46 protein-coding genes and 3 tRNA genes are annotated in these 57,671 nt (G+C 66.6%); 33 read left to right on the forward strand and 16 right to left on the reverse strand.

The window, feature by feature from the left end; all coding sequences use genetic code 11:
* Positions 1-182: 182 nt before the first annotated feature.
* The 11 genes from infA (at position 183) to BCUN_RS09380 (ending at position 11,303) form a co-directional block, all read left to right on the forward strand.
* Complete coding sequence (gene infA, locus BCUN_RS09330) at positions 183-401, forward strand: translation initiation factor IF-1 (RefSeq protein ID WP_004268611.1); 219 nt, start codon at positions 183-185, stop codon at positions 399-401.
* Positions 402-432: 31 nt separating this feature from the next.
* The gene (gene rpmJ / locus BCUN_RS09335) at positions 433-546 is read left to right on the forward strand and encodes a 50S ribosomal protein L36 (protein ID WP_003814578.1); all 114 of its coding nucleotides are present in this window, start codon (positions 433-435) and stop codon (positions 544-546) included.
* 146 nt (positions 547-692) lie between these two features.
* Positions 693-1,070, forward strand: coding sequence for a 30S ribosomal protein S13 (gene rpsM / locus BCUN_RS09340; RefSeq protein ID WP_033517253.1), 378 nt, complete (start codon positions 693-695; stop codon positions 1,068-1,070).
* An 81-nt stretch (positions 1,071-1,151) separates the two neighbouring features.
* Positions 1,152-1,550 (forward strand): 30S ribosomal protein S11, encoded by a 399-nt coding sequence (rpsK, locus tag BCUN_RS09345; RefSeq protein ID WP_004268616.1) that lies wholly within the window; start codon positions 1,152-1,154, stop codon positions 1,548-1,550.
* A gap of 79 nt (positions 1,551-1,629) precedes the next feature.
* The gene (locus BCUN_RS09350) at positions 1,630-2,625 is read left to right on the forward strand and encodes a DNA-directed RNA polymerase subunit alpha (protein WP_033517251.1); all 996 of its coding nucleotides are present in this window, start codon (positions 1,630-1,632) and stop codon (positions 2,623-2,625) included.
* Between the two features lie 86 nt (positions 2,626-2,711).
* Positions 2,712-3,197 carry a 50S ribosomal protein L17 gene (rplQ, locus tag BCUN_RS09355; protein WP_033517249.1) on the forward strand — a complete coding sequence of 162 codons (486 nt, stop codon included), beginning with the start codon at positions 2,712-2,714 and terminating at the stop codon, positions 3,195-3,197.
* Between the two features lie 332 nt (positions 3,198-3,529).
* The gene (locus BCUN_RS09360; RefSeq protein WP_033517247.1) at positions 3,530-4,888 is read left to right on the forward strand and encodes a C45 family autoproteolytic acyltransferase/hydrolase; all 1,359 of its coding nucleotides are present in this window, start codon (positions 3,530-3,532) and stop codon (positions 4,886-4,888) included.
* Between the two features lie 45 nt (positions 4,889-4,933).
* Positions 4,934-6,292, forward strand: coding sequence for a C1 family peptidase (locus tag BCUN_RS09365; RefSeq protein WP_033517245.1), 1,359 nt, complete (start codon positions 4,934-4,936; stop codon positions 6,290-6,292).
* Positions 6,293-6,622: 330 nt separating this feature from the next.
* Positions 6,623-8,755 (forward strand): APC family permease, encoded by a 2,133-nt coding sequence (locus tag BCUN_RS09370; protein WP_081895659.1) that lies wholly within the window; start codon positions 6,623-6,625, stop codon positions 8,753-8,755.
* Positions 8,756-8,789: 34 nt separating this feature from the next.
* Positions 8,790-10,265, forward strand: a complete 1,476-nt coding sequence (locus BCUN_RS09375) for a S10 family peptidase (protein WP_033517243.1) — start codon at positions 8,790-8,792, stop codon at positions 10,263-10,265.
* A gap of 129 nt (positions 10,266-10,394) precedes the next feature.
* Positions 10,395-11,303 (forward strand): tRNA pseudouridine synthase A, encoded by a 909-nt coding sequence (locus BCUN_RS09380; protein WP_033517241.1) that lies wholly within the window; start codon positions 10,395-10,397, stop codon positions 11,301-11,303.
* Between the two features lie 65 nt (positions 11,304-11,368).
* On the opposite strand, the gene BCUN_RS09385 is transcribed toward BCUN_RS09380, so the two are convergent.
* Positions 11,369-11,454: transfer RNA gene (locus tag BCUN_RS09385), tRNA-Ser, on the reverse strand.
* Between the two features lie 68 nt (positions 11,455-11,522).
* Positions 11,523-12,431 carry a hypothetical protein gene (locus BCUN_RS09390; RefSeq protein WP_051920998.1) on the reverse strand — a complete coding sequence of 303 codons (909 nt, stop codon included), beginning with the start codon at positions 12,429-12,431 and terminating at the stop codon, positions 11,523-11,525.
* 71 nt (positions 12,432-12,502) lie between these two features.
* On the opposite strand from BCUN_RS09390, the gene nusA reads away from it, so the two are divergent.
* The 5 genes from nusA to ribF all read left to right on the forward strand — a co-directional run bounded on the left by nusA (position 12,503) and on the right by ribF (position 19,491).
* Positions 12,503-13,549 (forward strand): transcription termination factor NusA, encoded by a 1,047-nt coding sequence (gene nusA, locus BCUN_RS09395; protein ID WP_033517239.1) that lies wholly within the window; start codon positions 12,503-12,505, stop codon positions 13,547-13,549.
* A 197-nt stretch (positions 13,550-13,746) separates the two neighbouring features.
* Positions 13,747-16,530 carry a translation initiation factor IF-2 gene (infB, locus tag BCUN_RS09400; protein ID WP_034258643.1) on the forward strand — a complete coding sequence of 928 codons (2,784 nt, stop codon included), beginning with the start codon at positions 13,747-13,749 and terminating at the stop codon, positions 16,528-16,530.
* 117 nt (positions 16,531-16,647) lie between these two features.
* A complete protein-coding gene (gene rbfA, locus BCUN_RS09405) occupies positions 16,648-17,214 on the forward strand; it encodes a 30S ribosome-binding factor RbfA (RefSeq protein ID WP_033517861.1) in 567 nt (188 codons plus the stop codon).
* On the forward strand, positions 17,186-18,223 hold the full coding sequence (gene truB, locus BCUN_RS09410; RefSeq protein ID WP_051920999.1) for a tRNA pseudouridine(55) synthase TruB: 1,038 nt from the start codon (positions 17,186-17,188) through the stop codon (positions 18,221-18,223). Before rbfA ends, truB begins: the two co-directional genes overlap by 29 nt.
* 20 nt (positions 18,224-18,243) lie before the next feature.
* Positions 18,244-19,491 (forward strand): bifunctional riboflavin kinase/FMN adenylyltransferase, encoded by a 1,248-nt coding sequence (gene ribF / locus BCUN_RS09415; RefSeq protein ID WP_033517858.1) that lies wholly within the window; start codon positions 18,244-18,246, stop codon positions 19,489-19,491.
* Here ribF and radA read toward each other — a convergent pair.
* Positions 19,488-20,972: a DNA repair protein RadA gene (gene radA / locus BCUN_RS09420; RefSeq protein WP_081895662.1), complete on the reverse strand. Its 1,485-nt coding sequence runs from the start codon at positions 20,970-20,972 to the stop codon at positions 19,488-19,490. The two genes, ribF and radA, sit on opposite strands and share 4 nt — an antisense overlap.
* A 67-nt stretch (positions 20,973-21,039) precedes the next feature.
* Between radA and BCUN_RS09425 the strand changes: the two genes are divergently transcribed.
* Positions 21,040-21,663, forward strand: a complete 624-nt coding sequence (locus tag BCUN_RS09425; protein ID WP_033517865.1) for a hypothetical protein — start codon at positions 21,040-21,042, stop codon at positions 21,661-21,663.
* A 175-nt stretch (positions 21,664-21,838) separates the two neighbouring features.
* On the opposite strand, the gene BCUN_RS11995 is transcribed toward BCUN_RS09425, so the two are convergent.
* The 4 genes from BCUN_RS11995 to pgm all read right to left on the reverse strand — a co-directional run bounded on the left by BCUN_RS11995 (position 21,839) and on the right by pgm (position 25,742).
* A complete protein-coding gene (locus tag BCUN_RS11995) occupies positions 21,839-21,928 on the reverse strand; it encodes a 30S ribosomal protein bS22 (protein ID WP_004268639.1) in 90 nt (29 codons plus the stop codon).
* 94 nt (positions 21,929-22,022) lie between these two features.
* Entirely contained in the window at positions 22,023-22,721 is a 699-nt protein-coding gene (gene rpiA / locus BCUN_RS09430) for a ribose-5-phosphate isomerase RpiA (protein ID WP_033518150.1), read from the reverse strand.
* A 74-nt stretch (positions 22,722-22,795) separates the two neighbouring features.
* Positions 22,796-23,842: a ribonuclease H family protein gene (locus BCUN_RS09435; RefSeq protein WP_033518152.1), complete on the reverse strand. Its 1,047-nt coding sequence runs from the start codon at positions 23,840-23,842 to the stop codon at positions 22,796-22,798.
* Between the two features lie 223 nt (positions 23,843-24,065).
* Positions 24,066-25,742, reverse strand: a complete 1,677-nt coding sequence (gene pgm / locus BCUN_RS09440; RefSeq protein WP_033518156.1) for a phosphoglucomutase (alpha-D-glucose-1,6-bisphosphate-dependent) — start codon at positions 25,740-25,742, stop codon at positions 24,066-24,068.
* A 427-nt stretch (positions 25,743-26,169) separates the two neighbouring features.
* Here pgm and BCUN_RS09445 point away from each other — a divergent pair, with 427 nt between their 5' ends.
* Positions 26,170-28,317, forward strand: coding sequence for a glucose PTS transporter subunit IIA (locus BCUN_RS09445; RefSeq protein WP_033518158.1), 2,148 nt, complete (start codon positions 26,170-26,172; stop codon positions 28,315-28,317).
* A gap of 250 nt (positions 28,318-28,567) precedes the next feature.
* Here BCUN_RS09445 and BCUN_RS09450 read toward each other — a convergent pair whose 3' ends face one another.
* The gene (locus BCUN_RS09450; RefSeq protein ID WP_051921000.1) at positions 28,568-29,656 is read right to left on the reverse strand and encodes a diacylglycerol/lipid kinase family protein; all 1,089 of its coding nucleotides are present in this window, start codon (positions 29,654-29,656) and stop codon (positions 28,568-28,570) included.
* A gap of 183 nt (positions 29,657-29,839) precedes the next feature.
* Between BCUN_RS09450 and serS the strand changes: the two genes are divergently transcribed.
* Positions 29,840-31,123: a serine--tRNA ligase gene (gene serS, locus BCUN_RS09455; protein WP_033517542.1), complete on the forward strand. Its 1,284-nt coding sequence runs from the start codon at positions 29,840-29,842 to the stop codon at positions 31,121-31,123.
* Positions 31,124-31,233: 110 nt separating this feature from the next.
* Positions 31,234-31,318, forward strand: a tRNA-Ser gene (locus BCUN_RS09460).
* A 57-nt stretch (positions 31,319-31,375) separates the two neighbouring features.
* Here the strand turns inward: BCUN_RS09460 and BCUN_RS09465 are convergent.
* The 6 genes from BCUN_RS09465 to BCUN_RS12455 all read right to left on the reverse strand — a co-directional run bounded on the left by BCUN_RS09465 (position 31,376) and on the right by BCUN_RS12455 (position 38,519).
* Positions 31,376-32,854, reverse strand: coding sequence for an alpha/beta hydrolase (locus tag BCUN_RS09465; protein WP_238552416.1), 1,479 nt, complete (start codon positions 32,852-32,854; stop codon positions 31,376-31,378).
* Positions 32,855-33,097: 243 nt separating this feature from the next.
* Entirely contained in the window at positions 33,098-33,724 is a 627-nt protein-coding gene (locus BCUN_RS09470) for a DUF4125 family protein (protein WP_033517540.1), read from the reverse strand.
* Positions 33,725-33,751: 27 nt separating this feature from the next.
* Positions 33,752-34,429, reverse strand: a complete 678-nt coding sequence (locus BCUN_RS09475; protein ID WP_202961101.1) for a DUF1287 domain-containing protein — start codon at positions 34,427-34,429, stop codon at positions 33,752-33,754.
* Positions 34,411-36,432 carry a DUF4037 domain-containing protein gene (locus BCUN_RS09480; protein WP_051921002.1) on the reverse strand — a complete coding sequence of 674 codons (2,022 nt, stop codon included), beginning with the start codon at positions 36,430-36,432 and terminating at the stop codon, positions 34,411-34,413. Before BCUN_RS09480 ends, BCUN_RS09475 begins: the two co-directional genes overlap by 19 nt.
* Positions 36,433-36,486: 54 nt before the next feature.
* Positions 36,487-37,146, reverse strand: coding sequence for a LuxR C-terminal-related transcriptional regulator (locus tag BCUN_RS09485; RefSeq protein ID WP_033517538.1), 660 nt, complete (start codon positions 37,144-37,146; stop codon positions 36,487-36,489).
* Positions 37,143-38,519, reverse strand: a complete 1,377-nt coding sequence (locus BCUN_RS12455; protein WP_051921003.1) for an ATP-binding protein — start codon at positions 38,517-38,519, stop codon at positions 37,143-37,145. Before BCUN_RS12455 ends, BCUN_RS09485 begins: the two co-directional genes overlap by 4 nt.
* 114 nt (positions 38,520-38,633) lie before the next feature.
* Here BCUN_RS12455 and BCUN_RS12460 point away from each other — a divergent pair, with 114 nt between their 5' ends.
* From BCUN_RS12460 to BCUN_RS09510, 4 genes are all read left to right on the forward strand, one after another.
* A complete protein-coding gene (locus BCUN_RS12460; protein ID WP_034258646.1) occupies positions 38,634-40,502 on the forward strand; it encodes a PspC domain-containing protein in 1,869 nt (622 codons plus the stop codon).
* A gap of 91 nt (positions 40,503-40,593) precedes the next feature.
* Positions 40,594-41,235, forward strand: coding sequence for a hypothetical protein (locus BCUN_RS11620; RefSeq protein WP_051921004.1), 642 nt, complete (start codon positions 40,594-40,596; stop codon positions 41,233-41,235).
* A 166-nt stretch (positions 41,236-41,401) separates the two neighbouring features.
* Positions 41,402-42,598 carry a trans-sulfuration enzyme family protein gene (locus tag BCUN_RS09505; RefSeq protein WP_033516347.1) on the forward strand — a complete coding sequence of 399 codons (1,197 nt, stop codon included), beginning with the start codon at positions 41,402-41,404 and terminating at the stop codon, positions 42,596-42,598.
* Between the two features lie 10 nt (positions 42,599-42,608).
* On the forward strand, positions 42,609-44,000 hold the full coding sequence (locus tag BCUN_RS09510; protein WP_238552415.1) for an O-acetylhomoserine aminocarboxypropyltransferase/cysteine synthase family protein: 1,392 nt from the start codon (positions 42,609-42,611) through the stop codon (positions 43,998-44,000).
* A gap of 50 nt (positions 44,001-44,050) precedes the next feature.
* Here the strand turns inward: BCUN_RS09510 and BCUN_RS09515 are convergent.
* Positions 44,051-44,127: transfer RNA gene (locus BCUN_RS09515), tRNA-Pro, on the reverse strand.
* A gap of 213 nt (positions 44,128-44,340) precedes the next feature.
* On the opposite strand from BCUN_RS09515, the gene BCUN_RS09520 reads away from it, so the two are divergent.
* The 9 genes from BCUN_RS09520 to BCUN_RS09560 all read left to right on the forward strand — a co-directional run bounded on the left by BCUN_RS09520 (position 44,341) and on the right by BCUN_RS09560 (position 56,029).
* On the forward strand, positions 44,341-45,105 hold the full coding sequence (locus tag BCUN_RS09520; protein ID WP_051921005.1) for an ABC transporter ATP-binding protein: 765 nt from the start codon (positions 44,341-44,343) through the stop codon (positions 45,103-45,105).
* 2 nt (positions 45,106-45,107) lie between these two features.
* Positions 45,108-45,962, forward strand: coding sequence for an ABC transporter permease (locus BCUN_RS09525; RefSeq protein WP_051921006.1), 855 nt, complete (start codon positions 45,108-45,110; stop codon positions 45,960-45,962).
* 132 nt (positions 45,963-46,094) lie between these two features.
* Complete coding sequence (lysS, locus tag BCUN_RS09530) at positions 46,095-47,774, forward strand: lysine--tRNA ligase (RefSeq protein ID WP_033516345.1); 1,680 nt, start codon at positions 46,095-46,097, stop codon at positions 47,772-47,774.
* A 91-nt stretch (positions 47,775-47,865) separates the two neighbouring features.
* Entirely contained in the window at positions 47,866-48,873 is a 1,008-nt protein-coding gene (locus tag BCUN_RS11625; protein WP_051921007.1) for a hypothetical protein, read from the forward strand.
* A 276-nt stretch (positions 48,874-49,149) separates the two neighbouring features.
* Positions 49,150-50,184, forward strand: coding sequence for a uroporphyrinogen decarboxylase family protein (locus BCUN_RS09540; RefSeq protein WP_033516344.1), 1,035 nt, complete (start codon positions 49,150-49,152; stop codon positions 50,182-50,184).
* A 174-nt stretch (positions 50,185-50,358) separates the two neighbouring features.
* Positions 50,359-51,543 carry an ABC transporter substrate-binding protein gene (locus tag BCUN_RS09545; RefSeq protein WP_033516343.1) on the forward strand — a complete coding sequence of 395 codons (1,185 nt, stop codon included), beginning with the start codon at positions 50,359-50,361 and terminating at the stop codon, positions 51,541-51,543.
* A 71-nt stretch (positions 51,544-51,614) separates the two neighbouring features.
* Positions 51,615-53,429, forward strand: coding sequence for an ABC transporter permease (locus BCUN_RS09550; protein WP_033516342.1), 1,815 nt, complete (start codon positions 51,615-51,617; stop codon positions 53,427-53,429).
* Positions 53,430-53,434: 5 nt separating this feature from the next.
* On the forward strand, positions 53,435-55,243 hold the full coding sequence (locus BCUN_RS09555; RefSeq protein ID WP_033516341.1) for an ATP-binding cassette domain-containing protein: 1,809 nt from the start codon (positions 53,435-53,437) through the stop codon (positions 55,241-55,243).
* Between the two features lie 36 nt (positions 55,244-55,279).
* Positions 55,280-56,029: an SDR family oxidoreductase gene (locus BCUN_RS09560; RefSeq protein ID WP_051921008.1), complete on the forward strand. Its 750-nt coding sequence runs from the start codon at positions 55,280-55,282 to the stop codon at positions 56,027-56,029.
* Between the two features lie 351 nt (positions 56,030-56,380).
* Here the strand turns inward: BCUN_RS09560 and BCUN_RS09565 are convergent, their stop codons facing one another.
* On the reverse strand, positions 56,381-57,556 hold the full coding sequence (locus BCUN_RS09565; protein ID WP_051921009.1) for an RNA-guided endonuclease InsQ/TnpB family protein: 1,176 nt from the start codon (positions 57,554-57,556) through the stop codon (positions 56,381-56,383).
* Positions 57,557-57,671: the final 115 nt, after the last annotated feature.

A 57,671-nucleotide genomic window follows, 5' to 3' on the forward strand; every position in this document is an offset into this window, starting at 1 on the left:
CGACAGCGTGTCGGCGCCGGACGACCCCGCAGGAGCCCCGCCTCCTAGAAATTGTTCAAAAAACGAACAAAATCTTACGACACGCCCGGGTTGCGCCATACCACATTTCGTGTATCCTTGCAATTTGGTGTGTCTTCTGATATGCCGTGGTAATACTGTCCAGTACAACGGAATCGGGACTTATGGCAAAAGATGGTGTGATTGAAGTCGAAGGTCGTGTTGTCGAGGCGTTGCCGAATGCGATGTTTCGCGTCGAACTCGAGAACAAGCACATCGTGCTGGCCACAATCTCCGGCAAGATGCGCAAGAACTACATCCGCATCCTGCCGCAGGACCGCGTGGTGCTCGAAATGAGCCCGTACGACCTGAACCGCGGACGTATTACGTACCGTTACAAGTAAAGGTACACAAAACAAAAAGTAAGGAGCAACCATGAAGGTTAGCCCGAGTGTGAAGCGAATCTGCGAGAATTGCCGCGTGATTCGCCGCCACGGCCGCGTCATGGTGATCTGCACCAACCCGCGCCACAAGCAGCGTCAGGGCTGAGCGGATAGCCGCGACAACCACGAACAGGCACTAAGCCACAGACCCTTGCCCCGTCCGGGGGAGGGGCTGAACCCCGGGAACGCAGGCCCGGGCCGGGGAAACCGGGAGGCTCGGTGCAAGACCTGCGTGGACCAGAAGGAATCGCAATGGCACGTCTTGCCGGAGTCGACATCCCCAATGACAAGCGCATCGAGATCGCGCTCACCTACATCTTCGGTGTGGGCCGCACTCGTGCGAAGGAAACCCTTGAGGCCACGGGCATCAATCCGGACACCCGCGTCAAGGACCTGACGGACGAGCAGCTCATCACGCTGCGTGACTACCTCGAAGCGAACTACAAGATCGAGGGCGATCTGCGTCGTGAGATCGACGCGGACATCCGTCGCAAGATTCAGATCAACTGCTACCAGGGCCAGCGTCACCGTAAGGGACTCCCCGTGCGTGGCCAGCGCACGAAGACCAACGCACGTACCCGCAAGGGCCCGAAGCGTACGGTCGCAGGAAAGAAGAAGGCCACCAAGTAATCGGTGGGCCAAGGCCGTGGCCACGGGTGACTCCATCGCCACGGCGACAAGCAAGAGTTCGTTACTAGGAAACGAGGGTCAATGGCAGCGCAAAAGCAGGCTGCGCGCAAGACTCGTCGCCGCGATCGCAAGTCGATCCCGGTCGGTCAGGCGCATATCAAGTCAACATTCAACAACACCATCATCTCCATCACCGATCCGTCCGGCGCGGTTGTGTCCTGGGCGTCCGGTGGTGACGTCGGTTTCAAGGGCTCCCGCAAGTCCACGCCGTACGCTGCTGGCATGGCAGCTGAATCCGCAGCCCGCAAGGCCATGGAACACGGCGTCAAGAAGGTCGACGTCTTCGTGAAGGGTCCGGGATCCGGTCGTGAGACCGCCATCCGTTCCCTGCAGTCTGCGGGCCTCGAGGTCGGTTCCATCACCGACGTCACCCCGCAAGCGTTCAACGGCGTTCGTCCCCCGAAGCGTCGTCGCGTCTGAGCACTAGACAACCCACATCCGTCCATAGCCGCTTGAGCCGGTGAGTGCACCACCGGCCGAAGCTGAAAGGATAATCACAGTGCTTATCGCACAGCGTCCGACACTTACCGAGGAATCACTGAATCCCCAGCGTTCCCGTTTCATCATCGAGCCCCTGGAGCCAGGCTTCGGCTATACGCTGGGCAATTCCCTGCGTCGTACACTCCTCAGCTCGATTCCGGGTGCGGCTGTGACTTCGGTGCGTATCTCCGGCGCCCTGCATGAGTTCACCACCCTGCCGGGCGTCGAGGAGGATGTCACCGAGATCCTGCTCAACATCAAGGGCATCGTGCTCACCAGCGAATATGACGAGCCTGTCGTCATGTATCTGCGCAAGAGCGGCAAGGGCGAGGCCACCGCCGGGGACATCACCCCGCCGGCCGGCGTCACCATCGCCAATCCTGACATGCACATCGCAACGCTGGCCGACGATGGCGAACTTGAGATCGAGTTCACCGTCGAGCGCGGGCGTGGCTATGTGCCGGCGCAGATGAACAAGCAGGACGGTGATGAGATCGGCCGCATCCCGGTCGATTCCATCTATTCCCCAGTGCTCAAGGTGAGCTACAAGGTCGAGGCCACCCGCGTGGAACAGCGCACCGACTTCGACAAGCTCATTCTGGATGTGGAGACCAAGCCCGCCATCTCCCCGCGTGACGCCGTGGCGTCCGCAGGTTCCACCCTGGTGGAGCTCTTCGGCCTATGCCGCGAGCTCAACACCCAGGCGGAAGGCGTGGAAGTCGGTCCTGCCCCTGTCGTGGAGGAGGCCGACCCCGAGATGGCCGTCCCGATCGAGGACCTCAACCTCACGCAGCGCAGCTACAACTGCCTCAAGCGCGAGGGCATCCACACGGTCGGCGAACTGGTCAACCACACGGAGCAGGATCTGCTCGACATCCGTAATTTCGGTATGAAGTCCATCGACGAGGTCAAGGAGAAGCTCCAGTCCCTGGGTCTGTCCCTCAAGTCCTCGCCGCTCGGCTTCGACACCACCAACCTCGAAGGCGGCACCTTCTTCTCGCCGGAAGACGAGTAAGCGCCACCTCGACACAACCGCCACGCCGGGCCCGGACGTTCGGGCATCTGCCCACCTGAGTCCGGCGCGGCATTCAAGGAGAAACAATGCCTACACCCAAGAAGGGCCCGCGCCTGGCCTCGAGCCCGGCACACGAGCGTCTGATGCTCGCCAACATGGCCACCAGCCTGTTCAAGCACGGCCGCATCACCACCACGCTCCCGAAGGCCAAGCGCCTTCGTCCGCTGGCCGAGCGCCTGATCACCTTCGCCAAGCGCGGTGACCTGCACTCCCGCCGTCGCGTGATGCGCGTCATCCGCGACAAGTCCATCGTCCACAAGCTCTTCACCGAGATCGCGGAACAGATGGAGCAGCGCGAGGGCGGCTACACCCGCATCGTGAAGATTGCCCCGCGCAAGGGCGACAGCGCGCCGGCCGCGATCATCGAGCTCGTCACCGAGCCGGTGAGCCCGAAGAAGGCAGTGGTCAAGGAAGCCGAAGCCGCGACCAAGGTCGCCGCCAAGGAAGAGGCTCCGGTCGAGGCCGAAGCCACCGAGGCCGCCGAGAACACCGAGGCCGAGAAGGCTGAGTGATCCGGTCCAGCCGACCGGTTCTTCCAACCGAGGGGCAGGCCATGGGAACGCACGGAGGTGCGGCCCATGGCCTGCCCCTCGGCCATGGTCGGGGGGCACGTCCTAAGCCCAAAGACAATCCATATTAGGCAACTTCCATGTCCATGCATGGTTTCGCTCACGCTTCCGCAATGGCGCGAAAGACTGGAATATCCGCGTTTGCCACGTGGAAAAGACGCCCACGGCGCCCATTGCGCCTTGGCTGAACATGGCCGACGGCCGCGGGCGCGAGGTCTACGGTTGGGGACCAGTTCGGACGAGGGGCCCGGACAGCAGTCACCAAGGACAAGGACATGACAGAGCTTACGGACAGGCAGCGCGCCATCGTCGCGAAGGCGACGCGCCAGGACATCAACGGTTGGCACTACCTCAGCGTGCAGGGCGAGCCCTACGAGATCGGATTCCAGCACGGATACCTGCTGGCCGACGAATTCCGCGATGCGGTGCGCGTCTACACCCACATGACCCTGGAGATCCTGGGCATGGACTACTCCTTCTTCGTGGAGCAGGCCGTGAAGATCCACAAGGCGAGGATCGAGCAGGAGTACCTGGACGAGATGCAGGGCATGGCGGATGGCTTCACCGCCGGAGGCACGCCCACCACTCTCGACGACGTGATCGGTTGGAACGCCTGGATGGAGATCACCGGCTACTGGTGGCCGCAGGTCGCCGCCGACTACTCCAACAACCCGCCCGCCGGCCCCAAGGGATCGCACTGCTCGGCCTTCGTGGCCACCGGCTCCGCCACCAGGGACGGTCGGCCCGTGATCGCCCACGAAAGCTTCGACGACTTCTGGAGCGGCCAGTACTTCAACGTCTGCGAGATGGTCCACCCGGCCAAGGGCAACGACTTCAAGATGCAGACCGTCCCCGGCTTCATCGACTCGATGACCGACTTCTACGTCACCTCCGCCGGCCTGGGCGTCACCGAGACCACCATCGCCGGCTTCGTCGGCTACGACACCGACGGCATCCCCGAATACGTGCGTTCCCGCAAGGCCTCCCAGTACGCGAACTCGATCGACGAATGGGTCGCGATCTGCAACGACGGCAACAACGGCGGCTACGCGAACATCTGGCTGCTGTGCGATGCGGGCACGGGGGAGATCGCACGCTTCGAGCAGGGACTCAAGCACCAGGAGCTGCTGCGCACCAAGGATGGCTTCTACTACGGCTGCAACGCCTGCCACGACCCGCGCATCCGCAACCTCGAATGCGTCGACAACGGCTACAACGACGTGCGCCAGCAGACAGGCGCCCGCCGTGCGCGCTTCGAACAACTGCTGCCCGAGCTGGCGGGCACCATCGACGACGACGTCGCCAAGCGCATCCTCGCCGACAAGTTCGACCCCTACCTGGGATACATCAACGCCAGCTCCCGCAACATCTGTGCCCACTACGACGTCGATCCGCAGTATTACGCGGACGACCCGCACGGCGTGTGGAACGTCCCGTTCTTCCCCGGCGGATCCTGCGACGGCAAGTGTGCCAGCGCCGAGGACATCGACGCGCTGCGCATGTGGGGCATCTTCGGCCGCGCCGACGGCGAACCCTTCGACGCGGACGAATTCATGCGCCAGCACCCCCAGTGGAACTGGCAGCACGGTTACCTGTACGACCGCCCGAGCCAGCCCTGGACGCTGTTCGAGTGATTGTCCATCCATCCAATGTCCGGCAGAACAGAAAGGCATGACATCATGGAATTGACCAAGAAGGACCTCGCCGAGATGGCCGAGGCCTACAGGAAGGACACCGCCCAGCACATCGCCGAGCAGGCCGTCAAGAACAACGGGGTCCACGCTTCCAGCGAGCGTGAGAGCGTCGTCGTCACCAAGAACAACTTCGTGTTCTCGGTGGACGTGGACAGCGAGGCCGTCGCCAACCAGGAGCAGTCCGGCCGCTGCTGGATGTTCTCCTGCCTGAACTTCCTGCGCTTCCACATGGAACGCAAGCTCAAGCTGGCGAAGGGCTCCTTCGAGCTGTCGCAGAACTACAACTTCTTCTATGACAAGCTCGAGAAGTCGAACTTCTTCATGGAGAACATCATCAAGTATGCCGGCGAGGACCTCGACGACCGCCGCATCGACTTCCTGCTGACCACCCCGCAGCAGGACGGCGGCGACTGGGACCCGATGGTCGCGCTCGTGGAGAAGTACGGCGTCGTGCCGCGCGAGGCCATGCCGGACACCAACGTGACGCTGAACACGGCCGAGTTCAACGCGGTGCTCAACCGCCTGCTGCGCCAGGACGCCCTGGAACTGCGCGACATGGTGCGTTCCGGCAAGTCCGGCGAGGAGCTCGACGCGACCCGCAGGTCCATGCTCTCCGCCATCTACCGCATGCTGTGCGTGAGCTTCGGCCAGCCGCCTCAGAAGGTGGACTTCGAATACCGTGACAAGGACAACCAGTACCATGCCGACTTCGGCCTGACCCCGCTCGAGTTCTACCGCAAGTACCTGGGCGACGTCAAGCTCGGCGAAATCCGCGGCGTCATGAACCTGCCGGTCGAGGGCATGGAGTTCAACAAGCTGTACACGATCGACATGACCGGCGAGGTCGAGGGCTCCAACCGCCACCTGCGCTACCTGAACGTGCCGATGGACGTGTTCAAGCAGGCCGCCATCGACCAGCTCAAGGCCGGCGAGCCGGTCTGGTTCGGCTGCGACGTGACCCAGGATTCCGACTTCCAGAAGGGCATCCTGTCGCTGGACCTGTATGACGTGCAGAACATGTACGGCATCGACCTGCACATGGACAAGGGCCAGTCCTTCAGCTCCCACCAGTCCGCCCCGACCCACGCGATGATGCTGGCCGGCGTCGATCTCGACGCCGACGGCAAGCCCATCCGCTGGAAGGTGGAGAACTCCTGGGGTGCCGAGGCCCACGGCAAGCCGGTCGGCCACCAGGGCTACTTCATCATGGACGACTCCTGGTTCGACGCCTATATGTTCGAGATCGCCGTGCGTCCGGAATACCTGCCCGAGGAATACCGCAAGACCCTCGACGCCGAGCCGGCAGTGCTGCCGTACTGGAACACCTTCAACCCGGAGCCGTGACCTGCGCGCACCGACCCGACGGACCAACGGGGCGCCACCTTGGACAGGTGGCGCCCCGTTGCGCATCCGGATCCCCTCGTCGGCCCCTCGAATGACGTGAGAGCGCCTCTTCGCCGCCGCATGGGCCATGTTCGCTCTTGCCGAAGAACGGATTGAAGGGAAAACCATCGTCCTACCCTGAGGGGGAACGAAAACAGAACGCTCCGTGAGCGCTGCCGGCCTGTATGTCAAGCCAGGGGAACCCACGAAGTGGCCAGTTGGGGATCAGGGCCACCGCACCGTGACTTTTTCATGAGGCAACCCGTGATCCGCCGGGAAAGGCAGAGGCACATGAGCAATGCAACCCATGGCGCGTCGGGCGGTTCGACCGCGGCCGGCAAGGCGCCAACGACCCAGGGGAAGGCGGGTGCCGGTTCCGGCAAGCTGACGACCCTCGCCCTGGTCATGATGAACGTCACCGTCCTGGCCGGCCTGGCGAACGACGTCCAGCAATCCTTCTACGGACTGACGTCCGTGACCTACTTCCTCATCGGCGGCCTGCTGTTCTTCCTGCCCACCGGACTGGTGGCCGCGGAACTGGCCTCCGGCTGGGGCCAGCGCGGCGGCATCTTCCGCTGGGTAGGCGAGGGCATCGGCGTGTTCCCCGCCATCTCCTGCCTGCTGATCCTGTGGTTCCAGACGACCTTCACCTTCGGCTCCGGCATCCCGTCGATGTCCGCCACCATCGGCTTCTTCACCACGAAGTACGACTGGGCTGTGGACTTCGCCAAGAACTCGCACAGCTGGAAGATCACGCTGCCGATCATGATCGGCTGGCTCGCCTACTACTGGTTCTGCTGCTGGCTCGCCACCAAGGGCGTCAAGACCTTCAGCAAGGTCGCCCAATACGGCGTGATCTTGGGCACCTTCCTGCCACTGGCCGTCATCACGATCCTCGCGGTCGTCTACATCTGCCAGGGCAACCCCATCCAGACCGACATGGCACCCAGCGCGCTGATCCCGAAGTGGGGCGGCATGTCCACGCTGGCGCTCGCCGCAGGCGTGTTCTTCTCCTTCGCCGGCATCGACATGAACGCCGCGCATATCAAGGACCTCAAGAAGCCGAACAAGCAGTACCCGGTCGCCATCTTCATCTCCATGATCCTCACGCTGCTCATCTTCATCGTGGGCACCGTGATCATCGCCATGGTCATCCCGAACAAGCAGATCAACCTGCTGTACACGCTGTTCTCCACGTACCGCACGCTCGGCGCGACCATCGGCTTCCCCGACCTGTACCTGGTGTTCTGCTGGCTCGGCATGCTCAACAGCTTCGCCGCCCTGATCACCAACCTCGCAGGCCCGTCCTACATGCTCGGACAGGCCGGCCGTTCCGGCTTCCTGCCGAAGGCCCTGCAGAACAACAACAAGCACGGCATGCCGTCGCGCCTGATGTACACGCAGATGGCCGTCATGACCGTCATCGCGTTCATCGTGTTCTTCCTGCCCAACGTCGAGGGCTTCGTCGCCCTGATTACCCAGGCCATCACCATCCTGTACCTGTCGTACTACGTGCTCATGTTCGTGGCGTTCCTGCGCCTGCGCTACACGCAGCCGAACCGTCCGCGCGGTTTCCGCGTACCCGGCGGCAAGGCCGGCGCCTGGATCGTCGCTGGCATCGGCATCCTCGCCTCCGTGTTCGGCATCGTGCTCGCCTTCTACCCGCCGGCCCAGCTCAAGGCCGAAGTCGGTTCCGGCGCGACCTACGACATCATCATCATCGCTCTGCTCGCCTTCGTGGTGCTCGCCTGCGTCTGGATCTACCGTGCCTCGCGCAAGCACAAGGACTGGGTGGATCCGTCCAACCAGTTCGCTCCCTTCACCTGGCAGATCGAAGGCTTGAAGAAGCCCAGCCTGGCGCTTTCGAACATCCCGAGCGCCCTGGTCTCCGCCGGACAGGACCCGATGGGCATGCCCATCAAGCATCCCTACGGCAAGGACGAGATGATCAACCTGCCCGATCCGAAGAAGGACCCGAACGGCCAGGCCGAGGCTGCGGCCGCACTGCTGGCCAAGCACGGCATCACCGAGCCGAGCGACCCGAAGAACGTCGCCTTGGTGGGCGACCCGACCGCAGGCGTCAAGACGCTGGCCTACGCGCCGGCGCCGGTGCACACCGACGACGACGGCAACGCACTGCCCACGCCGAGTGACGCAGACATCGCCGCCGCCCCGGTCCCGACGGACGCGCTGGCCGCCGCCAAGCGCGCCATGGCCGAGGCCAAGCTGGTGCAGGCCGACTCCATCGCCATGCAGAACGAGGCACAGGCCCTGAACAACGCCGCCCGCGACGACCAGGAGCTGGCCAAGGCCGTGCGCCGCGTCCAGGTCGACGAAGCACAGGCAGCCGAGGCCGCCAAGGCCGCCGGCACCACCGTCGGCTCCACCGGCAGCGCCGCCGACGGCACCGCCACGAAGCAGTGAATCATCTTTAGACAACCAACCAAGGAGGTCTGCCATGGCAGACGAAACCGAACCAACCAAGGTCGCCGAGCAGAAGAAGCCGCTTGAGCCGCTCCCGGCCGCCGCAAGCAAGCAGTACGTGTGGAAGTCCCCGAAGGGCGACGAGATCCACTACACCGCCACCGCCGAAATGGTGCCGGTGCGCGCTGACGACGGCCAGCTCATGGGCCACATGTTCATGTTCTCCCAGGTCTCCGACGATGCCGACAAGTCCGACCGCCCCGTCACGTTCTGCTGGAACGGCGGCCCCGGCGGCGCCTCCTACATGGTGAACATCGGCGGCATGGGCGCGCTGCGTGTCAAGACCGACGGCATGGCGCACCTCAAGGGCGTCGGCGAGGTCGAGGACAACCCCGACTCGCTGCTGCCCAGCTCCGACCTGGTGTTCATCGACGCCTTCGGCACCGGCTATTCGCACGTCGACCCGAACTACGACGCCAAGAAGGTGTGGGGCGTGGACGGCGACGCCGACGCCTTCACCCGAGGCATCATCGAATGGCTCACCGAACACGGCCGCTTCAACAGCCCGCTGTACCTGTACGGCGAGTCCTACGGCACGATGCGCAACGCCGTGGTCTACCGCCTGCTCGGCGAGCACGGCGTGGGCGTGACCGGCGTGGTCGAGCAGTCCACCATCCTGGACTACGCGCCGACGCTGTCCGGCAACGACGCCTACTACATGGGCATGGTGCCGGTGTACGCCGCCACCGCCAACTACTTCGGCAAGGCCGGCCAGGGCGTCGACCAGTACCAGTGGTATGACAAGGCCTTCGACTTCGTCAACTCCACGCTCGCAGGCGCGCTCGTCCTCGGCGACGAGCTGCCGGACGACCGGATGGACGAGATCGCCGGCCAGATGAGCGAGCTGATCGGCCTGTCCAAGGACTTCATCAAGTCCAAGGGCCTGCGCATCGAGCTGGACACCTTCCGCAAGAGCCTGCTGGCCGACGAAGGCAAGACCACCGGCCGCTACGACACCCGCTTCAGCACCTACGGCTACCCGGACGTGCAGGGCGACAACGAGTTCTTCGCGGGCGAGGACCCGTCCTACGACGCCATCAACGCCGCCTACCTTGACGTGTACATGAAGCTGCTGGGCGACATGGGCTTCAAGGGCTACGAGAACTACGTGGGCCTGTCCATGAAGGTCAACGAGTCCTGGAACTGGAACCACCAGGCACCGGGCACCATGGGCGCCCCGCAGACCCCGAACGTGGCCTACGACATCGCCACCGCGCTGCGCCGCAACCCGACCAGCCGCATCCTGTTCTTCGGCGGCATCCACGATGCCGCGACCCCGTACTGGAACGTGCGCCACGACATGGGCAAGCTGTTCCTGCCGCAGGCCCTGAAGGACCGGATCGAATACCACGTGCACAGCAACGGCCACATGCTCTACTGCGACCAGGTCGCCCTGGAAGCAGCAGGCCCGGAACTGGCGGCCTTCTACGAGAAGCGCCACGAGGACTGACCCGGCCGTAGCCGTGCCACCCCGGGACCCATGGCAGCAGTGACATGACTGGGTCCCATCCTCCTCACATCAGGGGCACCCCCGGCAATCCGGGGGTGCCCCTGACGCATGCCTGCTAGACTCGGAGCCATGGTTCGCTTGCGCATCGACTTGGGTTACGACGGCTCCTCCTTCAACGGCTGGGCGGTACAGAACGGCCAGGACTGCCGCACCGTACAGGGGGAGGTGGAGGCCGCCCTGCGGTTGGTGCTGTGCGGCCGCGACCCGGACGCCCATCTGCCCCACCTGGTGGTCGCCGGCCGCACCGACGCCGGCGTGAGCGCCTCCCACCAGGTCTGCCACCTCGACGTGGAGGAGGAGCGGCTCGCCCGCTGCGTGGGCCACATGCGCATGACCCCGGTGGAGGCGCTGCAGACGCGGCTGCAACGCATGATGCCCGAGGACATCGCCATCCACCGCGTGCGCATCGCCCCCGACGGCTTCGACGCCCGCTTCTCCGCACTCGAACGCACCTACGTCTACCGCATCTGCGACGACCCCTCCAGCTGGGACCCGCGCCAGCTGAGCTATGTGTGGCAGACCGACCGACGGCTCGACGAAGCCGCCATGAACCGTGCCGCCGCCCTGACCATCGGGCTGCACGACTTCGGCAGCTTCGCCATCCCCAACCCGGGCGGCACCACGATCCGCGAGGTGAAGACCGCCCACTGGAGCCGCGTGGAACGCCGTCCGCTCATCGCGCATCCCCAGGGGGAGCGCTACCGGACACCGGCCATGGAATCGGGACTGCTGTGCTTCACCATCGTCGCCGACGCCTTCGCACGCAACATGGTGCGCTCGCTGGTCAACGGCTGCGTGCAGGTCGGTCTGGGCAAGCGCAGCGTCGAATGGTTCGCCGGCAAGATGGCCACGCCGAAGCGCGAAGGCTCCACCGGCCCCATCGCCCCGCAGGGCCTGACCCTCGAGCACATCGCCTACCCGGCGGACGACGAGCTCGCCGCCCGTGCCGAGCGTATCCGTGCCCGCCGTACCCTGTGAGTCACGGGTAGGAAGGGAAAGAGGCACGAAAAAGGGTTTCCGGCCGAAGCCGAAAACCCTATAAGCGGATAAGAAGAGATTCGAACTCTTGGAGGGGGTTGCCCTCACACGCTTTCGAGGCGTGCTCCTTAGACCGCTCGGACACTTATCCATGTTGCGTTAAGCAACTTGTTCATTATGCCATATGTCGTGGCCATGTCAAGTCGTTCGGGCATGTCGTCATTGCTGGCCGAATAGGACCTCGTCGGTGAGGGGGTAGCCCAGGCCGAAGGCGGTGTAGGCGTGGGTGGCAATCAGCATCGCCAGCTGCAGGAGGCTGGCGCGCAGCTGGCGCTGGGCGTCCTTGGTGTCGTCGGCGTGGTCCAGCGTGCCGTATTGCTCCACGTCCTGCAGTTCCTCGCGCACGCAGTCCATCTCCACGATTGCCAGGGTATTGGCCCGCAGTCCCGTAGTGGGATCGATGGCGGCATCGGGGTCGTCGATGAGCGTGGCTGCCCGGTACACCTTCTGACGCAGGTCCTCCTGGGCGCTGTCCGTCAGTCCCATGAGCCGCGACGCCGTCTCCTTGTGGTCGTCGCTCATGTCCAGAAGCGTGCCGTCGGTGGCCAACGCCATGGTCTGCCGATTGCTGCCCATGCCGGCGACGTAGCGGCCTGCCAGGGTCTGCGTGGCGAAACCGGCACGGTCCTCGGCCAGTGCGAGGCGTGCCAGCGCCTGGTTGCCGATGGGCAGCGCCGTCACGGTGTCGAGGCGGTTGACGGTGAGCGGCTGGTAGTCGCGGCCGAGCGCCGAGGCGAGCGTGGCCGCGTAATGCTGGGCCTGGGCGCTGTGCAGTACGCCCTCCGAGAAACGCTGGGAGCATTGGATGGCCACGTCCAGCCAGTCATGTTGGGCCGACCGGGCCGCCTGGTAGCGCTCGACGAGGAGCAGGGAGGCGTCGGTGACGGCCTCGCTGTGCTCGCCGGCATCGGCGAATGCGCTCTCGCAGGCATTGGCGTCGCGTTCCGCCTCCGCCTTGCCGCTGACGCGCGGTGCCGTGCAGGCAGCGCAGAGGGCCACGGCGCACAGGATCGCCGCCCATGCGGCAAGGCGCCGGCGCACGCGCGGGAAGGGGAGGAGTGTCTGCATGAAAGCCTAGAGTAGTTGTTGACTGTGACCAAAGGGCGAGAGCTGAATAACTTCATATAGGAGGTCTGAAGTTGGAACTGGACCTGAACGGCATCTACCAGCTTGCGAGCGAGCAGGGAATCGATGCGCAGACCGTGGACGAGGCGCTGACCGAGGCGCTGCGTCTCGCGTACCTGAAGACCCCGCACGCTGCCAAGCATGCGCGCGTGGAGCTCGACCCGCGCGCCGGGTCGTTCACCGTGTGGGCACGTGACGAGATTCCTCAGGAACCGACCGAGGAACACCCCCATCCCGGATTCACCCTGGGCGAGGAATACGACGATACCCCCAGCGACTTCGGCCGCCTGGCGGCAGCCACCGCGCGCCAGGTGATCTCCCAGCTGTTCCGTAAGGCCGAGGATGACAAGATCTTCGGCGCGTTCTCGGGACAGCGCGGCAAGCTCATCACCGGCGTGGTCCAGCAGGATGCGAAGGACACCGCGAACGTGCACGTGGCCGTGGGCGACGTCGAGGCGCTCCTGCCGCGTCGCGAGCAGGTGCCGGGGGAGCGCTACCGCCATGGCCAGCGCATCCGCGTCTACGTGGTGAACGTCTCCCGCGGCCTCAAGGGTCCCGAGATCATCGTCTCGCGCTCACATCCCGAACTGGTGCGCAAGCTCTTCGAGCGCGAGGTCCCGGAGCTGACGTCCGGCGCCGTCTCGATCATGGCCATCGCCCGCGAGGCGGGCGCCCGCACCAAGATCGCGGTCCGCGCCAACGTGCCCGGCGTCAACCCGAAGGGCGCACTGATCGGCCCCGGCGGTTCCCGCGTGCGCGCCGTGATGGAGAACCTCGGTCCCGAGAAGATCGACATCGTCGACTGGTCCAGTGATCCCGCCACCTTCATCGCCGCGGCGCTCTCGCCCGCGGTGGTGTCCGGCGTGCACGTGATCAGCGACAAGAACCAGACGGCCGTGGCCTTCATCCACGAGGACCAGCTCTCGCTGGCCATCGGCAAGGAAGGCCAGAACGCACGCCTGGCGGCCAAGCTGACCGGCTGGAAGATCGGCATCGAGTCCGAGGAGGCCTACGCCGCCAAGCAGGGCCAGGGTGGCTACACCCACAAATTCAACGACTGACCAAGCGAACTGCCGCCCATCCAAAGGCGGGAGTAAGCTGAACGCCGTGAAACTGGGCGCGGCGCACCCCGCGCGGCGCACCAGGGACGGTAACGAGGTAGAACGACCATGGTTGCACGATGAGAGTCCGAACGCTCGCCGTGAGAACATAAGCAGTTGCGCTCATGTATGCGCAGCTGGGAATTAGGAGAAATTGAGTGCCGAAAGCACGCGTATATGAGCTCGCCAAGGAACTTGGCGTAGACAGCAAGACCGTCCTCGAGAAGCTCAAGGACATGGGTGAATTCGTGAAGTCCGCCTCTTCCACGGTGGAAGCACCGGTGGTGCGCCGCCTCAAGGCCGCCTTCCCGAAGCAGGACGAACATGCCGGTTCCACCGACAGGGCCCCGGCACCGAAGCCGGCCCCGCACAAGCCCGCCGCCCGCCAGGAGGCCCCCAAGCCGGCCGCGCCGCGTCCCGCCGCACCCAAGCCGGGCCAGCAGCACCATGCCACGTCGGCGAAGCCGGGTCCGCAGCGCCCGCGCCGCGCCAACGGCAACGAGGAGCGCCCCAACCGTTCCAACAACAACCGTTCCAACAACGCCAACGCGCCGCGCGGCAACGCGCCCAAGCCGGGCCAGCACCACGCGCCGCGTCCGTCGGCACCCACCCCGGGGCCCAAGGGCGGCCGCGCCAACGGCAATGCCAATGCCAGTGGCAACGCCTCCGCGCACACCCCGCGTCCGGGCAACAACCCGTTCAACCGCAAGCAGGGCATGCACGTGCCCACCCCGGGCGACATCCCGCGTCCGCACCCGATGGCACGCCCCACGGTGAACAACAACGAGCGCCGCGGCGGCCGTCCGGGCCAGCGCGGCGGCAGCAACTTCCGTGGAGGCCGCGGCGGCCAGGGCGCCCCGAAGCCGGGGCAGTGGGGCCAGCACCGCCAGGGTGCCGGTTCCGGCAACAACCATTCCGGCGGCAGCCGTTTCGGTGGCAACTCCGGTGGCTTCCAGCACAACAACGGCCCAAGCAACGGGCCGTCCCGCGGCGGCGGCCGCGGCCGCGGCGGCGCCGCAGGTGCCTTCGGGCGCCAGGGCGGCAAGTCCTCCAAGGCACGCAAGAACCGTCTTGCGAAGCGTCATGAGTACGAGGAGATCAAGGCACCGGTCATCGGCGGCGTGCGCATCCCCAAGGGCAACGGCCAGACCATCAAGCTGCGCCAGGGCGCATCCCTCGCCGACCTCGCCGAGAAGATCAACGTCAATCCCGCGGCCCTCGTGACCGTGCTCTTCCACCTGGGCGAGATGGCCACGGCCACGCAGTCCCTGGACGAGGCGACCTTCCAGATCCTGGGCGACGAGATCGGCTGGAACATCAAGATCGTCTCCGCCGAGGAGGAGGACAAGGAGCTGCTCCAGCAGTTCGACATCGACCTCGAGGCCGAGGAACTGCAGGAGGACGAGGACCTGAAGCCGCGTCCGCCGGTCGTGACCGTCATGGGCCACGTCGACCACGGCAAGACCCGCCTGCTCGACACCATCCGCAAGACCAACGTCATCGACCGCGAGGCCGGCGGCATCACCCAGCGCATCGGCGCCTACCAGGTGACCGTGGACCTGGACGGCGAGGACCGCAAGATCACCTTCCTCGACACCCCCGGCCACGAGGCCTTCACCGCCATGCGTGCCCGCGGTGCCGAGATCACGGACATCGCGATCATCATCGTGGCCGCGGACGACGGCGTCATGCCACAGACCGTCGAGGCGATCAACCACGCCCAGTCGGCGCACGTGCCGATCGTGGTGGCCGTCAACAAGATCGACGTCGAGGGCGCCAACCCCGACAAGGTGCGCGGCCAGCTCACCGAGTTCGGCCTGGTGCCCGAGGAGTACGGCGGCGACACCATGTTCGTCGACATCTCCGCGAAGTACGGCACCAACGTCGACAAGCTGCTCGAGGCCGTCCTGCTCACCGCGGACGCCGAGCTCGACCTGCGCGCCAACCCGGACATGGATGCGCGCGGCGCGACCATCGAGGCCCGCCTGGACAAGGGCCGCGGCGCCGTGGCGACCGTGCTCGTGCAGTCCGGCACCCTCCACGTGGGCGACGCGATCGTGGCCGGCACCTCCTATGGCCGCGTGCGCGCCATGCTCGACGAGAACGGCAACAACATGGAAGCGGCGTTGCCGTCCACCCCGGTGCAGGTCCTGGGCCTGACCTCGGTGCCCACGGCAGGCGACCTCTTCCTCGTCGCCCCAGACGACCGCACCGCCCGCCAGATCGCCGAGAAGCGCCAGGCCACCGAGCGTGCTGCCCAGCTGGCCAAGCGCCGCAAGGTCGTCTCCCTCGAGAGCCTCAAGGAGCAGTTCGCCAAGGCCGAGATCGACATGCTCAACATCGTCATCAAGGGCGATTCCTCCGGCTCCGTCGAGGCGCTCGAGGACTCCCTCATGAAGATCGAGGTGTCCGACGAGGTCGGCATCCAGGTCATCCACCGCGGCGTGGGCGCCATCACCCAGAACGACGTCAACCTCGCCAGCGTGGACAAGGCCGTCATCATCGGCTTCAACGTGCGCCCGAACCGCCAGGTGGCGGACCTCGCCGAGCGCGAGGGCGTGGAGATCAAGTACTACTCGGTCATCTACAAGGCGATCGAGGACATCGAGGCGTCCCTCAAGGGCATGCTCAAGCCCGAGTACGAGGAGGTCACCACTTCCCACTCGGAGATCCGCGAGATCTTCCGTTCCTCCAAGTTCGGCAACATCGCCGGCGTCATGGTCCTGGACGGCGAGGTCAAGCGCGGCACCAAGGCACGCATCCTGCGCGACGGCGTCGCCACGGTCAACGACCTGGAGATCAGCTCGCTGCGCCGCTTCAAGGACGACGTCAAGAGCGTCACCGAAGGCTATGAGGCAGGCATCAACCTCGGCTCCTTCAACGACATCGAGATCGGCGACATCATCGAGACCTTCGAGATGCGCGAGATCGAGCGCAAGTAGGCGCCAGAAGCCCTACAGCCATACCGGACGGCCGGCTCCGCGCGATGCGGGCCGGCCGTCCGGCGTCTGGGCGGGTAGAATGCCCACAAGGAAACGAATGCCCACAAGGAGGCACACATGCAGTCCAGCAACCCTCGCGCCGCGCGCATCGCGGCGCTGATCCAGCGCGTCATTGCGTCGAACATGGAATCCACGCTGCACGACAAGCGGCTCAAGAACGTGACCATCACCGACGTGAAGGTCACCAACGACCTGCAGCTGGCGAAGGTGTATTGGACCACCCTCTCGCACACCGGCAACGACGACGGCGAACGCAAACGCGCCAAGACCGCCCTCGACCAGGCGAAGGGCCGCCTGCGCACGATGGTTGGCGCCAAGGCGGGTCTGCGCCTGACTCCGCAGCTGCAGTTCGTCTTCGACGAGGTGCCGGGGGAGGCACACGAGATCGACGACATCCTGGCCGCGGCCCGCAAGCGCGACGCGGAGCTGGCGAAGATGCGCGAGACCGCGCAGTACGCCGGCGACGCCGATCCGTACCGCCATGACGACGATGACGAGGAAGAGGAGCTCGACGAGCTGGAGCACGACCACAAGGACGACTACGACGAGTACGACGGCGACGTCGTTGAGGTCGAGGAACTCGAGGACTTCGACGATGACGCAGACGACATCGAACAGGACTGACGCCCCCGTGGCGCCGCTGCCTTCCGGCGGCATCCTCGTCGTGGACAAGCCGCAGGGCGTGACCAGCCATGACGTCGTCGGCGCGGTGCGCGGCGCCCTGCACCTGCGCAAGGTCGGCCACGCCGGCACCCTCGACCCGATGGCCACCGGCGTGCTCGTCGTCGGCTTCGGCGACGCGACGCGCCTGCTCAACACGATCGTGGGCACCCGCAAGACCTATGAGGCGACGATCCGCTTCGGCCAGGCCACCGACAGCGACGACGCCGACGGCACGCCCGTGCACGCCGTCGCCGACGCCGCCGGATTGCCGACCGTGCAGGCGGTGCGCGACGCCATCGACGCACGCTTCACTGGCGACATCATGCAGGTGCCGAACGCCTTCTCCGCCGTCAAGGTACATGGCAGGCGCGCCTATGACCTGGCACGCGACGGTCAGGCGCCCGAGCTCAAGGCACGCCCGGTGACCATCCATCGCTTCGACGCGCTCGCCGCCCGGCACGGCCAGGCGGACGACGGCACGCCGGTGCTGGACGTGGACGTGCGCGTGACCTGCTCGGCCGGCACGTACATCCGCGCCTTGGCTCGCGACCTGGGGCAGGACTTCGGCTGCGGCGCCCACCTGGTGCGCCTGCGCAGGCTGGCGGTCGGCCAGTTCACCGCGGACGACGGGCGGCTGGTGCACGCGCATGCCGAGAGCCGCACGGTCACCGACCGGGAAGGGCGGCAGGTGGAACGACGGCGTGCCGTGCTCGACGCCCCGCGGGGGTTGGCGGACCATGTCATCGGGATGATGGAGGCGGTGACGCGCACCATGCCGGTCGTGGAGGTCGACGGCACGCAGGCCAGGGACCTGCGCTTCGGACGCCAGCTGCGCGGCGGCCTCGAGGGCATCGCCGCCGCCGTGGTGCCGGCCGGCGGCGACGTGGTGGCGATCGTGCGCGGCCACGACGGCATGATTCAGCCGGTGACCGTGTTCGCCGGCGGGGCCGGGCCGGCCGTGGCACAATGACAGTGAAGGTGGTAGACGCAATGCATATCATTCAGTTGGTCCCGGATGTGTCGGGTACCGTGGCATGGCCGACGCTCAGCACGTCACGCAAGTCGGTGGTCACCGTCGGCGTGTTCGACGGCGTGCACCGGGGGCACCAGGCGGTGCTGCGCCGGACGGTGGAACTCGCACGCCGGCACAAGTGCCTGTCCGTGGCGATCATGTTCGACCCGCGCCCAGCCTTCGTGCACGCGTACGCGGAAGCGAACGGCGTGGCACCGCAGGATGGTGCGCCGGACAGCGGCAAGCTGACCGGCGTGGACGAGCGCCTGCGGATGATGGAGGAGATCGGCCTCGACTTCGTACTGGTGGTGCACTACACGCTCGAGTTCGCCGACAAGTCCTTCCGCTTCTTCCTCGGCCAGCTGGTGGGCAAGCTGGGCATGCGCGCCCTGGTGCTCGGCGAGGACGCGCGCATGGGCGCGCACAACGAAGGCGACATCAGGAAGATCGGTACCCTGGCCGAGGCGACCGGCGTCTTCGAACTGGTCGTGGTACAGGAACACGGCGACGGGCATGTGCGCATTCCCGCCCGTTACGAGCCGACCAGTCCCGAAGGACGCGGTGAGCCGGCCGACCCCATGGCGTCGATGAGCAAGGCCGAACGCCGCGCCTACACCAAGAAGATCGGGTCGCGCGAGGTACGTGCCCTGAGTTCGACGAACATCCGCTACCTGCTCAGCCAGGGCCGCGTGCAGGACGCGAACACGCTCCTGGGACACCGCCACGGCGTGGAAGGCACCGTGGTCCATGGCGAGGAACGCGGCAGGACCATCGGGTTCCCCACTGCGAACCTCGAACAGCCGCTGGACGGCTACCTGCCCGTGGACGGCGTCTACGCCGGCTGGCTCATCGACCTGGGGGACGCCGACGCCTACCGGCGCACCCAGGAGAAGATGTTCGACCCCGCCGAGGAAGGCGTGTCGGTGCCCTACGAATCCGGTGGGGTGAAAAGCCGCCTGGCATCCCACTCGCCCTACCGCTGGCCGGCCGCCATCTCCATCGGCACCAAGCCGACCTTCAACGAGGAGACGGGCGTGGACGGCCGCGTGCTCGAGGCATACGCCGTCACCGACGACTGGATCGAACTGTACGGACACCGCGTGCGCGTCGAGTTCAGCGGCTTCCTGCGACCCCAGACCAGGTTCGACTCGGCAGAGGCGCTCACGGCGGAACTGGCCCGCAACGCGCAGGAGACGCGCGCCATCACCGACGCGGAACGCGACTAGTCGTCCGCGTCCTGCGGGTCGAAGGAGGAGACGGCGGCACCGACCTTGGCCGTCCCCTTCCTGGCGCGCCGCCTGGCCAGTCCCAGCGCGTCCAGCGCCTCCTTGACCGACCGTGCCTGCACGATCTCGAGGCCGGCGATCGCCGGCACCTTGCGCATCGGCGGCACGATCGCCCTGGTGAAGCCCAGGCGCGCCGCCTCCCGCAGCCGGTACTCCATGCGCGGCACCGGACGCACCTGTCCGGTCAGGGAGATCTCGCCCACCGCACAGGTCGTCTTCGCCACCGGCGTGGACGTGGCGGCACTCGCCAGAGCCGCCACGATCGCCAGGTCGCAGGCCGGTTCCCTGGCCACGCCGCCCGCCACGGTAGCGATGTACAGGTCGTTGTTGAGCAGATTCAACGCGCCGTGCCGGTACAGCACCGCCACCAGCATGGCGATGCGGTTCGTGTCCACCCCATTGACGGCGCGCCGCGGCGTGGGCAGCACCGAGGACGTCACCAGCGCCTGCACCTCCACCGGCAGCGAACGGTGGCCGTCCAGCGTCGGCGTCACGCAGGTGCCCTCCACTGGCGAGTCGCTCTCTGAGAGGAACAGTCCCGCCGGGTCGCTCACCTCCTCGATGCCCTCCCCGGACATGTCGAAGCAGCCGACCTCGTCGGTAGGCCCGAAACGGTTCTTCACGGCGCGCAGCATGCGCAGCGCCGTTTGCGCATCACCCTCGAACTGGCACACCACGTCCACCAGGTGCTCCAGCGTGCGCGGGCCGGCGATCGAGCCGTCCTTGGTCACATGGCCCACCAGCAGTACCGGCACGTCCAGCGACTTCGCCGTGTCGATCAGCGCACTGGCCACCTCGCGTACCTGCGTGGAACCGCCGGAGATGCCGTCGACGTCCTGCGAGACGATCGTCTGCGCGGAATCCACGATCGCCAGGGCCGGCCGATGCTCCTCGATGAGCGCCAGCGCCGTCGCCAGGTCCGTCGTCGACGCCAGCAGCAGGTTGTCCTTCACGGCGTCGATGCGCGAGGCCCGCAGCCGCACCTGCGCCTGCGACTCCTCGCCGGAGATGTACAGGACCGTGTTCGCCTTGCGTGCGCCGGCGACCCGCGCGGCGATGTTGCCCGCCGTCTCCAGCAGCAGCGTGGACTTGCCGATGCCTGGCTCGCCCGCGATGAGCACCACCGACCCGGGCACGATGCCGCCGCCGAGCACGCGGTCGAACTCGCCGAAGCCGGTGGGCACGCGCGCCACGGCCGCCGTGTCGATCTTCGAGATCGGCAGCGCCGCGCTCGCCGCATGCGCGCTCGCCACGGTGCGCGAGGTGCGTCCCGGCGCCGCCGTGCGCGCACCGGCCGCCGGCTTGGCCTCGCGGAACTCCTCGACGGTGCCCCACTGGCCGCACTCGGGGCAGCGGCCCATCCACTTCGCACCGCTCCAGCCGCATTCGGTGCACACATAACTCACGGAACTTTTCGCCATGGTCCCGAACCTAGCGGCTCCGGGCGGTTTGCGCAAGGCGTCAGGCGGCTGTGCCAAGATGAATGCCATGGCAAACACATCGCGCGCTTCCGTCGACACCTCCTCCTCGGACACGGCACGACGTGCCCGCAGGGTCGTCGTCGTGGCCGCGATCATCGTCGTCCTGGCCCTCGTCAGCGCCTTCGGTTGGCCTGGTTGGGCGGTGCGCAGCGCGCCGGAGCCGGCGCCCATCTCCACTGCCATCGCCTCCGCCAAGCCGACCATCGAGGCCACCGCACTGCCCGAGGGCGCCACGGCGCTCCTCCAGGCGATGCCGGACCATGTGGGCAGCTACGTGCGCGTCTCCGCTGACACCACGGACGTGTGGAGCGCCTCCAAGCCCCTGGAGGAATACGCGCTGGCCTATTCGACCGGCGACGACGCCACCAAGGTGTCCGTGACCGTGGCGCAGTGGAGCGCCACCGAGGACGCGGACGAGGAATACCTGGACTTGGCCAAGGCGCTCAAGGGCAAGCAGCTGGCCGCCGGCAACGTGAAGGTGGCGGGGGAGAAGACCGGCAGCTACGTGGTCGTGCAGGACGAGGACGACGAAAATGCCGCCTCTGCGCTCTGGCGCAACGACACGGTGTGCATCCTCATGACCGGCCCCGTTGCCACCGTCGAGACGCTGGTCCGCACCTTCCCCCTGTAGGTGGGGCAAAGTTCCCTTCATGATCGCTTCCGCTTGAGAAATTGTTCATTTTTTCGAACAAAATCTCATGGGAGACTTGCCGCAAAGGGGCCTTGGTTTCCCGCCACGCCCATGCGCATATGCAAAATCCCCGGCACCACGCGGTGCCGGGGATCGAAGTATTCAAGCAATAAGACTACTTGCGCTGGTGGCGAGTCTTACGCAGCAGTTTGCGGTGCTTCTTCTTGCTCATCCGCTTGCGGCGCTTCTTGATGACCGAGCCCATCTCAAGCCTCCGTTCCTTGTACTCGAAAGTTTGCAACTTGACCAACTCTACACGGCCGAGACGACTTTATGCCGTCCCGGCCGTGCGGGAAGACTCACTTGTTCGGATTGACGAGCACGCGGGGGCCTTCCGGGTCGCCCACGATCACTTCGTTGACCATGTTGAGGAACAGGCCGTGCTCCACCACGCCGACCGTGTTGATGAGGTCCTCGGCCAGCTCCTGCGGGTTGTCGATGCGCTCCAGGTGCAGGTCGATCACGTAGTTGCGCTCGTCGGTGCGCACCGGCTCGCCGTCGGCTTCCAGGCGCAGCACCGGCTTGTAGCCGCGCTCCTCGAAACGCTTGAAGACGTGGGACCAGCCGAAGGGGATGACCTCCACCGGCAGCGGGAACTTGCCGATCACGTCCACCACCTTGGAGGAGTCCACGATCCACACGATCTTGTCCGAGTTGACGGCCACGATCTTCTCCCACAGCAGGGCGGCGCCACCGCCCTTGATGCCGTTGAAGTTCGCGTCCACCTCGTCGGCGCCGTCGATCGTCAGGTCGATGCGGTCCACGTCGTCGATGTCCACGATCTTGATGCCGTAGCCCTCGGCCTGCTCCTGCGTGCGGCGGGAGGTGGTGACGCCAGTGAACTCGAGGCCTTCCTCCTTGACGCGGCGGCCGAGCTCGTCCACCAGGAACTTCACAGTGGAACCGGTGCCCAGGCCTGCGACCATGCCGTCCTTGACGAGCTGCGCGGCGGCGATGCCCGCTTCCTTCTTCATGGCATCCTGCTGTGCCTTGTCCATATCCTTGCTCCTTCGATTCGAAGTCATGCACGCGTGCACGCCCATGCATGCACGCACAGGTCCCATAGTAGTGCTCAGCCCAGATGCGCCACGAGGAACGGGGCGTCATCCAGCCGCGCCGAGCCGTCGCCATCCACCAGCAGGTCCACTTCCACGTAGCCGCGGATCCGCCGCGGCTGGCCGTCGAAGCTCGGGCTGGAGGCCGGCGGGGGCGTGATGTGCACGTCACCGGACACGTGCAGGCCGGTGTGCGCCAGCGTCGGGGTGGGGGAGGGCTGCTGCTGCGTGGCGTGCGTCGCTTCCGGTGCGGTCCCGTCGGTCACCGGGTCCGCTGCCGCCGCCGGCTGTGCCGACGGCGTCGCGGAATCCGGCGTCGATGCCGTCTCCTGCGCCTTGTCCGTCGTCGGGCGGCCAATGGGGTCGTCCGGGCGTCGTGCGGCGGTGTCGGCCTGTATGCCCTGCGTATCGTGCGCCGTTGCGGCGTCGGTGTCACGCATGGTGCCGGGGCCTCCCATGGAGCGGCCGTCGTGGTAGTCGGCGGCCGTCAGCTCGCCGTCGAGCAGCATCTGCGCATCCTGCGGGACTTCCAGGCCCTTCGTGTACGGCGAGTCCATCACCGATTGCCAGCCCTCGGCAGGCAGGTAGCCGTCGCGCACGCCCGAACGGGCGTCCTCCGCGTAGGTGCGTGCCAGTTCGTCGACCTTCTCGTTGCCGGCGTTGCCCGCGTGCCCCTTGACCCACACGAACCTGACCGGGCCCTTGCGGCTGCGGATCTCGCGGTCGATGGCCTTGATGAGCGGCGCATTCTTCACCGGCTCTTTCTTGGAGTTCCTCCAGCCGTTCTTCTTCCAGCCATGCACCCACTTGGTGGAGCAGTTGATGGCGTACTGGGAGTCGGTCTCGATGGTCAGGGGCTCGGATCCCGGATGGGTGCGCAGCGCCTCGAGCACCGCGCACAGCTCGCCGATCTGGTTGGTGCCGCTGGTGGCGCCGCCGGCGTCGCAGTCGCCGGTGTGGTGGTGGCCGTCCGCGCCGTGCGTGTCATGGTCGGCCCATGCCCAACCCATGGGTCCGTTGGGGTTGCCGAGTGCGGAGCCGTCGGTGGAAACAGTGATCGTCATGGGGCCTAGGGTAGTGGGACCCCGGGGCGAGGGCCATTCAGGAATCAAGTGCTAACAGGAATCTCTCGTTTTTCCGTGATATTTCCAGAACGGGCCGCACATGCGGCCCGTTCTGGAAATATCACGGAAAAACGAGAGATTCCTGTTAGGGGCGGTTCGTCAAAGGAAAGGGTTGCCCTCATCCGGACCTACAGGCATCCGGACCCTTCCCCGATGCCTTCACCTACTCGCCCAGGGCGTTGTCCACGACCTCGGTGGCCTCGGACAGCACGGCGTCCAGCGTCTCGGGGGAGACGAAGGACTCCGCGTACACCTTGTAGATGTTCTCGGTGCCGGAGGGGCGGGCGGCGAACCAGTTGTCCTTGGTCGTCACCTTGATGCCGCCGATCGGAGCGTCGTTGCCCGGCGCCTTGGTCAGGATCTGCTCGATGTCCTCGCCGCCCAGGGTGGTGGCGGTCACGTCGTCGGCGTTGAGCTTGGCGAACTTCTGCTTCTGCTCGAGGGTGGTCGGCGTGTCGATGCGGCTGTACCAGCTCTCGCCGAAGCGCTCCACCTGCTCCTGGTGCAGCTGGGCCGGGTTCTTGCCGGTCTTGCCGGTGATCTCGGCGGCCAGCAGGTCGGGGATCAGGCCGTCCTTGTCGGTGGTCCACACGCGGCCGTCCATGCGCAGGAAGCTCATGCCGGAGCTTTCCTCGCCGCCGAAAGCGATCTCGCCGGTGAACAGCGGGTCCACGAACCACTTGAAGCCGACCGGCACCTCGACCACGCGCGCGTCGATGGCGGCGGCCACGCGGTCGATCAGGGAGGAGGAGACGAGGGTCTTGCCCACGCCCGTGCCCTCCGGCCAGCCCGGACGGTTGCCGCCGAAGAGGTATTCGACGCACACGGCCAGGTAGTGGTTCGGGTTCATGACGCCCCAGTTCGGGCAGACGATGCCGTGGCGGTCGGCGTCCGGGTCGGTGCCGCCCACCAGGTCGTACTTGTCCCAGGCGCCGGCGTTGAGCTGGTCGACCAGGCCCTTCATCGCGTACTGCGAGGAGGGGTCCATGCGGATCTTGCCGTCGTGGTCGATGGTCATGAAGCGCCAGGTCGGGTCGACCTCGGGGCGCACCACGCCGATCTCGAGGCCGTACTTCTCGTTGATGAGCGGCCAGTAGTTCACGGAGGCGCCGCCCAGCGGGTCGATGCCCAGGCGCACGCCGGAGGAGCGGATCACGTCGAAGTCAATCACGTTCTTCAGGTCTTCCACGTAGTGTTCGCGGAAGTCGAAGCGCTCCACGAGGTCGGACTTGACGGCCTGCTCGAAGGGCACGCGCTTGATGTTGCGGAAGTTCGGCAGCAGCTCGTTGGCGCGGTTGGCGATGGCGTTGGTCACCTCGCTGGGTGCCGGGCCGCCGGTGACCGGGTCGTACTTGAAGCCGCCGTCGGTGGGCGGGTTGTGCGAGGGGGTGACCACGATGCCGTCGGCCAGGCCGTCGCCCTCGAAGCGCTGCGAGCCGTCGGCCGCGCGGTTGTGTGTGAGGATCGCCTGGGAGACGACCGGGGTGGGGGTGAAGTCGTCGCGCGAGTCGATGCGCACGGTGACACCGTTCGCCACGAGCACCTCGATGGCGGTCTTCCAAGCCGGCTCGCTCAGGGCGTGCGTGTCGCGGCCGATGTAGAGCGGGCCGTTGACGCCGGCCTCCTTGCGGTACTCGGCGATGGCCTGCGTGATGGCCACGATGTGTGCCTCGTTGAACGACGTCTTCAGCGAGGAGCCGCGGTGTCCGGAGGTGCCGAAGCTCACGCGCTGCTCGGGCACGTCGACGTCCGGCACGACGTCGTAGTACTTGCCGATCACTTCGTCGACATCGATGAGGTCTGCTGGGGTGGCGGGCATGCCCGCATTCTGTGCAACCATACGTCCTTCGTTCTTTCACGATTCATTGACTGCCGCCGGTTTGGCGTTGCAATGGCATTGCAGCGACAAGCCGTACCCTACCAGTTTAGCCTGTGGCGAAGAACTGAAATCGATTGCAAGGTGAGGGGGCGTACAAAGCGCGCGATTCCAAGGATTCGGGCCGTCAGCTCCCGTGGCCGCGACATTCCGTGTCGGTGAAATGGCCTGTGTACTCGTGTACTATTTTGTGACGATTGGAGTGAAGACGGCGAAGCAGAGCCGCTGGACCGTCCCCCGGTGAAGGAACGGGGAGCGCCATGCGCGGGAATTGCCCGCTGTGTTCGCTTTTTTCGGATACACAGCAGCGACGGCGTCGTTCCGTGCCCCATGCGGACAATGGGGGATCCGGGAAGTGCCGTCGCTCAGGGATAGAGGAAAGGAAAGAACGATGGCTGACTCCACTCCTTCGCAGATCATCACTGCGATCGGTGGCCCGGACAACGTCAAGAGCCTGACGCACTGCGCCACCCGCCTTCGTTTCGAGCTGGTCGACGGAGGCAAGGTCGACCAGAACGCGCTCCAGCACATGAAAGGCGTGCTGGGTGCCGTGCCGCAGGCCGGCGACCGCTACCAGGTCGTCATCGGCGGCGGCGTGGCCGACATGTACAACAAGATCATGAACCTGCCCGAGATGCAGCGTGTGGCCTCCGGCACCCCGGCGCCCGCCGCCGGCTCCAACGGCGGTGGCATGTCCAACGCGGACGTCAAGGCGGCCGCCCGGTCCAAGGCGCGCGGCAAGGTCGCGTGGCTGGACTCCTTCTTCGAGTACCTCTCCGATTCGTTCCGCCCGATCCTGGGCGTGCTGCTCGGCGCCTCGCTCATCATCGCCATCATCAACGTGTGCATCGCATGCGGCTGGATCGCCAGCGAGACCGACTCGCCGAGCTGGGTCTTCATGCAGGCGCTGTACAAGGGCGTCTTCTACTTCCTGCCCATCATGATCGCGTACAACGCGTCCAAGAAGCTCAACGTGGACCCGTGGCTGGGCGGCGCCATCATGGCCGCGCTCATGACCCCGTCCTTCATGAGCCTCATGGACACCACCTGGGCCGAGACCAACTGCACCACCAGCGCCGTGGGCACCCAGCAGTGCACCACCACCGTGTTCGGCCTGCCGATGCAGCTGTCCGACTACTCGGGCAACGTTTTCGTGCCGCTGCTCATGGCCGCCGTGCTCGCGCTCGTCTACCGCGGCCTCAAGAAGATCATCCCGGATTCGGTCCAGATGGTCTTCGTGCCCTTCTTCTGCATGATTGTCGTCGGCGCCTTGACCGCCTTCATCCTCGGCCCGATCGGCGTATGGGTCGGCAACGGCCTGGGTATCGGCCTGCAGTGGCTGAACATGCATGCGCCGTTCATCTTCGCCATCCTCATCCCGATGCTGTACCCGTTCCTGGTGCCGCTCGGCCTGCACTGGCCGCTCAACGCGCTCATGCTCATCAACATCAACACCATGGGATACGACTTCATCCAGGGCCCGATGGGCACCTGGAACTTCGCCTGCTTCGGCGCCACCGCCGGCGTACTCATCCTCTCCCTGCGCGACAAGGACACCGAGATGCGTCAGACCTCCATCGGCGCCCTCGCGGCCGGCCTGCTCGGCGGCGTCTCCGAGCCGTCCCTGTACGGCATTCACCTGCGCTTCAAGAAGATGTACTCGCGCATGCTGGTCGGCTGCGCCGCCGGCGGCGTCTCCATCGCCATCCTCGGTTGGCTCTTCCCGTCCACCCTCGCCAACGGCGAGACCGTGCACGGCGTGACCACCACCGCCTTCGCCTTCACCTCGCTGCTGACCATCCCGGTCTTCAGCCAGATGTGGGTGTACGCGCTGTCCATCGCCATCGCCTTCATCGTGGCGCTGCTCATGGTCGTCTTCTTCGACTACCGCACGCCTGAGGAGAAAGCCGAGGTGCTGGCCCGCGTCCAGGCCGCCCAGGCCGACGAGGCCACCGAGACCCCGGCCAACCGTGCCGCCGTCGAGAATGCCCTTGAGCATGAGGACGACAACCTGCTGCCCGCCGACCGCACCTCCGCCGCCGGCGCCGCTGCCGCTGCCGCCGACCAGCCGATGGTCGCCACCGACCACGTCGCCGCGCCGCTCGCCGGCCACGTGATTTCCCTGGACGACGCCGGCGACCCCGTGTTCGCCTCGCGCGCCCTGGGCGAGGGCGTGGGCATCACGCCCGCCAGCGGCAAGGAATCCGTCTTCGCGCCGGTCGCCGGCGTGCTGACCACCGTGGCCGAGACCGGCCACGCCTTCGGCGTCAAGACCGATGACGGCGTGGAGATCCTGGTGCACATCGGCATCGATACCGTCAAGATGAACGGCGAGGGCTTCACCGTCGCCGTCAAGCAGAACCAGCGCGTCGCCCTGGGCGACAAGCTCGTGGACGTCGACTTCGACAAGGTGCAGGCCGCCGGCTACAGCACCACCACCCTGATGACCGTGGTGAACACCGCCGCCCTGACTCGCGTCGAGCCGCACTTCGGCATGGACGTGCAGCCCGGTGACGTGGTCATCGACGTGGAGAAGTAAGGCATGAGGTCAGGCCACCGAGGCCTGAATCCGAAGAAATCTCTCGTTTTTTCGTGACATTTCTAGGAGAAGAGGCGGCCCGCTTCCTGCCGGTCATCGCCGATGGCGATGACCGGCAGGAAGCGGGCCGCCTCTTCTCCTAGAAATGTCACGAAAAAACGAGAGTTTTCTGCCCTTCCGCATGCACATGCTCCAAGCAAGCACATATATGCCTCGCACGCCCCGCCCACGCGGGACGCCTTGTCCAGTGCTACTCGCCCAGCGGCACGCGCACGATCAGCGCCTCCCGGTCCACCGTGAACTTCAGGTGCTTCGTCTCGGGCAGCATGTCGCCGTCGACCTGCGTCAGCACCGGCTTGTCCAGGACCAGTTCGGCGCTGCGCCCCTGCATCTGGTCGATCTTCGAATGCGCGGACAGCGGGCTCTGCTCCGCCTTCTTCGTGATGGTCTGGTGCACCACGTCGCCGAACAGGTTCGCCCAGCCGATCAGGCCGCCGTCGGTGTCGATCAGCTCGAAGTCGAGCAGGCCGTCGTTGAAGGAGGCGTCCGGCATGAGCGAGAACACGGGGATCTGGCCGCAGTTGCCGGCCATGAAGGTGCGGAACTCCAATTGCCGCAAGGTCTTCGGCTTGCCCTCGCCGTCCGTGATCGACACGTCCGCGTGGTACTTGGGGGCGAAGAGGTGCTTGGCGCCGGAGACGAAATAGGCCAGCCAGCTGACGTTCTTCTTGAGGTTCGGGTCGGTGTCGTCAATCATGACCGCGTCGAAGCCGACGCCGGCGATGATGAGGAAGGCGTGGCCGTGGTCCTCGTCGGGACGGTCCAGCAGCTGCAGGCGGCCGACGTCCACGCGGTGCGAGCCGTGGGAGACCGCGATGGTGAGCGCCGCGGTCACGTCGTCGATCGGGATGCCCATGTTGCGCGCGAACAGGTTGCCCGTGCCGATCGGCACGATGCCCATCGCATGGCCGGTGCCGGCCAACGCGCTCGCCACGGTGCGCACGGTGCCGTCGCCGCCGACGGCGATCACCACGTCGGCGCCGCGCTCCAGTGCCTCCTGCGTGCAGGCGCGGCCGTCCTTGTCGAGCTGCGTCTCGATGAACATGGTCTCCCCGAGGCCACGCTCCCGGCAGAATTCACGGATCTTCGTGCACGTCTGCGCCGCCGATGGCTTGGAGGGGTTGACGATGAAGGCGTAGTGGACCTGGTCGTTGCGCCGCTGCTCGAGCTGCTGGACGCGCTTGCGGTGCATGTGGATGCGGATGAGTGCGATGGCCACCACGATGACGGCGATCAGGACGACCATCGACACCAGGATGATGACGGTTGCTGTGTTCATGGCAAAGTTCCCCATTCCTGCATAAGCGGCACCCATGGCGTCGAAACGGTCCGATTCATCGCCCCATCTTAGCAAGCCGTCGCGTGCATGGGGTGCATCCTCCACGACACCGCCATGCTGCCATGCGTGAAACACCGCGGGAAACATGGCTTCCTGTCGCATTCGAGCACTACCCTTGCAAGCATGCTTGATATTCAATTCATTCGCGAACACCCGGACGTCATCAAGGATTCCCAGCGCAAGCGCGGCGAGTCCGTCGAGCTCGTCGACGAGGTCCTGCGTTCCGACGAGACGCGCCGTGCGTCGCTCAAGAAGTTCGAAGAGGCACGCGCCCGCCAGAAGGAGATCGGCAAGCAGGTGGCGAAGGCCCCCGCCGACCAGAAGGCCGCGCTCATCGCCCAGACCAAGGAGCTGTCCGAGCAGGTCGCCTCCTACAAGTCCGATGCGGACGATGCGAACGAGCAGTACACCACCGCCATGTGGAAGCTTTCCAACATCGTCGAGCCGGAGGCGCCCGAAGGCGGCGAGGACGACTACGTGGTCGTCAAGAAGGTCGGCACCATCCGCGACTTCGCGGCCGAGGGCTTCGAACCCAAGGACCACCTCACCCTCGGCGAGGGCGTGGCCGGCATCGACATGAAGCGCGGCGTCAAGGTCTCCGGTTCCCGCTTCTACTTCCTGCGCGGCGCCATCGCACGCCTGCAGATCGCCATGCTCACCATGGCCGTCGACCAGGCGCAGGAGCACGATTTCACGCTCGCCATCACCCCCACGCTCGTGCGCCCCGAGGTCATGCGCGGCACCGGCTTCCTCAACTCCCACGCCGACGAGATCTACCGCCTGCGCGAACCCGACGAGGACTACCTGGTCGGCACTTCCGAGGTGGCGCTCGCCGGCATGCACGAGGACGAGATCCTCGACCTGTCCGCAGGCCCGCTGCGCTACTGCGGCTGGAGCTCCTGCTACCGCCGCGAGGCGGGTGCCGCGGGCAAGGACACCAGCGGCATCATCCGCGTCCACCAGTTCGACAAGGTGGAGATGTTCGTCTACTGCAAGCCCGAGGACTCCTACGAGCAGCACCGCCAGCTGCTGGCGATGGAGGAGGAGATGCTCGGCAAGGTCGAGGTCCCGTACCGCGTGATCGACACCGCCGCCGGCGACCTGGGTTCCTCCGCCGCCCGCAAGTTCGACTGCGAGGCGTGGGTGCCGACCCAGGGCCGCTACCGCGAGCTGACCAGCACCTCGAACTGCACCCAGTACCAGGCGCGCCGTCTCAACATCCGCGAGCGCGTGGACGGCGGTACCGAGCCGGTCGCCACCCTCAACGGCACGCTGGCCACCACCCGCTGGCTCGTGGCGATCATGGAGAACCACCAGCAGGCCGACGGTTCCATCGTGATTCCCAAGGCCATGCGACCCTACATGGGCGGCAAGGAAGTGATCGAGCCCACGGCGTGGGAGGCGTGATCGCCCAGGGCGTGACGACCTGATATAACAGTTTTGCGCGGCATGCGACGTCCCGGGCAGCCATGGCCCGCATGACATGGTAGACTGGGAGGCTGTGCGCCGCGCGCACTGGATAGGTGTCCGAGCGGTCTAAGGAGACGGTCTTGAAAACCGTTGACGGGAAACCGTCCGCGAGTTCGAATCTCGCCCTATCCGCCGCATATGCAAGGGCCCGGGTCATCACATGATGGACCGGGCCCTTGCATATGCATGTCAGGGCACCAGGTTGAAGAAGGAGCCCAGCACCAGTGCACTCGCCGCGCACAGGCCGCAGCAGGCGATGACTGCGCTGTGCCCGGCGGACATGCGCATGTCGACCTCTTTGGGCGTGTCCGGGTCGATGCGCCCGGGGCCGTAGAAGAAGTACTTGCGCACCATGATCCATGAGACCAGCACGATGGAGACGATGACGGCCACGCGCAGGCAGGCCCATCCCGCTTCCAGCATGGCCGACTGGTCGCTCAGGGCCAGTGCCGCCTTCGCTAGGAAGACGAAGTAGGCCATGAAGGCAATGGTGAGGGCGGCAGTGAGCAGGAGGGTGCTCACGATCAGCGCCTTGGTGGGCATGGCGAAACGGTGGGACACGGTGCGCCCGTCCTTGCGCACGCTGGTGGGGCTGGTGCGCTTGCGGCGCAGCACCGACACCAGACACATGACCGCCACGGCGCCCCACATGAGCACGCCGAAGAGGAAGATGGCCAGGAGCATGGTCACCGAGGAGATGAGTCCCGGCTCCATGTCCATCGGGACGGCGAACTCCTGGAACGGCTGGGTGCCAGCGATCAGCGGGGTCTGCCAGCCGTCGGCGGCGGTGCCGGCGGCCACGTCGTTGATCCAGTCGGCCAGGTTCTCCGTGTAGTGCTCGGCCAGCGGCAGTCCCGGCACGGACAGTGACGAGCCGGTGCGCATCTGGTGGTTGGTGGGGTAGTAGCGCACGGTCACGTTGTCGTTGCCGACCTCGTGCGTGTCCTTGATGATCTGCTGTGCCCCCTGCTCGATGGGCATGGAGGGGTCGCGGGTGCCGTAGTTGACGAGCACCGGCATGGTGAGCGCCCCGCGGTAGTCGGCGGCGTCGAAGTCGGCGTACTTGAGGCCGAAGGGGCCGAAGTCGAGGCTGGTGAGCCGGGGGATGAGCTTGACGACGCCGTCCGGCGCGCCGATGATGTTGAGGCACTCCGTGGCGGCCATCGCCATCTGCTGGCGTCCCGAGTACACCGGCGGGCTGGTGAGGGCCACGAAGTCCAGCGTGGGGTCCTTCTTCGCCATGATGGTCGCGATCCAGGTGCCTTCGGACTCCGCGTAGATGCCGACCTTCGCCGGGTCGACGCCGTCCCAGCCGCGCAGGACCTCCACGGCGGCGAGATAGTCGTCGGCGCTGGCGTCGTAGTCACGGCTCAGCGCGGTGTAGTTGTCGAGACGCTTGTCCTGGACGATGCTGGTGATGCCGGCCGACGCCAGGTCCGTGGCGACGTCGCCGTAGACTTCCGCGGCCTTGCCGGTACCGGCGCCGTGCATGAGCACGACGGCGGCACGGTCGGAGGGACCGTCCAGCGGGTCGCGCACGATGGCGGCGACGGTGTGGCCGCCGCTGACGGTGACGGTGACGTGCGTCTCCCTGACCTGGTAGGTGCCCAGCTTGGGTGCCGTGGTGTCCTTGGCGCTGATGGCGGTGTCACGGTCAGACACGCGCATGTGCGTGCTGAGCGGACCGACGCTCCAGCCGGGGTCCATCGCCACGGAAAGACCAGCGAACGCTGCGGTGACGATGATGGAAATGCCGAGTGTCCAGACGATTTGTCTCCAGAAATGCTGCACAGCACCACTGTAGCGGCACGTGTCTCTTTGTTTTGCGCACAGCGTTGCCTGCAGCGGCTCATGTTTTTCGGCGCCATGAAATTGTGCGCTTCCTGGCAGCCGAAAAATGTGAGCCTCCCATCAGGACTGCGCGCGCTCGGCTTCCTCCAGGGAAGCGAAACCGGACAGCCGCACCGTGGTGCCTACCGTGTCCTCGGTCAGGTTGCGACCCTGGTCGGCCAGAGACTCCACGAACCGCCCGTAGGCGTCCAGCGTCGCCTGCGAGTAGGTGGACAGCTCGCCGCGCAAGTATGTCTCGAAGGAGGTCGACTCCGGCGTGTCCTGCGCGGTGGCGAGCACGCGCATGCCGGCACCCAGCCCGGGCCAGCGCGCCATGAAGTCGCGCGCCCACGCCACCTGTCGCGCGATGATGCGCTCCTGCTGCGCGGTCCTGGCCTCGCCGATCGGCTCGAGGTACGGTTCGATGGAACGGTGGTACTCCTCGGGGACGGTGGAGGCCATCATGCGCGCGTACTTCTCCGTCACCAGGTTGCGGCCGGCGCGGTCGGCGGCCTGCAGGTCGTCCAGCCAGGACGCCAGCAGCGCGTCCGGCCACGTGGCGAACTGGCTGAGGCGCATCACTGTGAACATCGGCTTGTTGCCCTGGCAGCTCGCGCGGCCTCCTTCGTTGGTGGTGTCCTGGAACTGGCGCCACTCCTCCTCGACGATCCTGTCGATGAGCGCCTGGCGTTCCTGGTCATTGGCCATGGTGTCCGTGCCTTTCCTGAATAAGTGTCAGCTGATCCGGTAATGCCCCACGATGCGCTGGGGGAAGCTCGCCAGCACGTCCTCCTCGTACTGCCGCTGCGTGGCGCCGGAGTGGTGGATGAGTAGCGGCACGTTCCGCGCGTTGCGACGGTCGGAGACGACGCCGATGTGGTTCTCGTACACCACGATGTCGCCGCCCTTCCACTGCGTGGTGTCCTGCGGGTCCGTCGTCAGGGAGATGGCGTTGTGTGCCAGGTACACGTCGAGGTTCGGCACGCGGCGGAAGTCGATGTCGGCGTCCGGCACCTCGACACCGTACCAGTCGGGATGCGCGGCGATGTCGTCGGCGACCAGCTGGCGCAGGTCGTAGCCGGCGTCGCGCATGCCGAAGGCGACGACGTCCGTGCACACCCCGTAGCCGTCGTCCGGGTAGCCGCCGGCGTAGTAGGCGCTGCGGTACTTCGGCTTCGTCGCGACATAGGCGCGTACGGCCGCCAGGAAGTCGGTCTGGTCGTCCATGCCGTCGCCGTCGCGGTCGACCTGGCTGACGTAGGGGTCGGGGTCCACTGTGGTGCCGGCCGACGCCGACGTCCGCTGCGCGCGCAGCCACAGGACGCCGCCGGCCAGCAGCGCCACCGCGACGACGGCTGAGACGACCAGGATGACCGTCATTTTCACGGAATGTTTCACAGGCTGCGCAGACATGGGTCGCCTCCTTGGATATGCGCCTCGACGTACGGCCGCTGCCATTCGAGGAAATCGTCGGTACTGGAGGACAGGCCGTCCGCGTTGAGACGGTCGACGACCTGCCCGCAGATTCCCTCGACGATCGACGTCGCCTCGGCCACGGCCGGCGCGCTGCCGCGGCCACCCTCGCCGAAACCGGCGCCGCCGAAGCACGCCGCGCTCGCCACCTGCAGCAGCCGTTCGCACTGTCCGCACACTTCGGCCAGCTTCGCGAAGAGCCGCGCAGAGAGCTGCCGCCACGCGGCGAACAGCCACTTGTAGTACGGCACGTAGCCGACCGTGGCCGGGCCGTTCTCCAGGAACACGTAGGAGGCGGCGGCCCGCACGAACTCGTCGACGGCCAGCCATGCGGCGGCGCCGTCGCCACGTTGCAGCATGCGTGGCAGGTTGTACTGGCCGGCCTGTGCGAGCATGCCCAGCCGCCGCGACATGAGCGACAGGCGCACGTCGTCGGGCATGAGCTTGAACGACTGGCGCGCCTTGGAGAAGGCGCCCAGCGGGTCCGCGAACACCTTGCCGTTGGTCGCCGCCGCCAGCGTCGCCTCGTCCAGCATAAGCCACGCGGCGGGCTGGTCGGCCGGGGGAGCGGCCGGCCAGCCGGTGACCGACTCGAAGAAGGCGCCGATCTCGAAGACTCCGTCGCGGCGCGTCTCCTGCGCGCGCGGCGTCGACACCGACCTGCCGTAGACGTCGAAGGTGCGCGGTAACGCCTCGTAGTCCGCCTGCATGCGCTCGCCGACCGCTGCGTAGTCGTCTGCCGTCAGCCACAGGCAGACGCGCGGGCCGAAGTCGTGGTCGTGGCTCAGCGCGTCGTCGAAGCCGTAGCATTCCGAACCGTGGCCCACCAGGCCGGCGGCGATGCGCGGCAGGTACCCGGGATAGCGTTCGGCGAGCATGGGACGCACCACCTGCAGCCAGTAGGCGCGCGACAGCTGCATGCCGGTCATCGGTACGGCGGCCGGACGCGGGGCGGCATCATGCGACGGCACCGCAGATCCGGGTACCGACGTCTGCCCGTCAGCTGCAGCCTCGGCAGCCGACGATGGGCTGTCCGTTGCCGGTTCGCCGGCCGTGTCATCGCCTGCAGCTGGAGCTGTCGTGCCGTCGGCACCGGACGCCCTTGCGGCCGCCTGGCGCGCCGTCTGGAGGTTCGCGGCGGTGGTGCGGTAATAGTCGGTGTCCTCGCCGTAGGTGGCGGCGATGTGCTCCAGTGCGCGCTCGTAATACGCCACGGCACCGTCGGCGTCGCCCTCCAGGAACGCGACCTGCGCGCGGCCGGCGAGCGTGCTCGCGTAGTGCGCACTGTCCTGGCGTCCCGCCTGCCGGTAGATGTCGAGGGCGCGTTGCGCCAGGTCGTGTGCCTCGTCCATTTGCGCGGAACCTGCGGTGGCGGCTGCGGCGAGGACGAGTGCGAGGTTGGTGCAGGTGCCGGCGATGTCGACGTCGCGGCCGGCGTCGACGCTGGAGGATTCGAGGATGGCGAGCGCCGTGCGCAGTTCCTGCGCGGCGGCGGCGCTGTCGCCGGTCTCGGAGTACAGCATGGAGCGGTTGTTGTGCAGGGCGGCGAGGCGGCGGTCACCGGTCGGGTAGACGCGCTGCGCGGTGTCGAGCGCCTGGTCGTACAGGTCGCGCGCCTGGTCGTAGCGTCCGGCGGCGCGCATGGCGGTGGCGGCGTTGATGAGCGTGGTCGCCCAGGCTTCGGTGCCTTCGAGCCCCAGGCGCAGGGCGAGTTCGATGGCGCGCTGCACGATCCACTGGTTCTCCTCGTGGCGTGCACGGGACCGGTAGAAGCCCATGGCCTCGTTGAGGACGGTGAGTAGGCCGGCCAGGTCGCCGGCATTCTCCGCGTCGGCCATGGCGTCTTTGAGGAAGCCGTCGATGTCGCCGTCGGCGGCGTGCCGGTCGAACAGTGCGTCGAGGCTCTGCAGGAACTTCCGGGTGTCGAAGTCGTCGTGTGGCATGGCTTTCCCTTCCGGCTACCGCTGCGTGGCCACGTCAAGTATATGGTGCGCCCGTCACACGATGCGCCGGTCGGCGGCCCACAGGGTCAGCTCGTTGCGGTTGGACAGCTGCAGCTTGCGCAGTACGGAGCTGACGTGGGTCTCCACGGTCTTCACGGAGATGAACAGTTCGGCGGCGGCTTCCTTGTAGGTGTAGCCGCGGGCGATGAGGCGCATGACTTCCTGCTCGCGTGCGGAGAGGCGGTCGAGTTCGTCGTCGTGCGCGGGCGCGGCGCCGGGGGCGGCGCCCTGGAAGGCGGAGAGGACGAAGCCGGCGAGCTTGGGGGAGAAGACGGCGTAGCCCTGGGCGACCTGTTCGATGGAGTGGATGAGGTCGTGGCCGGTGATGGTCTTCGTGACGTAGCCGCGGGCGCCGGCGCGGATGACTGAGCCGACGTCCTGCGCGCTGTCCGAGACGGACAGCGCCAGGAAGGCGGTGGCGGGGGACAGCGGCTGGGACTTGGCGAGGATCTCGGCGCCGCCACCGCCCTCGCCGCCGGGCACGTGCACGTCGAGGAGCACGACGTCCGGCTGGGTGTCGGCGATCATGGCGATGGAGGATTCGACGTCGGCGGCCTGCCCGACGATGGCGAAGGCGTCGCCGAGAGTGGCGATGACGCCGGCGCGGAACATCTCGTGGTCATCGACGACGGCCACCCGTATCTGTTCGTTCATGCCTGCCTCCTGTCTTCCTGCTGGGGTGCTGCCTGTGATTGTACCGGCTGGGCGATGGGCATGCGCATGCGCACCTCGGTGCCCCAGCCGGGTCTCGACACTATCTCCACATCGCCGCCGCGCCGTTGGATGCGTCCGATGATGGATTCGCGGATGCCCAGGCGGTCCGGTTCGATGCCGTCGATGTCGAAGCCGTCGCCGTGGTCGCGCACGTACACCTCCACCTCGCGCTCGCCGGCTTCGCAGTACACGGAGACGGGTTCGCCGCCGTGGGTGACCGCGTTGACCATGGCCTGCATGGCCGCGTCGAGCAGAGCGTCGGTCTGGGCGCTGGGCCGTGCGTCGCCCACGGTGACGACCTCGATGGGCCTGCCGTGGGTGTCCTCCACCTCGGCGGCGATCTGCGCGAGTCCCGCACTGACGGAGCGATCGCTGGTGGTGCGTTCCTGGTAGAGCCAGCTGCGCAGTTCGCGCTCCTGGGAGCGTGCCAGCGTGAACACCTGCTGCGGTTCGTTGGCGTGCAGCTGGATGAGGGCGAGGGTCTGCAGGACGCCGTCGTGCAGGTGGGCGGTCATGTCGGCGCGTTCCTCCTCGCGTTCCTTGGAGGCGCGTTCGGCGCCCAGGCGGCGCACGAGGTTGACGATCCAGGGGACGAGGGCCGTGGTGACGCCGGCGAGCAGGGCCAGGCCGGAGGCGAGGGTGCGGCCCAGGGAGACGGAACCGTCGGCGCCGACGTGCTGCACCATGAACAGGGCGTAGCCGAGGAAGACCAGCACGATGCCGATGACGGTCATGCGCAGCTGGCCGCTGGGTGCATTGAACTTGAGCCAGGGCAGTGCGGCGCCGATGAGCATGAGCGCGAAGGGCAGCGCCATGGTGTCGGTCTGCCGCCAACGGACCAGGAGCGTCGCCACGGCGAAGCAGACGGCGGCCGCGCAGGCGAGAATCGCCGGCTTGGGGGCGGCGCGCCACATCTGCTGGAGGCTTTCGGTCTGCGTCGTGTGGTGGGAGGAGTCCTCCTGCAGCTGCGTGTAGTCGAGGGAAGCATAGTCGCGTCCCTGCCCCGGCAGCGGACGGTTGCCGCGGGCCAGTGGGCCGTTCGTGCCGCCGCGCTGCTCCTGCCACAGGCGTGCCGCCTCCTCGAGCGGGTCGCCGGCGGGGATGAGCATCCACAGGGCGACGTAGGCGACCACGCCGACGCCGTACCAGCAGGCGAGCGCTATGGCGGCTACGCGCACCCAGGCCACGTGGATGCCCAGGTGCAGGGCGATGCCGCGGCATACGCCGGCCAGCCAGCGGCCCTGGCGGGGGCGCAGCAGGGGCAGGCGCGCGGGGTGCAGGGGCGGCGCGGGGGCGTCATGGACTTGGCTCATGGTTCCCATTGTGCCCGAATCCGGGGGTTCAGGGTAGGGTTCCGCAGGTTTTTCAGGGATGAATCAGGGTGTCCCCGGATGCCTCGGGCGGTTTGCCTTTGCTGTAATGGGACCATGAGCAACACCAATCCGGACCCCCGTCAGCCGCAAGGAGCGGCGGGTCAGCCTTATGCCTCCCCGTATACGCAGGATGCGGCACCGCAGCCGCAGCAGCCGGCCCCCAAGCCGGAGAACCGCTTCTTCCGGTGGATCCGCGAAAGCCGCATCATGCGCACCAACGACCGCGTCATCGCGGGCGTGTGCGGCGGCATCGCCCGCACGTTGGGGTGGAACGTCACCCTGGTGCGCGTCCTCATGGTCATCGCCGTGTTCTTCGGCGGCTTCGGCGCCATCCTCTACGCCCTGGGCTGGTTCTTGCTGCCCGACGAGATGACCGGCACGATCCTGTGCGAGGAGATCTTCGAAGGTCGCTGGGACTGGGCTTTCATCGGCGTCATCCTGTGCGTGCTGATCGGCGGCTTCGTCTGGACGCCATGGATCCCCTTCGGCACCGGCGGCCTGCCGGCGAGCCTGTTCGCCATGCTGGCGATGTACCTGCTGGTTGACAACGGCCGACGCCGCTTCCTGGCACAGCCTCCGATGCCGGGCCCCGGCACCGGTCCGTCCGACGGTCCGGCACAGCCGCCGAGGACGCCCATGGGGCAGCCGTCCGTACGGCCGACGTCCTATGCGCAGAACGCTGCACCGGCGACTGCCGTGCCTCGACCGGCCGCTGCGGCACAGCCTGCGCCACCGTATCCTGCAGGCGCGCCCCAGGCTGCTGCACCTCGGCCGGTTGCCACGCCCCAAGCCGCCGCGATGCCGCGCCCCGCGGCTGCTGCGCCCAGGCCGGCGCCGCAGCCGCGTGCGGCGCGCCGTCCCGGCGCAGGCGCGCCCCTCGTGCTGCTGGTGCTGGGCCTGGTCATCGCCTCCTGCGCCATCCTGAGCCTCTACGACCGTCATTTCGCAATCACGGGCACACTCCAGCCGACCATCCTGTACGTCGGCGGCGTCACCGCCATCCTCGGCGTCATCATCATCGTCCTGGGCATCCGCGGCCACCGTACCGGCGGGCTGCATCCCTTCGCCTGGATCGCCATGGTCGTCGCGCTGTGCATGGTGGCGGCAGGCACCGCCTACAGCACGCTCATGCATGTGAGCATGAACCCCGGCGGCTCCTACACGCGCATCGTGATGGACGGACCGGCCACCATCGGCTCCACCAAGGCGGACATGGAGAAGCTGGCCAAGGGCATCGCCGTGGAAGGCCACGACTATGACAAGGACATCCTCACCATCGACCTGACCGATTACGCCAAGCACCACCAGGCCCACCGCGTGGCCCTCAACGATGGCTCGGACGGCATGTCGAACTGTCCGGCCGGCGACGTCAACATCGTGGCCACCCGCGCACAGGTGCGTGTACTGCTGCCGCAGGGGTGCTCCTGGGGCGAGGCGGAAGAACACGGCGGCGTCATCACCACGGGCTACACGGTCACGGGCGGCAAGCATTCGGTCATCTCCGGCTTCAACCCCTTCAGCGGCGACTTCGCGCTGATCCGCGTGAACACCAATTCCGGCGAGCGCGTGGATGTCTCGATCCCGCCCTTCCTGAGCGTGCACACCGGCGAAAGCCAGCAGTACTGGGATGATTTTGATGACAGCTTCGATGACGATGACGACGACATCTACGGGGATGAACGGTGGTTCGACGACTCGGCACTCAACTGGTTCTGCGATGGCGTGGCCGTCGGCTCCGACGGGGAGGTCAGGTTCTCCGAGGATGCCAACGAGAGCGTCCGCAAGCTCGTCAAGGACGGCGGCTACTGGCCATGCGCGGTCATGGCGAACGACGCCGTCGCGATCCCCGAACTGGTGGTGTCGCCCAACGTGCTGGTCGGCGCCTCCGTCAGCATCCAATACGAAGGCATCAACGACAAGTGAGCATGGTGCCGGCGGGCGCGCCGACCGCCCGTCGGCACGGCCCGAAGCATCGGCAGCCTCACAAGGCAGATCATTGAGCAAAGGAACGAGCATGAACGACGACAAGGACATGAAGGACGAGACCCAGGAATTCCTGGTGCCGCCGGACGGACAGGAACGTGACCTCCTGGACGTGCCGCTGGACGAACGGTTCGTGGAGGAGAACGGCACGGTCCTCGACCCCACCCTCGTCATGGGGGCGCAGCCGGAGCCGGCCGGGGACACGACGGTGGAAACCGTGGTGCTGGGAAGGGTGACGGAACCGCCGGCTGACGATGCCATCCCCGTCGGCGACGGCGGGGAGGACGTCGCCGACGGCATGGATGCGGACGCGGATGTGCGGGATGCATCGGCGTCCGGCCCGGAGGGCCAAGGCGAAGCAGGGAGTCCCGGCGCTCCCGTGCCGCCGACCCGGCCGCAGCAGGTGCCACTGTATGCGACAACGCCTGGCCCGCTGCCGCAGCAGCAGCCGGCCCCCACCGGCCCGAGCGCCGCGACCATCGTGCTCGGTGCCATCGTGACCCTCGTCGGCATCCTCGCCCTCGTGGTGGGCGCCCTCATGGACACGACCCTCCTCTCCTTCGCCCAGCTGCACGACCTCGGCGGCTACCTGTTCGCCGGCCTGGGCATCTTCCTCGCCGTCGTCGCCGTGGCATGGGCCGTGGCAGGTGCCGTGCGCAAGCGGCAGAGGTAGCCTGGCGCAGAACTTTTCCCGGCCGAAAAACGTGAACCGTGGGACCTCTTGAACGGCCCATAGGCAATGCGTATAGCCGCGGGCGCGTGTCGTGGACGCCGCCGTCGTAGGTTCTTGAGATGTCGGGCCGCACCGGGCGGCCCCGCGACATCCCAAGGAGGTGCACATGGCACAGCTGAACACGCAACTCGTTCACGGCGACCCGTCCGCACGCACGGACGCCACCGGGGCCGTCAACCCGCCGATCTACAACTCATCCACCTACTCCTTCACCTCGGTCGACGCCATGCCCCGCTGGGATTACGCGCGCAGCGGCAACCCGACCCGTGACTTCCTCGAGGCGCAGATCGCGCAGCTCGAGCACGGCACCCGCGGCTTCGCCTTCGCTTCCGGCCTGGCCGCCATCCATGCGGTGCTCTCCATCTTCAAGCCCGGCGACCGCATCGTCGTCGGCTCCAACATCTACGGCGGCACCTACTCGCTGTTCAACGAGCACTTCCAGCGTTGGGGCTTGCTCTCCACGCCCGTCGACACGCAGGACGGCGACGCCCTCGCACGTGCCATCCATGGCGACACCCGCGACGTGCCCTCCGCCAGGGCCGTCTACGTGGAGACCTTGACCAACCCGCTGCTGCAGGTCAACGACATCGCGCAGATCGCCCGCATCGCCCACGCCTCCGGCGCCATCGTCATCGTGGACAATACCTTCGTCACGCCGCTGCTGCAGCAGCCGCTCGACCTGGGCGCCGACATCGTCATCCACTCCGCCACGAAGTACCTCGCCGGCCACTCCGACGTCATCGCCGGCCTCGCCGTCGTGCGCGACGAGGACCTCGCCGCCCGCGTCTATTATGCGCAGAACCGCCTCGGCGGCGTCCTGCCGCCCGCCGAGTGCGACGCCGTGCGCCGCGGCATCCAGACCCTGGCACTGCGCCTGGAACGCCAGCAGGAGAACGCGCTCGCCGTGGCGCGCTGGCTGGACGCGAACCCCTATGTGCGCGACGTGCACTATCCGGGACTGCACGGCGAGGCCGTCGCCGGCAAGGGACTGCGCGGCTCCGGCGGCGTCCTGAGCTTCGAGGTCGACCCCGTGCTCGATCCGGCCGACATCCTCGACAACCTGCACGTCTTCCGCCTGGCTGTCTCCCTGGGCGCCGTGGAAAGCCTCGCCGAGCTGCCCGCACGCATGACCCACTTCGAACTGCCGCGCGAGGAGCGGCTCAAGGTCGGCATCACGGACGGACTCGTGCGCCTGTCCATCGGCATCGAGGACGTACGCGACCTGATCGACGACCTCGAAAGCGCCTTCGGGCTCGCCGTCCACCACGCCCACACGCTCTCTTTCGCGCTCGCCGGGGAATAGGAGGGCGATGATGAACTGTGCGTGTAGCGGCGGCTTTGCCACCCAGGCCATCCACGCCGGCTACGAGGCCGGCGACCACGGCGACGCAGCGGTGCCGCCCATCTACCTGTCCGCGGCCTTCGACCTGCGTGACACCGCCCGCGGCGACGCACTGTCCGCGGGTGAGCAGGACGGCTTCGCGTATTCGCGCGTGGGCAACCCGACGGTCGCCGTGCTCGAGGCGCGCATCTGCGCGCTCGAACACGGCCGGTCCGCGGTCGCCTTCGGCTCCGGAATGGGCGCCGTGGCCGCGGCCCTGCTCACCGCGGCGGAAGGCGGCGGACGCATCATCGCGCCGACGAGCCTGTACGGCGCTTCCATCGACGCCCTGCGCGACTATTTCCCGGGTTTCGGGATCGACGCGGACTTCGTGGACGACATCAACGACCTGCGCGCGGTCGAGGCGCTGATCGGCCCCGACACGCGCGCCATCTTCGCGGAAAGCGTGGCCAACCCGTCCACGCAGGTCACGGACGTGGCCGGCCTGGCCGAGGTGGCGCATCGCCACGGCGTGGCCGTGATCGTCGACAACACCGTGCCCACCCCGTACCTGTTCCGTCCCCTGGAACACGGCGCGGACGTGGTGGTGCACTCGACCACCAAGGGCCTGTGCGGACACGGCAACGCCCTGGGCGGCATCGTGGTGGACGGCGGCACCTTCGACTGGGGCACCGCCCGCTTCCCGCAGTTCTCCGCCCCCGACCTGGCCATCAGCGACGAGCGGTGCGGCGCCTGGCGCAGCTTCTCCGGACGCTACGGACACGACGCCTTCGCCGCGCGTGTCCGCGCCAAGGCCCTGCACAACCTCGGCGCCGTGCAGGGCGCAATGGACGCCTACCTGCAGCTCATGGGGATCGAGACCCTGGCCGTGCGCGTGCGTGAACAGGTGCGTTCGGCGACGGCCATCGCGCAATGGCTCCGTCGCCAGCCGCAGGTGACGCGCCTGCAGTACACGGGACTGCTGGCGGGGGAGGACAAGGAAAACACCGCGGCGCTCGACCTGCGGCTGGCGCAGGAACGGGCCGACGGCCATGCGACCCAGGAGAGCCTCGTTCGCCGCTACTTCCCGCACGGCGTGGGCGGCCTGCTGTCCTTCACGCTCGCCGGCGGCCGCGACCAGGTGCGCGCACTGATCGACGCGACGCAGCTGTTCACCTACATTCCCAACATCGGGGACACGCGCTCGCTGATCGTGGACCCCGCGCGCATCACCCACCGTGAGGTCCCTGGCTCCTTCCATGGCAGTGCCGGCGTCGGCGACGACGTGGTGCGCCTGTCGATCGGCCTGGAGGACACCCGGGACCTGCTCGACGACCTGGAGCACGCCTTCGCCAGGGCCTACGGCGCCACGATGGCAGCCTGACCATCCGACCATAACGAAAAACCCCACCGTTTCCGGTGGGGTTTCCTTGTTGGTCGGGCTAGCGAGATTTGAACTCGCGGCCTCTTCGTCCCGAACGAAGCGCGCTACCAAGCTGCGCCATAGCCCGTTATCACAACGGAAGATAATCATACGACATCGTGAAGGAAATGCAAATTCCGGCGTGTCGTCTGTCGGTCGCGACGATGTTCCCTGGGGCGGTCGCCAGGGACTCTCGGCAAATGCGGCCGGCCCCTTGGTAGAGTGGGCGTACGGGAACGTCGGCACGGCCCCGGCGACCGGTGGAAGGCGTGCGGCGCGCAAGGGAAAGAAAGGCACGATCATGGGCGGAAGGCCGTCGGCGACACCTGTGGAAGTCCATCTGTTTGCTGCACGTGACGTGACCGCGGTCATGCCGTGGCACGGCGGTGAGCGCACGGTATTCAGGGGACTCGGATTCCATGTGGACAGAGGCGAGGTGGTCGATCTGACGGGACCGTCAGGGTCGGGCAAGTCGACATTGCTGACCGCGTTCGCGCGGCTCAACGTCCATGCGACCGGTACTTTCCTCCTCGACGGCAAGGACTCGGATGCGTTCACGCCGCAGACGTGGCGCAGTGCCGTCGCATACCTGCCGCAGACGCCGACGCTCATGGGGGACACGGTTGCGGATGCAATCCGTCTGCCGTGGACGCTCGGGGTCCGGCGGGGCGGCGGCGCACGCGAACCTGGGGACCTGCTCTCCGATGCGCGCATCCGTGCGATGCTCGATCGCATGGGGTGCCGGGACGTCAGCCTCGACCACGTACCGCGCGACCTTTCCGGCGGTCAGGCGGCACGTGTGAGTCTGGCACGGACCTTGCTCACGAAGCCTCGCGTACTGCTCGCCGACGAAGTGGATGCAGGTCTCGATGAGGGGAACGCGGAAAAGGTCGCCGACCTGCTCAAGGACGTCGCACGGCAGGGGGCGGCAGTCGTACGTATCCGGCATCGCGCACCGGACGGCCGGGCGACGCGCATGGTCGTGCTCGAGGACGGCATGCTGCGCGACGTGCCGGTGCAGCCCGTCACGCAGCATGCGGATCCGTTCGGCGGAAAGGGGCGATGAGCATGGACGCCTACCTCGACATCGACATCCAGGGACTCGTCGTGGCGGTCGCCATGGTCCTGGTCGCGGCCGGCATCTCGGCGCTGATGGAAACCGGCGTCGCGAAATCGCTCGTGTGGGCTACCGTACGGTCCCTTGTCCAGTTGCTCGCCATGGGACTCATCCTGCAGTACGTGATCCGACAGGACAACGTATGGCTCGTCGTCGGACTCGTCGCGCTCATGCTGCTTGCGGCGGTGCAGATTACGTTGGGGCGCGCGACGGGGGCGCCGAAGGGGCTGGTCGGCACCGTGCTGCTCGCGCTTGTCGTCACGATGCTGCTCATGCTCGCCGTCGTCGCGGAACTCATCGTACGGCCCCGACCGTGGTATGCGCCGCAGCTCATCCTGCCGCTCACGGGCATGTTCCTCGGCAATACCGTGAGCGCACTTGCGCTTGGCCTGAACAGGTTCTTCGAATCGATGCGCGAGCGGCAGGCGGAGGTGACCACGCTGCTTGCCCTCGGTGCCACGACATGGGAGGCGGCGCGACCGTCGATGATCTCGTCAATTCGTCTTGGTCTCCTGCCCACGGTTGCACAGCTCGCATCGAGCGGCATCGTGACGATACCGGGCATGATGTCCGGACAGATCATTGCCGGGGCGAACCCGGTGGGCGCTGCGAAGTACCAGTTCGTCATCCTCGCGTCGATCGCGGCGCTCACGCTCGTCGCGGATTCGATCATCATCCTGCTGGTCTACCGACGCTGTTTCATCTCCTACGACCGGTATTCCGTGCCGGCGGCGACGCATCAGCCAAGCGTCAGGGACCTGGTGCGGAGGAACAAGGACGCCGGTGCGCGGGGAATCCCCCGATGAGCCGGGACATGCCATGGTCCACGTGACGGAAACCGGGTGCGCGGCGCCGGCAGGCATCGCACGATGGGGGTGCGCCGCGCGGCCGGCTGAACCGCCGGGCACTGTATCGGCACCACATTACACTGGTGGCCTATGACTGAAGCGAACGACACCGAAGAGATCGTCATCGACGAAACCGTCCCCGCACCGGCCATGAGCACGGTCGAACGCGCCGAAATGCTCATGGACCAGGATGCCACCATCGCCCGCAGGATCGACGAGGGCGCCACCCTCGACGAGGCGGTGGACCCCTCCAACAAGGAATACGGACCGCTGGCCCACCCCGAGCAGGTGCAGATGCGCGTCGCCAAGCGCGCCATGATGCTCAAGGACGGCCTCAACCCGTATCCGGTGAGACTGGACGTCACGGCCACCATCGAGGACGTGCGCGCCAGGTACGACGGCAAGCTCGAGGCCGGCCAGGAGACCGAGGACGTCGTCGGCATCGCCGGCCGCGTGCTCTTCCTGCGCAACGCGGGCGGCCTGTGCTTCGTGCAGCTCGCCGCCGGCGACGGCGCCACCATCCAGGGCATGCTCTCCAAGAAGCAGCTGGGCGCCGACTCGCTCAAGCAGTTCAAGCAGCTCGTCGACCTCGGCGACCACCTCTTCCTCAAGGGCCGCGTCATCGCCTCGAAGACCGGCGAACTGTCCGTCTTCGCCGACGAGTGGGCCATCGCGGCCAAGGCGTTGCAGCCGCTGCCCGCGCTGCACAAGGACCTCAACGAGGACACCCGCACCCGCAAGCCCTACCTGGGCATGATCGCCGACGAGAAGATGCGCAACATGGTGCGCAACCGTTCCAAGGCCGTCACCTCCCTGCGCCACACCTTCGAGCGCCACGATTTCCTCGAGGTCGAGACCCCGATGCTGCAGACCATCCACGGCGGAGCGGCCGCGCGCCCCTTCACCACGCACATGAACGCCTTCGACCTGGACCTGTACCTGCGCATCGCGCCGGAACTCTTCCTCAAGCGTTGCCTGGTGGGCGGCATCGACCGCGTCTTCGAGATCAACCGCGACTTCCGCAACGAAGGCGTCGACGCCACGCACGCCCCCGAGTTCACCATGGTCGAGGCCTACGAGGCCTACGGCACCTACGACACCATCGCCGCGCTCGTCAAGGAGCTCGTGCAGCAGACCGCCAAGGACGTCTTCGGCTCCACCACCGTCACCCTGCTCGACGGCACCGAATACGACTTCGGCGGCGACTGGAAGACCATCAGCATGTACGACTCGCTCTCCGAGGCCCTCGGCCAGGAGATCGTGCCCAACGGCGGCCCCGACAGCCCCGGCACCTCCGTGGAGGAGCTCGGCCGCATCGCCGACAAGCTGGGCGTGGAACGCGACGACGTGGAGAATCACGGCAAGCTCGTCGAACACCTCTGGGAGCACTTCTACGAGGACAGGCTCTACCAGCCCACCTTCGTGCGCGACTTCCCCGTGGAGACCTCGCCGCTGGTCAAGGGCCACCGCTCCAAGCCGGGCGTCGTGGAGAAGTGGGACCTCTACGTGCGCGGATTCGAACTGGCCACCGGCTACTCCGAGCTCAACGACCCCGTCGTGCAGCGCGAACGCTTCGTGGCCCAGGCCAAGGATGCGCTCGCCGGCGACGAGGAGGCCTGCGACATCGACGAGGACTTCATCGAGGCCCTCGGCGTGGGCATGCCCCCGGCCGGCGGCATGGGCATGGGCATCGACCGCCTGCTGATCGCCCTGACCGGTGCCACCATCCGTGAGACCATCACCTTCCCGCTCGTCAAGCCCTTGAACTGAAATCGCCGACGCCATGCGCCCGGCCCTGCTACCCTTGGGAACTAGTCGCGCGCATGACGCGTCACCGAACACACGAAAGAAGGGATTCACCATGAACCCGAACGAAACCCCGACCGGGGCACCCCAGATGCCGCCGCGTCCCCAGCGGCCCACGCCGCAGATGCCTCCCCGCCCGCAGCAGCCGCAGCAGCCGGCCATGCCACCGCAGCAGCCTGCCGGCGTCGACGCCGTGCAGGGCGTGAACAACTTCGCGGACAACATGGGCCATGGCCACGTGAAGATGGGCAACTACAAGGTGGACTACGCCTCGATCGTCACGGTCGTCGGCGCCGTCCTCGCCATCATCTCCGTGTTCATCCCCTTCTTCAGCAGCCGCTGGGGCGGCAGCGCCAGCCTGATGGCCACCTTCGGCTTCGTCGGCGGCTCCGGCGTGCCGTGGCTGATCCTGCTGTCCTCCGTGGCCATCGGCGTGCTCGCCGTGCTGCGCCGGACCGAGGCGGCGCTGACCGCCACCATCTACACCACCCTTGTCGCGCTCTTCATGATTCTGGGTGCCGCCCGTACCTTGGTGGCGACCGGCGGCATCTCCTACAGCTTCGGCATGTACCTGATGATCATCGCGCTCATCGTGATGCTCGTGGGCACCATCACCTCCCAGTACAACGCGATGCGTGCCGAGAAGGGCACCTTCACGCCGCTCGACACCACGCCGCAGCCGGCGGCGCAGTATGCCGACAACGGCTGGCAGTTCGGTGTGCCCGCACCCGGCGCGCCGAGCAGCGCCGACCGCAGCAACTGGCAGTTCGGCGTGCCGAACGCACCGACCGCCGCGGCCGACGGCATGCCGCCGATGCCGCAGGCTCCGCAGTATCCCGCCCAGCCCGCCGCCGGCACCTTCCCGGTGCAGCAGGCGCCCATGCCGCAGCAGACGCAGTCCTCCCAGTCCGTGTCCTACTCGCAGCAGACGCAGTACACCGCGGCCACGCCGCAGGCGTCGGTCACCGTGGAAAGCGAGCAGCAGGGCGCCATTCCGTTCCAGCAGTCCGACATCCCGCCGATCGGCGGTGACGCCGCTTCGGACGAAGGCAAGCAGCAGTAAGGCGAGCCAGCCTCGGTTCCAGGCCCTTCCCCAAGCGGGGAAGGGCCTTTTTCGTGGTGTGCGGTCTGCCCCACCCATAGGCAAAACCTATGGCACGTTCCTCGGGGGCGACATTCCGGCGCGTGATGGACGGCCATAACCAATACCTGTAAGGAAGCCGGTGTTTTGGCGTTGCGTGTGCGGTACGCTCGGGACCACGGCCGTCGGGGCGCCATGCGCCACGACGCCGTTCCCCTCCAACCGACAATCACACAACCCCTTCAAGGAGGACCAACCATGGTCAATCGCAGGGCACAGTTCCACGCCATCGCCTCGGGAGAGCCGGGCGCGGGACACCTCACCGCCGCATGGCAGCATCTCATCGGGCACGAATACGGCGCCGAGGCCTTCGCCGACGCCTACGTCGACTTCGTCAAGCGGTGGGACTGGGACTGGGTGAAGATCAACCCACGCGCCGTGTGGTACGCGGAAAGCTGGGGGTCGCGCTTCGACCCGCAGGACTACGGCGACTATGTCATCCCGCGCAAGGTCGAGGACGTCATCAAGACGCCGGAAGACATCACGAAGGTCACCGAACTCGACTGGCGTGACAACCCCGTCCTGTCCGAGTCCATCGAGGCCGCCACGCTCATCCGCGAACGCCTCCAGGACCGCGCCGTCATCCAGACGCTCTTCTCGCCGCTGTCGATCCTGCTGCAGCTCGCCGACCTGCCGCTCTATGCCGGAGACACGCACGCCCATCCGACCGTCACGCTCGACGCACTCGTCTTCGACCAGCCCGAACGCGCCCACGAGGCGCTGGGCAACATCGCACGCACCTTCGCGAAGGTCGCCGCCCAGCTCGTGACGCCGGCCAACCTCGGGGGAGCGGGCCTCGACGGCATCTTCTACGCCGTCACCGGCACCGCCGGCCTGTTCACCAAGGAACAGTACGAGGAATTCGGGCGCCCCTACGACGAAATCGTCCTCACGGCGATCCACGAGGCGAACCGGGACTCCAAGGTGCTGCTGCACACCTGCCGCGACCATGCGAACCCCGACTGGTTCGACATCGACGCGGTGGACATCCTGCAGTGGGACCAGTACGCCGACGGCAACCCCGCCGCGGACGCGGACTTCGCCGCGGTGCCCGTGGCCGGTGCCCACTCCGAGGACTTCGGACCGGACGGCGACCTTGCACGCCTGCGGCAGGAGCTGAACGACACCGTGGCCCTGCGCGACGGACGCCCCTTCCTCCTGGCACCCAGCTGCACCGTTCCCACCCCCGCGGCCGACGAGGCGCTCGCCGTGCTCGCCGAGCTGCGCGCCTGAGGTGCGCCATGTGTACCGACGGCTGTTGCGACATGCCCTGCGGCATGCGCAACGATACGAACGATGACGACGCCGACATGCCTTGCGGCATGCGGCACGACGATACCGACCGGGCGGCCGGCCGCCGGCCGCCCTAGTTTTGCACACCTTTTTCGAACCAAGGAACCAATACCCATGAGCATCCAGTCCCGAACCATCCATCGATTCCTCAAGACCTTCGCCGCGGCAGCCACCGCCACGGCACTGATCGCAGGCACCGCAGCCTGCGGCCTCGACGGCGACGACGGCACTGCCGACGCAGCAGACGCCGACGTCGTCAACATCGGCGTCCTCTACCCCAAGACCGGCCAGTACGCCGAATACGGACGCCTGTTCGAACAGGGCCTCGAACTGGCCAAGGACGAGGTCAACGCCGATGGCGGCCTCCAGGGCAAGCAGCTCGGCCTCGTCTACTACGACACGCAATCCGATCCCAAGCAGGACGCCTCCGTGGCGCCGAAACTCGCCGCCGACGCCTCCGTCATCGCCGTCGTGGGCGACTACGCCTCGCCGGCCTCCGCCGCCGCTTCCCCCACCTTCCAGCAGGCCGGGCTCGTCCACTACGGCTTCAACAATTCCTCGCCGACCTTTACCGAGACGGGCGACCACGTGTGGAGCCCCGCCATCGGCACCGACTCATACGAACGCGCCTACGCGGACGCCGCCGCCAAGATCGGCAAGAAGGTCTCCGTCGTCTACATCGAGAACGACTGGGGCAAGCAGGCCTACGAATACTTCAAGGAGCAGGCCGCCAAGAACGGCACCGAGATCGTGTACGAATCCTCCTACCTGCCGGACTCCACCGACCTGTCGCCCATCCTGATCCCCGCACGTGACGCGAAGCCCGACCTCATCGTGGACATCGGCTACGGCCCCGATGGTGCCCTCATCGCCAACACGCTGCGCGACAAGCTCGGCTACGAGGGGCCCTTCTTCGGCGGCCAGGAGACTGCCGAATTCCTCGACCTGGCCGGCGACAACGCCGAAGGCGCGGTCATCACCGGTTCCTTCAGTGCCGAGGGCACGGAAAACCCGGGCGCCCAGGCCTTCGTCAAGGCCTTCAAGGAGCGCTACGGCAACAATCCCGGCAACTTCGAGGTGACCGCCTACCAAGCCATCAAGGACCTCGCCTACGCGGCCAACAAGACCGAGCCGACCCGCGAGGGCATCCAGAAGGCCCTGCAGACCGTCGACGACTTCCCGCTCTACCAGGGCAACGACACGACCTTCTCCTTCGACCAGGAGACGCGGCGCGCCCCGGGCATCAACCCGATCCTGCTCGTCGTCAAGGACGGCAAGTTCGTCCCCTACGAGGCGTGAGCCGCCAATGCAACCCGGCGGGCGGCGACCGGACACCATGGGCGCCGCCCGCCATCACCTAAGGGACCACCGTGATTGATACGCTTTTCTCCGGCCTGATCCACGGCGGCGCGTACGCACTCGTCGCCGTCGGCGTCTCGCTCATCTTCGGCGTGACCAACATCGTCAACTTCGCCCAGGGCTCGCTCGTCGCCGTCGGCATGATGCTCGCCTGGTACACCGGTTCGGTGCTCGGCTGGCCGATCATCCCCGTCGTTGTCGCCGTCATCGTCGTCACCGCACTGCTCGGCTGGCTCATCAACGCCGGCATCATCGCACCGCTCGAGGGACGCAAGCCGATCGCTGCGCTCCTCGCCACCATCGGCGTCGGGCAGATTCTCGACAACGGCCTGCAAATCGTCTTCGGGGCGCGCACCCGCCCCTTCCCCAAGCTGCTGGACACCTCCAACCTGCAGGTCGCCGGCGTGCGCTTCGGCACCTCGGACATCGTCATGGTCGCCGTCACCGTACTCGCCATGCTCGGCCTGTGGGCCTTCCTGACGTACGGCAAGGCCGGACGCGCCATCCGCGCCACCGCGCAGGATCCGCAGGCCGCCCAGCAGATGGGCATCCCCGTCAAGCGCATCCGCAACCTCGCCTTCGTCATCGGCGCCGTGCTCTCCGGCATCGCCGGCATCTTCATCGGCCTGTTCAACGGCAACATCAACCCGATGAACGGCGGCACCATCGGCCTGACCGCCTTCGTCGCGGCAGCCATCGGCGGCCTGGGCTCCATCCCCGGCGCCGTCGTCGGCGGCATCGTGCTCGGCGTCGTCGAGGCGGTCGGCGTCTTCTGGTTCGGCGACGGCGCGCACGACCTCATCACCTTCGGTGCGCTGATCATCATCCTGATTGCCCGTCCCCAGGGACTCCTCGGTCCCAAGACGGATGTCAAGTCCGAACCCATGACCGGCACTTTCCTCGCCGGCGCACGGCCCATCGCCCTGCCCTGGTGGGGCAACCTCGCGCTGGCGGCCGCCCTGCTGGCCACGCCCTTCCTCTTCAGCGACTACCTGGCCGGCATCGGCACGCAGGTGGCCATCTACGCCATCGCCGCCGTGGGCCTCACACTCATCTCCGGCTCGGCAGGCCAGACCATCCTCGGCCTGGCGGGACCCGTGGCCTTCGGCGCCTACGCGTCGGCCATCCTCACCACCCAGCTGCACTGGCCCTTCCTGGCGGCCCTGCTGGCCGCCGGCGTCATCGCGGCGCTCTTCGCCAGCATCCTCACCTTCCCCTCATGGAAACTCTCCGGGCACTACGTGGCCATCGCCACCATCGGCCTGGGTGCCGTCATGGTCGCCCTCATCCGCGTGGCCGAACCGCTGACCCACGGGTCGCTGGGCATCACCGGCATCCCGTTCCCCACGGTCTTCGGCGCCACCCTCAACACGCAGCAGAAGATCTACCTGCTTGACGTCATCGTGCTCCTCGTGGCGCTCGTCATCGTCATGCGCATCCAGAAGGCGCACCTCGGGCACGTCTTCGACGCCATCGGCTCCGACCAGGAAGCCAGCGAGGCCATCGGCATCCGCCCCGGCGCATACAAGGCGCTCGCCTACGCGGTCGCCGCCTTCCTGGCCGGCCTGGCGGGTTCACTGCTGGCACACCAGTACACCTACGTCGACCCGACGATCTTCAACTCGAACATGTCGCTGCTCATCCTCACGATCATCGTGCTCGGCGGCATGAACTCGCCGATCGGCGCCGTGCTCGGCTCGATCATCCTCATCGGCGCGCCCGAACTGCTGCGCGTCGTGCCCGAAGCGCGCATCCTCGCCTACGGCGCGCTGCTCGTCCTCGTCATCATGTTCCGGCCGCAGGGCCTGTTCGCACGGAAAGGCTGAACACCATGAACGCTCCACAACCCACGGCGCCCACGGGCCTCGACGGCTTCCGGCCGGGCGAGGTGCGCGGACCGGTCGAGCAGGTCGACCCCTATTCCGCGGCGCTCGAACCCTTCGGCGGCGATCCGGCTGCCTACGCCCGCCACCACCGCGAGGCCGTGCTCGACGAGCCGGTCGTGCTGTCCGTGCGCAACCTGGAGAAATCCTTCAAGGGACTCAAGGCGGTCGACAGCATCTCCTTCGACCTGCACCAGGGCGAGGTCATCTCCATCATCGGTCCCAACGGGTCGGGCAAGTCCACCACCATCAACCTCATCAGCGGTTTCCTCGCACCCGACGGCGGCATCATCGACGTCGACGACCGGTCGATCGCCGGACTCACCGTGCCCGACGTGGCCGAGCGCGGCCTGTCGCGCACCTTCCAGAACGGCCGTGTCTTCGGTGCGCTCACCGTCGACGAGAACATCGCCCTGGGCTACCACCGCAAGCTCGAGGAACAGCGGCCTTTCCGGCAGCTGCAGCGCTACCCGCTGCTGCGCTGGGTGAACCTGCTGTCCGAAACGGCGGTCGCGCTCGTCCACGGGCCGAAGGTGCGCCGCGAACGCGCCGCGGTCGATGCGCGCGTCGGCATCGAGGTCGACCGGTTCCGCGAGCGCCTCGGCTCGCGACGCCATGACTTCGCCTACACGCTTTCGTACGCGAACCGCCGCCGTACCGAGATTGCCCGCGCGCACATCAGAGAGCCGTCGCTGCTGCTGCTCGACGAGCCGACCGCCGGCATGAACCAGTCGGAGACCGCGGAAGTGCTCGAGCAGCTGCAGTACCTCAAGGCACAGGGGCACACCATCCTGCTAGTCGAACACAAGATCGAGCTGGTGACGGCACTGTCGGACCGGGTCATCGCCATGGACGGCGGCCGGATCATCGCGCAGGGCGACCCCGACGAGGTGCGTCAGGCACCGCAGGTCGTCGAAGCCTACCTGGGCAAGCGCCGCGAGCTGCATGTCACGCGCACCCGCGGCCAGCAGGACGTCCTCGCCACGCAGAACGCCATCGAGGGCGCCGGCGCGCAGGATGCCGACGAACCCGAGGGCACGGCGCTGCTCAGGCTGCACGACGTCAACGTCCACTACGGGCAGGTGCATGCGCTCCAGGACGTCTCCATCACCATCCCGCAAGGCGCCATCGTGTCGCTGCTCGGCGGCAACGCCTCCGGCAAGTCGACCACCATGAAGACGATCCTGGGCCTCAACCGCGTCACCGACGGCACGATCGAGTACGAGGGACGCGACATCACGGGCGAGTCCACACGTGCGCGCGTCGTCGCGGGCATCGCCGCCGTGCCGGAGGCGCGCCGCGTCTTCCCGCGCATGAGCGTGGAGGAGAACCTGCTGTCCGGCGCCTATACCCGCACGGACCGCGCAGGCGTCGAGGAGGACCTCGAACGCATGTATGCGCGCTTCCCGCGGCTGGCGGAACGCAGGAGGCAGCAGGCGGGCACCATGTCCGGCGGCGAACAGCAGATGCTCGCCTTCGCCCGCGCGCTCATGAGCCGGCCGAAGCTCATCTGCATGGACGAACCGACCATGGGCCTGTCGCCCAAGCTCGTCGAGGACGTGCTCGAACAAATCGCCGCGTTGCGCGACGACCTGGGCATCTCCGTGCTCATGGTCGAGCAGCAGGCCGAGCTGGCACTGTCCATCGCCGACTACGGCTACGTGCTGCAGAACGGGCGGATCAGGCTGCACGGGCCGGCCGGCGACCTGCTGCACGACCCGCGCGTGCAGGAAGCCTACTTGGGCGGCGCGCACTGAGCGCCCTTTGCGGACAAGACGGAAGGAAAAACAACCATGACACAAGACGCACCCAGGCAAGGCACGGCGCGTACCGCAGTGGTCACCGGCGCGGCAGGCGGCGTGGGCAGCCACACCGTGCACACGCTGGCGTCCCTCGGATGGCGGGTCGTCGCCGTGGTACGCACATCGCAGGACGCGGGCAGTCTCGAGCGGATAGACGGCGTCGAGGCGACGGCAGTGGATCTGTCCGACACGGACGGCCTGTCCGCATGGGCCGAAACGCAGCTGGCGCCACGCCTGTCCGACGGACTCGACCTGCTCGTCCACGCCGCTGCAGTGGCGAGCGTCGGGCCGGCCGCCGACGCCGACGCAGCCACCTGGCAACGGGTACTGCGCACGAACGTGGCGGCACCGGCCCTGTTGACGGGCGCGCTGCTGCCGCAGGTACGCGCTGCGCGCGGCACGATCGTGTTCATCAACTCGGGCGCGGGGGAGCGGGCAGTGCCGGACCACGCCGTGTACGCTGCCTCGAAGCATGCCTTGCGTGGCTATGCCAACACGCTGCGCCTCGAGGAAGCGGGCCACGGCGTGCGCGTCACCACCATCTACCCCGGGCAGATCGACACGAAGATGCTCGCCGGCATCGACCGTACACTCGACGTGCCCTTCGAACCCGACCGCTACATCCGGCCCCAGACCGTGGCCGACACCATCGCCTGGGTGGCCGGCCTCGGCCCCGACGCGCACGTCACCAACCTCGACCTGCGCCCCAGGCAGGAGGTGGGCGCAGAATTCAACGTGTGAGCGGCCTCGGCGGCGAGCCGTTTGCGCCACTGGAAGCACCCGAATGGGCGAAATCGGCTTCGGAGAGTCGTTTTTCTGGCATACCCCTCAATATCGTCTCTGCGAATCGTTGGAAAATGGCGGTTCGGGATTGCCGATGCCGAGGGGTGTCTCCGAAAAACGACTCTCCGAAGCCGATTTCGCTTCGTTTGGGTGTCCACGGTGGCACAATGCGCTGTGTCAACTACCGCCGCTTGTAGAAGCGGCGGCTTGCCACTGTCCAGCAGTGCGAACGCAACATGTTGGTTAATGTTGCTTCTGCCTTTTACTTCTTCCCTCGCCGTAACGAGAGTTTCGGTGGGTGACGTTGCATTAAGGACGGTTGACAGCGCCCTGTGAGACAGAATCATGTTCTGTTTCAACCGTGTCGGATGGTACTAGCATGTTGATTCCCTTCCGATACAGATTCATTGCTGCCACACGGTCATCGTTTGACCTGTAGTGGCAGTTCTTGCAAGTAAAGAGATGGAGACGCTTATTACGGTTCGCTCGTTCCGTGTGCCCACACTTGGGGCACTGTTGACTCGTGTATGCTGGGTCAACTTTCACGACTTTTTGGCCGTGGAGTTGAGCCTTGTAGGTGAGTTTCTGTTCGAGGTCGTAATGCGCCCACGACACCATCACGTACCTGTCTCGTACTCGTACCTTTTCGGTGGCATTGCGGATTCCGGTGAGGTCTTCCAACACGAACATGGTGCCTTGAGGGTTGTTGGTGACGAGTGCCTTAGCGATGCAATGGTTGATGTCTTGCATCCAACGGTTTTCTCGATTCCCTATCTTCTTCAAACGCCTACGTGCGCTGGCAGTGCCCTTCTTTTGCAACCTTTTTCTCAGGTTCTTGTAGTGGGCACGCTTCGATTTAATCTTCTTACCCGAAACAAACCCGCTCTTGCCATGACTGTCGTAGGTTGCAGTAAGGAAGTTGATGCCACGGTCGATGCCGACCACATGGGTCACATTCGTATCCTTCAGTTCAGCAACATCTATGGTGACAGGAATGTGCAGGAAGTATTTGCCATGCTTGGATACCAACTTGGCAGTACCTAGTTTATGAGTACCGTTCAAGTACTGTTCCATAGTTGTATCAAAGTAGGCAACTTTGATACGGCCTTGCAGCGTATTGACGCTAAACACGTTCTTCCTCAACGTGTAATCACGGTTGTAACACAAATCCAACTGCGGTTTACGAAAATCAGGACGAGTCCACTTACCTGTCGGCTTGTTCACTCCAGTCGTCTTCAACGCCTTGTACTTGGCAAGAACAGTTTTGGTGACTGAGCAAGCCATTTGGCTCGGCAACCTATAATCGGAGCGTAGCATGGCATAGTTGGCTTGATGGACGTTTTTCTGTACCGTGTCATGGGATTTTTGCACGTATTGAGCCACGTGATTACATGCTTGACGGTACGCATCCAACGTCGCATCTAACAACGCTTGCTGTTCGCTAGTCGGACGAATACGAATTTTCGCAGTGATAGTAACGAGCATTTCACCTCCTCTCACTACTCACAAGAAAATTTCACTAATGCTATAATTATAGCATGTTTAGAGAAGAAAGGAGAAGGGCGATTCATCTCCCACCTGAAGAGGTGGGAGTATCCTC

This window comes from Bifidobacterium cuniculi (genome assembly GCF_000741575.1).
GTDB lineage: Bacteria > Actinomycetota > Actinomycetes > Actinomycetales > Bifidobacteriaceae > Bifidobacterium > Bifidobacterium cuniculi.

What these genes read in the sequence shown, in the direction of transcription:
- infA (WP_004268611.1), top strand. Translation starts at nt 183, where the DNA reads ATGGCAAAAGATGGTGTGATTGAAGTCGAAGGTCGTGTTGTCGAGGCG.
- rpmJ (WP_003814578.1), top strand. Translation starts at nt 433, where the DNA reads ATGAAGGTTAGCCCGAGTGTGAAGCGAATCTGCGAGAATTGCCGCGTG.
- rpsM (WP_033517253.1), top strand. Translation starts at nt 693, where the DNA reads ATGGCACGTCTTGCCGGAGTCGACATCCCCAATGACAAGCGCATCGAG.
- rpsK (WP_004268616.1), top strand. Translation starts at nt 1,152, where the DNA reads ATGGCAGCGCAAAAGCAGGCTGCGCGCAAGACTCGTCGCCGCGATCGC.
- rplQ (WP_033517249.1), top strand. Translation starts at nt 2,712, where the DNA reads ATGCCTACACCCAAGAAGGGCCCGCGCCTGGCCTCGAGCCCGGCACAC.
- BCUN_RS09360 (WP_033517247.1), top strand. Translation starts at nt 3,530, where the DNA reads ATGACAGAGCTTACGGACAGGCAGCGCGCCATCGTCGCGAAGGCGACG.
- BCUN_RS09365 (WP_033517245.1), top strand. Translation starts at nt 4,934, where the DNA reads ATGGAATTGACCAAGAAGGACCTCGCCGAGATGGCCGAGGCCTACAGG.
- BCUN_RS09370 (WP_081895659.1), top strand. Translation starts at nt 6,623, where the DNA reads ATGAGCAATGCAACCCATGGCGCGTCGGGCGGTTCGACCGCGGCCGGC.
- BCUN_RS09375 (WP_033517243.1), top strand. Translation starts at nt 8,790, where the DNA reads ATGGCAGACGAAACCGAACCAACCAAGGTCGCCGAGCAGAAGAAGCCG.
- BCUN_RS09380 (WP_033517241.1), top strand. Translation starts at nt 10,395, where the DNA reads ATGGTTCGCTTGCGCATCGACTTGGGTTACGACGGCTCCTCCTTCAAC.
- BCUN_RS09390 (WP_051920998.1), bottom strand. Translation starts at nt 12,431, where the DNA reads ATGCAGACACTCCTCCCCTTCCCGCGCGTGCGCCGGCGCCTTGCCGCA.
- rbfA (WP_033517861.1), top strand. Translation starts at nt 16,648, where the DNA reads ATGCAGTCCAGCAACCCTCGCGCCGCGCGCATCGCGGCGCTGATCCAG.
- truB (WP_051920999.1), top strand. Translation starts at nt 17,186, where the DNA reads ATGACGCAGACGACATCGAACAGGACTGACGCCCCCGTGGCGCCGCTG.
- ribF (WP_033517858.1), top strand. Translation starts at nt 18,244, where the DNA reads ATGCATATCATTCAGTTGGTCCCGGATGTGTCGGGTACCGTGGCATGG.
- radA (WP_081895662.1), bottom strand. Translation starts at nt 20,972, where the DNA reads ATGGCGAAAAGTTCCGTGAGTTATGTGTGCACCGAATGCGGCTGGAGC.
- BCUN_RS09425 (WP_033517865.1), top strand. Translation starts at nt 21,040, where the DNA reads ATGGCAAACACATCGCGCGCTTCCGTCGACACCTCCTCCTCGGACACG.
- BCUN_RS11995 (WP_004268639.1), bottom strand. Translation starts at nt 21,928, where the DNA reads ATGGGCTCGGTCATCAAGAAGCGCCGCAAGCGGATGAGCAAGAAGAAG.
- rpiA (WP_033518150.1), bottom strand. Translation starts at nt 22,721, where the DNA reads ATGGACAAGGCACAGCAGGATGCCATGAAGAAGGAAGCGGGCATCGCC.
- BCUN_RS09435 (WP_033518152.1), bottom strand. Translation starts at nt 23,842, where the DNA reads ATGACGATCACTGTTTCCACCGACGGCTCCGCACTCGGCAACCCCAAC.
- pgm (WP_033518156.1), bottom strand. Translation starts at nt 25,742, where the DNA reads ATGGTTGCACAGAATGCGGGCATGCCCGCCACCCCAGCAGACCTCATC.
- BCUN_RS09445 (WP_033518158.1), top strand. Translation starts at nt 26,170, where the DNA reads ATGGCTGACTCCACTCCTTCGCAGATCATCACTGCGATCGGTGGCCCG.
- BCUN_RS09450 (WP_051921000.1), bottom strand. Translation starts at nt 29,656, where the DNA reads ATGAACACAGCAACCGTCATCATCCTGGTGTCGATGGTCGTCCTGATC.
- serS (WP_033517542.1), top strand. Translation starts at nt 29,840, where the DNA reads ATGCTTGATATTCAATTCATTCGCGAACACCCGGACGTCATCAAGGAT.
- BCUN_RS09465 (WP_238552416.1), bottom strand. Translation starts at nt 32,854, where the DNA reads ATGCGCGTGTCTGACCGTGACACCGCCATCAGCGCCAAGGACACCACG.
- BCUN_RS09470 (WP_033517540.1), bottom strand. Translation starts at nt 33,724, where the DNA reads ATGGCCAATGACCAGGAACGCCAGGCGCTCATCGACAGGATCGTCGAG.
- BCUN_RS09475 (WP_202961101.1), bottom strand. Translation starts at nt 34,429, where the DNA reads ATGTCTGCGCAGCCTGTGAAACATTCCGTGAAAATGACGGTCATCCTG.
- BCUN_RS09480 (WP_051921002.1), bottom strand. Translation starts at nt 36,432, where the DNA reads ATGCCACACGACGACTTCGACACCCGGAAGTTCCTGCAGAGCCTCGAC.
- BCUN_RS09485 (WP_033517538.1), bottom strand. Translation starts at nt 37,146, where the DNA reads ATGAACGAACAGATACGGGTGGCCGTCGTCGATGACCACGAGATGTTC.
- BCUN_RS12455 (WP_051921003.1), bottom strand. Translation starts at nt 38,519, where the DNA reads ATGAGCCAAGTCCATGACGCCCCCGCGCCGCCCCTGCACCCCGCGCGC.
- BCUN_RS12460 (WP_034258646.1), top strand. Translation starts at nt 38,634, where the DNA reads ATGAGCAACACCAATCCGGACCCCCGTCAGCCGCAAGGAGCGGCGGGT.
- BCUN_RS11620 (WP_051921004.1), top strand. Translation starts at nt 40,594, where the DNA reads ATGAACGACGACAAGGACATGAAGGACGAGACCCAGGAATTCCTGGTG.
- BCUN_RS09505 (WP_033516347.1), top strand. Translation starts at nt 41,402, where the DNA reads ATGGCACAGCTGAACACGCAACTCGTTCACGGCGACCCGTCCGCACGC.
- BCUN_RS09510 (WP_238552415.1), top strand. Translation starts at nt 42,609, where the DNA reads ATGAACTGTGCGTGTAGCGGCGGCTTTGCCACCCAGGCCATCCACGCC.
- BCUN_RS09520 (WP_051921005.1), top strand. Translation starts at nt 44,341, where the DNA reads ATGGGCGGAAGGCCGTCGGCGACACCTGTGGAAGTCCATCTGTTTGCT.
- BCUN_RS09525 (WP_051921006.1), top strand. Translation starts at nt 45,108, where the DNA reads ATGGACGCCTACCTCGACATCGACATCCAGGGACTCGTCGTGGCGGTC.
- lysS (WP_033516345.1), top strand. Translation starts at nt 46,095, where the DNA reads ATGACTGAAGCGAACGACACCGAAGAGATCGTCATCGACGAAACCGTC.
- BCUN_RS11625 (WP_051921007.1), top strand. Translation starts at nt 47,866, where the DNA reads ATGAACCCGAACGAAACCCCGACCGGGGCACCCCAGATGCCGCCGCGT.
- BCUN_RS09540 (WP_033516344.1), top strand. Translation starts at nt 49,150, where the DNA reads ATGGTCAATCGCAGGGCACAGTTCCACGCCATCGCCTCGGGAGAGCCG.
- BCUN_RS09545 (WP_033516343.1), top strand. Translation starts at nt 50,359, where the DNA reads ATGAGCATCCAGTCCCGAACCATCCATCGATTCCTCAAGACCTTCGCC.
- BCUN_RS09555 (WP_033516341.1), top strand. Translation starts at nt 53,435, where the DNA reads ATGAACGCTCCACAACCCACGGCGCCCACGGGCCTCGACGGCTTCCGG.
- BCUN_RS09560 (WP_051921008.1), top strand. Translation starts at nt 55,280, where the DNA reads ATGACACAAGACGCACCCAGGCAAGGCACGGCGCGTACCGCAGTGGTC.
- BCUN_RS09565 (WP_051921009.1), bottom strand. Translation starts at nt 57,556, where the DNA reads ATGCTCGTTACTATCACTGCGAAAATTCGTATTCGTCCGACTAGCGAA.